This window comes from Leptolyngbya sp. FACHB-8 (assembly GCF_014695575.1).
Lineage (GTDB): Bacteria > Cyanobacteriota > Cyanobacteriia > Elainellales > Elainellaceae > Vacuolonema.
Genome location: NZ_JACJOO010000037.1, coordinates 1 through 57,671 on the forward strand (window position 1 = coordinate 1; position 57,671 = coordinate 57,671).

35 protein-coding genes and 2 pseudogenes (1 of these 37 running past the window's edge) are annotated in these 57,671 nt (G+C 51.0%); 13 read left to right on the forward strand and 24 right to left on the reverse strand.

Annotated elements, in window-relative coordinates:
• Nucleotides 1-122 (reverse strand): annotated as a pseudogene (locus H6F91_RS07415) (photosystem II q(b) protein); the annotation flags it as partial.
• A 553-nt stretch (nucleotides 123-675) separates the two neighbouring features.
• Between H6F91_RS07415 and H6F91_RS07420 the strand changes: the two are divergent.
• Nucleotides 676-1,974: a glutamyl-tRNA reductase gene (locus H6F91_RS07420; RefSeq protein WP_190771049.1), complete on the forward strand. Its 1,299-nt coding sequence runs from the start codon at nucleotides 676-678 to the stop codon at nucleotides 1,972-1,974.
• A 147-nt stretch (nucleotides 1,975-2,121) separates the two neighbouring features.
• The gene (locus tag H6F91_RS07425) at nucleotides 2,122-2,559 is read left to right on the forward strand and encodes a peroxiredoxin (protein WP_190771050.1); all 438 of its coding nucleotides are present in this window, start codon (nucleotides 2,122-2,124) and stop codon (nucleotides 2,557-2,559) included.
• Nucleotides 2,560-2,683: 124 nt separating this feature from the next.
• On the opposite strand, the gene H6F91_RS07430 is transcribed toward H6F91_RS07425, so the two are convergent.
• Complete coding sequence (locus H6F91_RS07430) at nucleotides 2,684-3,538, reverse strand: metallophosphoesterase (RefSeq protein ID WP_190771051.1); 855 nt, start codon at nucleotides 3,536-3,538, stop codon at nucleotides 2,684-2,686.
• 1,341 nt (nucleotides 3,539-4,879) lie between these two features.
• Between H6F91_RS07430 and H6F91_RS07435 the strand changes: the two genes are divergently transcribed.
• A complete protein-coding gene (locus H6F91_RS07435) occupies nucleotides 4,880-7,141 on the forward strand; it encodes a GAF domain-containing sensor histidine kinase (RefSeq protein WP_206754914.1) in 2,262 nt (753 codons plus the stop codon).
• Here the strand turns inward: H6F91_RS07435 and aroB are convergent.
• The 6 genes from aroB to coaD form a co-directional block, all read right to left on the reverse strand.
• Nucleotides 7,080-8,180: a 3-dehydroquinate synthase gene (gene aroB / locus H6F91_RS07440; RefSeq protein WP_190789281.1), complete on the reverse strand. Its 1,101-nt coding sequence runs from the start codon at nucleotides 8,178-8,180 to the stop codon at nucleotides 7,080-7,082. The two genes, H6F91_RS07435 and aroB, sit on opposite strands and share 62 nt — an antisense overlap.
• A gap of 597 nt (nucleotides 8,181-8,777) precedes the next feature.
• Nucleotides 8,778-10,229: a DUF4912 domain-containing protein gene (locus tag H6F91_RS07445; protein ID WP_190771054.1), complete on the reverse strand. Its 1,452-nt coding sequence runs from the start codon at nucleotides 10,227-10,229 to the stop codon at nucleotides 8,778-8,780.
• Nucleotides 10,230-10,773: 544 nt separating this feature from the next.
• Nucleotides 10,774-11,490, reverse strand: coding sequence for a GDYXXLXY domain-containing protein (locus H6F91_RS07450; protein WP_190771055.1), 717 nt, complete (start codon nucleotides 11,488-11,490; stop codon nucleotides 10,774-10,776).
• Complete coding sequence (locus tag H6F91_RS07455) at nucleotides 11,487-12,962, reverse strand: DUF2157 domain-containing protein (protein WP_190771056.1); 1,476 nt, start codon at nucleotides 12,960-12,962, stop codon at nucleotides 11,487-11,489. The genes H6F91_RS07450 and H6F91_RS07455 overlap by 4 nt, the downstream gene beginning before the upstream one ends.
• Before the next feature lie 428 nt (nucleotides 12,963-13,390).
• Nucleotides 13,391-14,107 carry an ATP synthase F0 subunit B gene (locus H6F91_RS07460; RefSeq protein WP_190771057.1) on the reverse strand — a complete coding sequence of 239 codons (717 nt, stop codon included), beginning with the start codon at nucleotides 14,105-14,107 and terminating at the stop codon, nucleotides 13,391-13,393.
• Nucleotides 14,008-14,568, reverse strand: coding sequence for a pantetheine-phosphate adenylyltransferase (coaD, locus tag H6F91_RS07465; RefSeq protein ID WP_190771058.1), 561 nt, complete (start codon nucleotides 14,566-14,568; stop codon nucleotides 14,008-14,010). The genes H6F91_RS07460 and coaD overlap by 100 nt, the downstream gene beginning before the upstream one ends.
• Nucleotides 14,569-14,910: 342 nt before the next feature.
• On the opposite strand from coaD, the gene rdgB reads away from it, so the two are divergent.
• Nucleotides 14,911-15,498 carry an RdgB/HAM1 family non-canonical purine NTP pyrophosphatase gene (gene rdgB / locus H6F91_RS07470; protein WP_190771059.1) on the forward strand — a complete coding sequence of 196 codons (588 nt, stop codon included), beginning with the start codon at nucleotides 14,911-14,913 and terminating at the stop codon, nucleotides 15,496-15,498.
• 180 nt (nucleotides 15,499-15,678) lie between these two features.
• Here the strand turns inward: rdgB and H6F91_RS07475 are convergent, their stop codons facing one another.
• The 6 genes from H6F91_RS07475 to H6F91_RS07500 all read right to left on the reverse strand — a co-directional run bounded on the left by H6F91_RS07475 (nucleotide 15,679) and on the right by H6F91_RS07500 (nucleotide 22,831).
• Nucleotides 15,679-16,017, reverse strand: a complete 339-nt coding sequence (locus H6F91_RS07475) for a P-II family nitrogen regulator (protein ID WP_190771060.1) — start codon at nucleotides 16,015-16,017, stop codon at nucleotides 15,679-15,681.
• A 201-nt stretch (nucleotides 16,018-16,218) separates the two neighbouring features.
• Nucleotides 16,219-16,344: a hypothetical protein gene (locus tag H6F91_RS28245; RefSeq protein ID WP_277874370.1), complete on the reverse strand. Its 126-nt coding sequence runs from the start codon at nucleotides 16,342-16,344 to the stop codon at nucleotides 16,219-16,221.
• 71 nt (nucleotides 16,345-16,415) lie between these two features.
• Nucleotides 16,416-17,465 carry a dipeptide epimerase gene (locus H6F91_RS07485; RefSeq protein ID WP_190771062.1) on the reverse strand — a complete coding sequence of 350 codons (1,050 nt, stop codon included), beginning with the start codon at nucleotides 17,463-17,465 and terminating at the stop codon, nucleotides 16,416-16,418.
• Nucleotides 17,466-17,641: 176 nt separating this feature from the next.
• Nucleotides 17,642-18,394: a hypothetical protein gene (locus tag H6F91_RS07490; protein ID WP_190771063.1), complete on the reverse strand. Its 753-nt coding sequence runs from the start codon at nucleotides 18,392-18,394 to the stop codon at nucleotides 17,642-17,644.
• A gap of 428 nt (nucleotides 18,395-18,822) precedes the next feature.
• A complete protein-coding gene (locus H6F91_RS07495) occupies nucleotides 18,823-20,994 on the reverse strand; it encodes an adenylate/guanylate cyclase domain-containing protein (RefSeq protein ID WP_190771064.1) in 2,172 nt (723 codons plus the stop codon).
• A 667-nt stretch (nucleotides 20,995-21,661) separates the two neighbouring features.
• Nucleotides 21,662-22,831 (reverse strand): leucine-rich repeat domain-containing protein, encoded by a 1,170-nt coding sequence (locus tag H6F91_RS07500; RefSeq protein ID WP_190771065.1) that lies wholly within the window; start codon nucleotides 22,829-22,831, stop codon nucleotides 21,662-21,664.
• Nucleotides 22,832-23,548: 717 nt separating this feature from the next.
• On the opposite strand from H6F91_RS07500, the gene H6F91_RS07505 reads away from it, so the two are divergent.
• The 6 genes from H6F91_RS07505 to H6F91_RS07530 all read left to right on the forward strand — a co-directional run bounded on the left by H6F91_RS07505 (nucleotide 23,549) and on the right by H6F91_RS07530 (nucleotide 40,114).
• On the forward strand, nucleotides 23,549-27,205 hold the full coding sequence (locus H6F91_RS07505; RefSeq protein ID WP_190789282.1) for a putative Ig domain-containing protein: 3,657 nt from the start codon (nucleotides 23,549-23,551) through the stop codon (nucleotides 27,203-27,205).
• A gap of 391 nt (nucleotides 27,206-27,596) precedes the next feature.
• Nucleotides 27,597-34,283, forward strand: a complete 6,687-nt coding sequence (locus H6F91_RS07510; protein WP_190789283.1) for a putative Ig domain-containing protein — start codon at nucleotides 27,597-27,599, stop codon at nucleotides 34,281-34,283.
• 605 nt (nucleotides 34,284-34,888) lie between these two features.
• Entirely contained in the window at nucleotides 34,889-37,246 is a 2,358-nt protein-coding gene (purL, locus tag H6F91_RS07515; protein WP_190771069.1) for a phosphoribosylformylglycinamidine synthase subunit PurL, read from the forward strand.
• 227 nt (nucleotides 37,247-37,473) lie between these two features.
• The gene (purF, locus tag H6F91_RS07520; protein WP_190771070.1) at nucleotides 37,474-39,003 is read left to right on the forward strand and encodes an amidophosphoribosyltransferase; all 1,530 of its coding nucleotides are present in this window, start codon (nucleotides 37,474-37,476) and stop codon (nucleotides 39,001-39,003) included.
• Nucleotides 39,000-39,551 carry a GNAT family protein gene (locus H6F91_RS07525; protein ID WP_190771071.1) on the forward strand — a complete coding sequence of 184 codons (552 nt, stop codon included), beginning with the start codon at nucleotides 39,000-39,002 and terminating at the stop codon, nucleotides 39,549-39,551. The genes purF and H6F91_RS07525 overlap by 4 nt, the downstream gene beginning before the upstream one ends.
• A gap of 209 nt (nucleotides 39,552-39,760) precedes the next feature.
• On the forward strand, nucleotides 39,761-40,114 hold the full coding sequence (locus H6F91_RS07530) for a hypothetical protein (protein ID WP_190771072.1): 354 nt from the start codon (nucleotides 39,761-39,763) through the stop codon (nucleotides 40,112-40,114).
• Nucleotides 40,115-40,377: 263 nt separating this feature from the next.
• Here the strand turns inward: H6F91_RS07530 and dnaA are convergent, their stop codons facing one another.
• From dnaA to H6F91_RS07545, 3 genes and pseudogenes are all read right to left on the reverse strand, one after another.
• On the reverse strand, nucleotides 40,378-41,760 hold the full coding sequence (gene dnaA / locus H6F91_RS07535) for a chromosomal replication initiator protein DnaA (protein WP_190771088.1): 1,383 nt from the start codon (nucleotides 41,758-41,760) through the stop codon (nucleotides 40,378-40,380).
• 448 nt (nucleotides 41,761-42,208) lie between these two features.
• Nucleotides 42,209-42,466 (reverse strand): annotated as a pseudogene (locus tag H6F91_RS07540) (ribonuclease HI); the annotation flags it as partial.
• Between the two features lie 262 nt (nucleotides 42,467-42,728).
• Entirely contained in the window at nucleotides 42,729-43,139 is a 411-nt protein-coding gene (locus tag H6F91_RS07545) for a metalloregulator ArsR/SmtB family transcription factor (RefSeq protein ID WP_242035679.1), read from the reverse strand.
• 99 nt (nucleotides 43,140-43,238) lie between these two features.
• Between H6F91_RS07545 and H6F91_RS07550 the strand changes: the two genes are divergently transcribed.
• Nucleotides 43,239-44,351: an alkene reductase gene (locus H6F91_RS07550; RefSeq protein ID WP_190771074.1), complete on the forward strand. Its 1,113-nt coding sequence runs from the start codon at nucleotides 43,239-43,241 to the stop codon at nucleotides 44,349-44,351.
• 50 nt (nucleotides 44,352-44,401) lie between these two features.
• On the opposite strand, the gene pdeM is transcribed toward H6F91_RS07550, so the two are convergent.
• On the reverse strand, nucleotides 44,402-45,154 hold the full coding sequence (gene pdeM, locus H6F91_RS07555) for a ligase-associated DNA damage response endonuclease PdeM (protein WP_190771075.1): 753 nt from the start codon (nucleotides 45,152-45,154) through the stop codon (nucleotides 44,402-44,404).
• 39 nt (nucleotides 45,155-45,193) lie between these two features.
• Nucleotides 45,194-47,623 (reverse strand): ligase-associated DNA damage response DEXH box helicase, encoded by a 2,430-nt coding sequence (locus H6F91_RS07560; protein WP_190771076.1) that lies wholly within the window; start codon nucleotides 47,621-47,623, stop codon nucleotides 45,194-45,196.
• A gap of 98 nt (nucleotides 47,624-47,721) precedes the next feature.
• On the opposite strand from H6F91_RS07560, the gene H6F91_RS07565 reads away from it, so the two are divergent.
• Nucleotides 47,722-48,288, forward strand: a complete 567-nt coding sequence (locus tag H6F91_RS07565) for a GNAT family N-acetyltransferase (RefSeq protein WP_190771077.1) — start codon at nucleotides 47,722-47,724, stop codon at nucleotides 48,286-48,288.
• A 5-nt stretch (nucleotides 48,289-48,293) separates the two neighbouring features.
• Here H6F91_RS07565 and glgA read toward each other — a convergent pair whose 3' ends face one another.
• Both glgA and hemC read right to left on the reverse strand, forming a co-directional pair.
• Entirely contained in the window at nucleotides 48,294-49,703 is a 1,410-nt protein-coding gene (gene glgA / locus H6F91_RS07570; protein ID WP_190771078.1) for a glycogen synthase GlgA, read from the reverse strand.
• Nucleotides 49,704-50,082: 379 nt separating this feature from the next.
• On the reverse strand, nucleotides 50,083-51,042 hold the full coding sequence (gene hemC / locus H6F91_RS07575) for a hydroxymethylbilane synthase (RefSeq protein ID WP_190771079.1): 960 nt from the start codon (nucleotides 51,040-51,042) through the stop codon (nucleotides 50,083-50,085).
• 318 nt (nucleotides 51,043-51,360) lie between these two features.
• On the opposite strand from hemC, the gene H6F91_RS07580 reads away from it, so the two are divergent.
• Entirely contained in the window at nucleotides 51,361-52,695 is a 1,335-nt protein-coding gene (locus tag H6F91_RS07580) for an OB-fold nucleic acid binding domain-containing protein (protein ID WP_190771080.1), read from the forward strand.
• Nucleotides 52,696-52,758: 63 nt separating this feature from the next.
• On the opposite strand, the gene H6F91_RS07585 is transcribed toward H6F91_RS07580, so the two are convergent.
• From H6F91_RS07585 to H6F91_RS07595, 3 genes are all read right to left on the reverse strand, one after another.
• Complete coding sequence (locus H6F91_RS07585; RefSeq protein WP_190789284.1) at nucleotides 52,759-55,254, reverse strand: HDIG domain-containing metalloprotein; 2,496 nt, start codon at nucleotides 55,252-55,254, stop codon at nucleotides 52,759-52,761.
• Nucleotides 55,255-55,996: 742 nt separating this feature from the next.
• On the reverse strand, nucleotides 55,997-56,800 hold the full coding sequence (locus tag H6F91_RS07590) for a TIGR03943 family protein (RefSeq protein WP_242035680.1): 804 nt from the start codon (nucleotides 56,798-56,800) through the stop codon (nucleotides 55,997-55,999).
• Between the two features lie 21 nt (nucleotides 56,801-56,821).
• Nucleotides 56,822-57,671, reverse strand: the 3' portion of a protein-coding gene (locus H6F91_RS07595) for a permease (protein WP_190771082.1). 170 nt of this gene lie beyond the right edge of the window; the window shows 850 of its 1,020 coding nt (coding positions 171-1,020); its start codon lies off the right edge, out of view; its stop codon occupies nucleotides 56,822-56,824.

Sequence of the window (57,671 nt, forward strand, 5' to 3'; positions counted from 1 at the left end):
AGGGTAGGGATCATCAGAACGCCGAACCAGCCTACATAGAGGCGGTTGTTGGTGCTGGTGACCCAGTTACAGAACTGCTCCCACACATTGGCGCTCTCGCGCCGTTGAAGGGTGGTCGTCATTGTTCTATGAGTGCTTTAACTACAAGTGTTCAGACGAAAACGATTCGCTTGAATCGCCGAAGTGCCGAAGGTCACCTCGTATTACGTATATTAAACAGGTTGTTTACTTTTGTAAAGGATTTTCTCAAGATTATCCTTCGCTCTGGAATCGTTACACTGGAGGAGCTGCTGGCGATCGCCCTGAGTCTACACATTTACAAGATCGCAATATTCCTTAACAAAACTGCAGCTTTTCTCGGGGCAATCTCGTGAAAACTGAGAGAGCCCAATCCCCGCCGGATCCCCCATTTACAAAAATTTATAGCTAAAACCCTTATCCAATGAGCATTTTCAGCGCTTAAGGAACCGTCAGTTGGTAGACTTTTGGGTGAGCGACAATCCGTTACGGAAAAGCTCCAAAATTAAACATGATTTGATAGTCAGGATGGCATCGGGATTGCGACAGTGAGCGATCCCATTAGTTTTTCAGAAGAAATTTCAGATGAAAGATTAATGCGCCGGGCCGTCCACTTTATTGACGCCTGCACTTGATGAGAAACCTTTGGGAGGACGAATGAATATTGCTGTTGTGGGACTGAGCCACAAAACTGCGCCCGTAGAAGTGCGCGAGAAGCTGAGCATCCCGACCCCGCAGATGGAGGGGGCGATCGCCCATCTCTGCAGCTATCCTCATCTGCAAGAAGCCGCCATTCTCAGCACCTGCAATCGATTAGAGATCTACGTGGTGGCAGAGGAAACGGATCACGGTGTACGAGAGGTTATCCAATTCCTGGCCGAACACAGCAAATTGCCGCTGCACCACCTTCGACAGCACCTCTTTGTCTTACTGCACCAGGATGCTGTGATGCACTTAATGCGGGTCTCGGCGGGTCTTGACAGCCTTGTCCTGGGTGAGGGGCAGATTTTGGCTCAGGTTAAGCACACTCACAAAGTGGGCCAGCAGTGCAAAGGGGTTGGGCGGATTCTGAATCAGCTCTTCAAGAGTGCTGTCACAGCGGGTAAGCGCGTTCGTACAGAGACCAACATCGGGACCGGAGCCGTATCCATCAGCTCGGCAGCGGTGGAGTTGGCTTGTATGAAGGCCGGAAACCTGGCTAATCGATCAATTGGCATCCTCGGTGCCGGTAAGATGGCGCGCCTGCTGGTGCAACACCTGCTTTCCAAGGGGGCGAACCAGATTACCATTGTCAATCGCTCCATTGAGGGGGCGCAGGAGTTAGCGAAGCAGTTTCCTGAAATTAATTTGCAACTCCATACGATGGAGGCCATGGGCTCTGTAGTGGCCTCGTCTCAATTGGTGTTTACTAGCACTTCGGCAACGGAACCCCTGCTCAATCGGGCCAAACTGGAAGCCATCCTGGATCCGCAACAGCCCATGATGTTGTTCGATATTTCGGTGCCTCGCAACGTCGATTCTGATGTGAATGAGCTGCCCTATGTCAATGCCTTCAACGTGGATGACCTGAAGGCTGTCGTGGCACAAAACCAGGAGAGCCGCCGTCAGTTGGCCATGGAAGCGGAAGCGTTGCTGGAAGAAGAGGTAGATACCTTTGTGCAGTGGTGGCGATCGCTCGAAACTGTTACCACTATTCGCTGCCTCCTTGACAAAGCCGAAACTATTCGGGCGCAGGAGTTAGAGAAAGCCCTATCACGCCTCGGTTCTGAGTTTGGTGAAAAACACCAGGCCACTATCGAAGCCCTGACTAAGGGAATCGTCAATAAGATTCTGCATGATCCGATGGTGCAACTGCGGGCTCAGCAAGATATTGAGGCTCGCCGTCGGGCTATGGAAACGTTGCGGGTGCTGTTCAATTTGGAAACCGAAACCCAATCCAGTCAGCAGTTCGGCTAATTCTTAAGCTCACACTCTGTTTCTGAATTCGGAAACTTTTTCCCTGCCAGATCCCCGGCTTTTTGAGAAAGCCGGGGATCTATACATTCATAAGGGCAGGGCTTCGCTTACAATCCGTAACGACAGCAAATTGGAGAACTAGCATTTATGGCGCTCTCTGAAGGAACCCCTGCTCCCGCTTTTACCGTGAAAGATACCAATGGCAACACTGTTTCCCTGGCTGACTATGCCGGAAAAACGGTGGTGTTATATTTCTATCCCAAAGATGACACCCCAGGATGCACCAAGCAAGCCTGTAGCTTTCGGGATTCCTATACGGAATACCAAGGCAAAGACATTGTGGTATTTGGGGTGAGTATGGATGACGAAGCCTCTCACCAGGCGTTTACTGAGAAATACAGCCTGCCCTTCCCACTGCTAGCAGATGTGGATGGATCTCTCACCAAAGCTTACGATGTTGACGGAGGCGGCTACTCCAAGCGCGTCACCTATGTAATTGGCAGCGATGGCACGATCCTTAAGGTATTTGACACGGTCAATACCACCAGCCATGCAGCAGACGTAATGGCAGCGATCGGTGCATAAATAGAAAGAAATACGCAGAGGAGAAGGGAAAACTGTTCCTTCCCCTTCGTATTTATGCACGGGTAGTGTTTCAGACCTGTGGATGAGGGCGTCTACACAGCTATCCACAGGTCTAGAACAGCACCTACGCTCCTACCAACTCAATCACCGTTACCTCCGGTGGGCAAAATAACCGTCCTGGCCAGTAGGTTCCGAGTCCTCGGTTCACATATAGCCAGCTGTCATCAACTCGATGCAATCCCTGCGACCAATCCCAATGTTTTAGAGTTGGATGCCTTTTGGGTTTCTTCTTCGTTTTTTTACCTTTTTTCGACGATAGAAACTCGCGAATTGTATCTGGAAAACACCAGTCAATATCAGGAAGCCAGCGTTGGGCAGGACCAAGACCTGGAAGAACAACTTGACCACCATGGGTATGGCCTGAGAGTTGTAGATCGACGCGCCAGGGTTTTAGGACTGTGAGAGAATCCGGGTTGTGGGATAGAACAATGCGAGGTGTTTGGGGATCGATCTGATCGAGCACAGAGGCGGGATCGAATTGCTTAGACCAGAAATCTGCCAGCCCTACAATGGGCAGATTGGGGCCAAGGGGCTCGGCCTGTTGGTTCCATAAGACCTGGATGCCTATTTCTTCAAGGGCATGGGTAACTTGCTTACGGGCTTTGGGATACCGGTGATCATGGTTGCCCAAAACAGCACAGATGCCCCGACGGCTCTGTAGAGTTGTTAGCTTTTGGGCCAGGGTCAGAATAGGGTAGGGCTCGCTGGTGATAAAGTCTCCCGTTAGAACAAGCAGATCGGGTTGGGCGGCGTTGGCCTGAGCGATCGCCTCCTCCAACAGCGAACTTGATAGACGGTAGCCATCATAGTGAAAGTCTGAAAGTTGAACGATACGGGTCTGCTGTAATGCAGGATCCAACCCTGAAATGGAAACAGTCACTCGTTCCACAGTCAAACGGCCAACCCTCAAAGGATTCATACGCTATAGCCACAGAGCTTACTAAAAGGGAAAGTGGGGTGTCTCCCTACTTTCCCTTGTACTAACACAAGTGGGTGAGCATCTGCCTCTAATATCTTTTCAAAAGGAAGCTGTGCTTTATGTTGCGTTGGTATAAACAGGACTTACGCAGATCCGCTATATCTAGAGCATTTATGTTGTAGTTGGGGTGCTTCGCACCCCAACTACAACATAAATGCATAATTTCTGATAAAGTAACGCTCCAGTTTGCCTGAAGGGCTTGCTATCAGGCGTCTTTGCCGTAGTATCCATGAATGAAAGTAGAAGCGAGCCATTGTAATTGAAAAAAGTTTTTACTCTTTCAAGAAACACGTCTGTTTCTTGTAATACAGCACAGAATAAATAGCATAAGTAATCATATTCATTTGGAGGATAAGCCGTTGTGGTGTGTGCGTTTTACCCGCCCATACGTTAGGCAAAAAGCTGTCCATCTCACAAAGCTTAACCTCAGTTCGGGTTAATGGTGTTTTCGAGTGCCGCGCGTTGCGCGGCACTCGAAAACACTCATTTTGGCGTGCGCAAAGCGCACGCCAAAATGAGCACTTCAGCTTATCCCGAACTGAGGTTAGGTTACTGAGTAGGCAAGGAAATGGGCGGGATAAACCTCCAACCCTTTCCTCGTCTACAGCATTTCCGCTCGGATGAAGTACAAGAGGTGGATATGGGGCTTTGTTCCACACTCGTCTCTTGTATTTCGTCAGATTGGAAAGGGCTATAAGTAAATGGTTTTATGTTTAATTAAGTTAAGCTGCTGTCTCATAAAAATGAATGGGACAGTAAGACTTTCAATAGCACTTGAACAGAAACTATTGCGATTGAGATAGCAATCGCTTCAGAAGTTATGAAAATCTGATTTTGGGATAGGAGTGTTTTGACAGTTTCGTATGTTTAGTCATTAAAAACGCTCCCAACTCAAACTAACACTAAGAAACGTTGATTTTCAATCTGCACAATGCTTTGCAATTATCAACAACACTCTGTTTACAAAGAATTGATTTTTTTTTATAACCGTGATTTAGTCAGGAAGTTTGGGAAACCTAGAAGTGCTGTTCTTAGTAAAGCGCTACCAAATCCTTTGGGTATCTTTGAGATTTTATTGGAAACCTCTGAGGAAAAAATCTGTTCCTGCATCCTCACTTCCAGAGTTTCAGTATTGCCGAAATCTAAGTTATGGACGTCTTCCATCAGTCCGTTTGGCCAGTTCCATTTCCCCGTGATTCAGGGGGTTTAAGGCTGCCTCTCATGTCCGTCTTCCAAAAAAATCTGTCCTCTCCCCTCGGCTCGAACTTTCAGCATCGGACTATGACATCGGAGCAAGCGGCCGTGACAGCACCCTTATATATGACGCTGAGTCGAGCGGGGATAGTGCTGGCAGCTACTCCCACAACAGCCGCGCATTTAGGTTTTGCAACATCCCATCTGATTGGGATGTCATTTCTGGATTTACTGTTGCATCGCGATCGCCTATGGCTTGCACGAAGCTTAGAGGCACTGGATCTTGAACCCGTCCAGTCATCGGTCACCCTACAACATAAAGATGGTTTCGGCTTAAGGGTAGAGTTAGCCCTTCAGGCGATGCAGGGCTTGGAAGATGCTGAGACCGTTTTGGTGGCACTCACTCCCGTTCACATACCGCATGATGCTTCTGTCGCCTCAGTAAACAGCTCAGAGCACCATCATCGATTTGTTTCCCAAATCGCTGTTGAATTTTCTCGCCATATTCGTCATAGCTTAGACCTGCATGAAATCTTGACGGCGGCGGTTAATCAAGTACAGGCCATTTTGGGGGCCGATCGCGTTCTTATTTGCCGTATTCATGATGAGAACGCAGGCACCGTTTTGGCAGAAGCTTGCCCCAGTGCAGAATTCAGCATCCTGAATCAGGACTCAGAGTATCAACAGTTTCCTCCAGAATGTCTACAACTCTACAAACAAGGTATTTCCCAGGTTATTGGCTCGATTGATGAAAGTGGTGAGAGCTGTCCAACCTGCTTCCTGAATAATCAGGTACAGGCGAAATTGGTGGTGCCCATTCTTCAACGGGCAGAAGCACAGCGGGGAGAGTTATGGGGATTGCTTGTCGCTCAGCAATGTACGACATCGCGAACTTGGGAAGCATGGGAAATTGATTTGATCAGCCAATTGGGTGGACAGTTAGAGATTGCTGTCTCTCAGTCAGAGTTGTATCAACAGGTGCAGCGGCTTAACACAGAGCTAGAGGATCAAATCCGGTTGCGGATGGCTCAACTGCAACAGGCCTACGATTTCGAAGCGACATTGAAGCGCATCACCGATCGCGTTCGTGACAGCCTTGACGAAGATCAAATTCTCCAGGCTGCGGTACGGGAACTTGCTACCGTTACCCGAGTAGCGGGTTGTAATGCAGCAATTTATGACTTGCAAAAGGGCACCTCAACAGTGCGCTATGAGTACACCACAACCGATTTGCCTTACCATGGCCGAGTGATTCAGCTCGATGCTTTTCCGGAAGCCTACACCACACTACTAGCAGGCCAACCAACCCAATTCTGCTCGCTGATGCCCAATCCTATTCGTGGAACGGTGGCAACACTGGCGGTGCCAATTCTGGATGACAAAGGGGTGCTGGGTGACCTTTGGCTGGTGAATGACAAGGAATATGCCTTTAGCGAACAAGATATTCGCCTGGTGCAACAGGTGGCAAACCAGTGTGCGATCGCCATTCGTCAGGCTCGCCTTTACCAGGCTTCCATGGCTCAAGTACGGGAGTTAGAGCGGCTCAATCAACTCAAGGACGATTTCCTGAGTACGGTGTCCCATGAGCTACGCACGCCCATGTCGAATGTCAAAATGGCCATTCAAATGCTAGAGATTCTGCTTCAGCAGACGGGTATGATGCTGGGCAATGAGGCCCGAATCGATCGCTATTTGAAGATTCTCCATGAGGAATCCCAGCGGGAAATCAACCTGATTACAGACTTACTCGATCTTTCCCGTTTAGATTCTGGAGCCGATACGGTGCAGATTGGCACACTCGATCTGTCTCAGTGGGTACCCCAGCGGATGCGAGTGTTTGAGGAGCAGGCCCGTACCCATCAACAAACGCTGGTCGTGCAGTGTCCGCCTACTCTGCCCGTGGTCACCACCGACAACTCCAAACTGGAGCGCATTTTAACAGAACTGCTCACGAACGCGTTCAAATACACTCCCTCTCAGGAGACGATTACCTTACAAGTGCAAGATGTGCAGGAGGATGGACGGGCGATCGCCCTCCGCCTTAGCGTCACGAACACAGGGGTTGAAATCCCACAGGACGAACAGGAACGGATTTTTGAAAAGTTCTACCGCATTCCCAATAACGACCCCTGGCAGTACGGGGGGACAGGGTTGGGGCTAGCCCTGGTGAAGCAAATGGTGCACCAGTTGGGAGGCCGCCTTACCCTCGAAAGCGGCCAGAACCAAACTTGCTTTGCCTTTGAGCTGCCCCTCTACCTGCGGCTGAATGGGAAGGACGAGAATCGGCCTAATGCGCCTGTATGGCCTGAAGTACCGCCACAATCACCTCTGGCGCTACCTGATCGGTAACTTTGGCCTCTCCAATGCGGGTTGGAAGAACGAAGCGTACTTTTCCGCCTTCCACCTTCTTATCGGATTGCAGAGACTCCAGGATCGCGTCGATGCTAATTCCAGCCGGTACCTGGGTCGGTAAGCCTGTTTTTTGAATTAGGGCCAGTTGGCGCTGGGTTTCTTCTTCTGTCCAGAGGCCACAGGAGACGGCGATCGCTCCTGCTGCCACCATACCGATAGCGACGGCTTCCCCATGATTCACTAAACGATATCCGGTAAGGCTTTCAATAGCGTGACCAATGGTGTGGCCGTAGTTCAAAATGGCCCGCAAGCCGGATTCTTTTTCATCCTGGCTGACCACATCTGCTTTAGCCTGGCACGAGCGAGTCAGGATCGTCTGCAACAGCTCTGCAGTTAGGTAGCGGAATTGATCCAGTCGGGGCTGCCGCTCCAACTGCTCGAACAAATCCGTGTCCCAGATAATGCCGTACTTAATGACTTCGGCCATGCCTGCTCGGAACTCACGGGGGGGAAGAGTTTTGAGTACGTCGGGATCAATCAACACCAGACGGGGTTGATGAAACGCACCAATCAGGTTTTTCCCTTTGGGGTGATTGATCCCCGTTTTGCCGCCAATGGATGCATCGACCATCGCCAGCAGAGAGGTTGGAACCTGTATAAAGCGAATACCCCGTAACCAGGTGGCCGCAGCAAAACCTGCCATGTCCCCAATCACGCCACCTCCCAGCGCGACGATGGTCGACGATCGCTCTAATCGGTGCTCTAGCGCGGCATCGTAAATCTTGTGTAGGGATGTGGGGGTTTTGAATCGCTCACCGGGTGGGATTAGGCATGTGGCGACTTCGAATCCGGCTTGAGTGAGTGAGGCGATCGCCCGCTCTCCGTAATGTTTGAAAATCGGTGGGCTGGATACCAACAACACCTGCTTGCCTAATTTCAGGGGTTGCATCCAATGGCCCAGATGATCCAAGCCACCGGGGGCGATCGCAACCTCGTAGGCGTGACCCGGCACGGGCACTGGAATAACCGATTTCATGCCTCTTCCTCTATGTAAAACGCAAAGATTCTACTTATCGTAGCCTCTTGGGAGGATGCTACGGCATTCGTAGAAGATCCCCTCCGAACTCTTTACGGAGGGATGAACTTTGCTCAAAAGCCATGCTTAAGAGAGGGATGATCGATAACGCTTCAAACATAAACTGCCTAACCAAACTGCGAAGGCCATATATCGCTGTAGCCATGTTTGTCAGGACAGAAAGAGTAAGGCGGCGCAACGCGCCGCCTTACTCTTTCTGTCCTGACAAACATGACTAGGAGGCTGCGGCTTAAGTTCGCGACCTATGTTTTGGTATGGGGTGCTTTGCACCCCATACCAAAACATGATTGATGAATTTCCGCCGCCGCGTACTAGGAGGATGGTTGTCGATCCTTTATAGCGCTGTGCGGGTTGATTAAGTACGGTGGTGTGGAGCACGAAGTGCTCCACACCACCGTTGCTGCACTTAACGCACTTGCACATTGCTATAAGTATGGCTTTTGAGCAGAAAAAAACCTCTGGCGATCGCCAGAGGAGGTCAGGAGAGGGAAACTGAAAGGTGCCTTGGGCGGATTAAACCCCCTCAGGGAAATGGGCTTAGCCCAACCACTCCAGCACCGCTTCGTCTTTGGTGTTGGTACGGCGCTCGGGGGTTTCGCGGTTGAACTTCATATGGATGGCGCGGGTCTGTTCGCCATCGGCGGCCACCGCCATGATGGGGTAGTCGATCAGGCCATCCTGGAAGGACATCTGGAAGCGGAAGGTGCCATCGGGATTGAGCTTGATGGGCTGACCTCCGATGGTAACAGTGGCATCCGGCTCAGTGGCACCGTACACAATCAGTTCGGCATCTGCTACCAACCAGAACTTGCGGGGACGAATGGGGGGAGCCGAGGCGGAGAAGCCCAGACCGTAACCCGACATGCCAATACCCGAGAAGTTGGGTGCGCCCATGGCTCCAGGGATAGCTCCAGGAGCAGCCCCAGCCCACATACCCATACCAGATGCGAAGACGTAGGAACTCATGGTTTCCAGTGCAGCGCCGGAAGTCATCTGGGCTGAACCGTAGAGGGCACCAGGCCCATAGGCAGCAGCTCCAGCTCCGTACTGCATTGAGCCGGCTACATGCTGGACCGACCCGGCTACATGCTGGACTGACCCGGCTACATGTTGAGCTGAGCCCGGAACATGCTGCCCCGAACCCGGTACATGCTGCATGGAACCATAGAGCGAACCTGCAACCCGTTGAGCTTCGGCGTCTTCTGCCATGCCGAAGATGCGGCTGTAGATGGCATCACTAACGGCAGATGCCTTCTGCCCAGGAGGCACCAGCTCCAGGAAAGTCTTACCACGCAGGTCTTCTTCCCAACCCACGTTGATGAACTGCTCATCCATCCAATCAGAGGGATAAACGGGTGGAACGTGCATGGGTTCAGAGCGAGCCAGCATCAGCCAGCGGCCATCAGCGGCGATGTAGCCGATTTCCAGCAGATAGTCGCGATCGCTTACGGGCACTGGCAAATACCATTCCCGTGCTAGCTCATCGCATTCGTACTGCTGAAGGCTATGGGGTCGCTGATAGTTGGGATTGATGTCGGTGACGTCGTAGAAGCGCAGAGCCAGACGAATACCACCCTGACGGCGTAGTGCTTCCCGGTGGCTGTTGGGAACATCCCAGTAGGCATAAGCCCATTGAGGGTCGCGGGGCATCAGCACGATACGGCTGTCACCATAACCATCAGGCAGGTCAGAGAGCGCTTCATCAACGGCAGCCAATTCGCCGCCCGTGAGATCTTGTTGACCAACGTCAAATTTTGCAGCTTCCACAGTTTCTTGAGCGGGTATTGGTTCAGAGGATGGTTCAAGGGATGGTTCAGGGGCAGAGGGAACAGGAGCAGCAGCATCTGCTGGCAGTTGCATAGCCTGAACAATGGCTTCAATCAGCTGCTCTTTCCGCATCCGGCTATACCGAGATACTTCATATTCGCTTGCGACTCGACGCAACTGGCGCAGAGTCATCTCTTCAAGCGGTGGACGTTCTTTTGTCATTAGATTGCATAACCTCTAAATTCACGATGAACCGGGTTCAACCACATCTGACCCTATAGAGGCCCCTGCCAGACGCTTGTCAGTGGGCAGTAGAGTTTTTGGGATCATGGGGATCACTCAGTTAGCTCCATATTGGGCAAAAACCCTCTTTTGGTCAAGAGCACAAATTGTTGTTTTCTGGCCTTTTTACGAGTTTCTGGCCTGATCTGGGATCGAAATATCAAGATTTCATGACATAGCGCTTCAAGGGCATTGCCGTGATCTCATGCAAATATCAAAATTTCCTGACATTTATTGTAACTACGGTGCTTGCGCTTGAATCAGCTACGGTTGTTTTTGTGAAAGCTGTGTGGAGCGCGGCTTTCATAAAAACAACCAGATTTTCAGCGCTTGAAAAGCACTGTAAGGAATGCAGATAGAATAAAACCCGAAATTTTTGTGGAAGGTGTAGCCAAGCTGCGCCTCCCACAAAAATTTCGGGTTTTATTCTGTGCAGGATCCTAAGCGGCAGAAATTAACCCTTCCAATGGCTTTGCGGCACCGTCTAGAACTGGAAGGAGCGATCCTTAAGCCAGAATCGTAAGGGAACCGCCTGACCCTGATTGCCCACCTTGATATCCACCACAAAGGGAGCCGCAGCGATCGCCCCCGCCCCGGGAGGAGCCGTAAGAGGTTGTTGCTGCGCCTCTGAAATATACTGATTAATTTCGTTCCGCTGTTCTTCCGGGATGTAATAGCGTTCCAGGTCGTAGAGAACTTGCCCCATCTGGTACTGGCCATGCAGCGCTACCTGATTATTGGGAAGATGGGTGGGGCGATCGCGGTGAACTGCTACCGGTTGCCAGGGCTGAGGTGGTGTAGTCGTTGTGTCCTTAGGAGCTTCCAGCACGAGGTAAAAATCGGCACCTTTTAAGAACGTGGAACCGTTACGCCATTCTCTATCCTGGGCGGGTATAGCTTCATTCCAACCTGGCAGTTTAGATAGGCGGCTGGGTTCTGATATCTCGTAGCTGAGTGTTACGTAGTAGCCCCGGAACAGATCATAGGGATCGACGGGGGCAGTCTGAAGGGTGACGGTCTGCCCGGTCGTGAGGGTGTGCGTAGCCTGAACCGGAACCCATAAAATCAGCACCGATTGAAACAGCAGAGGAATCCAAAAGGCCCAGCGGGAACGGGCAATACCACGGGGCGATCGCGACGTGAGGGCTGCTTCAGCCTGCTGATTCACGTTGGGTTGCTGAGAGGAATTCAGGTTGCTCATGGGATGCTTTCTTCCGAAGAACTGGGGCCCAAAACCGACGGGCGTTCAAGACTGCGTACATTGCGTTCAAACCAGAGGCCAAATAGAATCACTCCCACACCGCATAGAACGAAGGACAGAGACTTCAGCAGCAGGCCTGTGTCGTACTCCAGCATGCGGCTCAAGATATGCAGAGCTAACAGTACCAGGCCACACCAAAACAGACCTCGATTGGCTTCTGCTAAACCCTCGCGGATGAAGCCGATGGAGAACAGCGCCAAAATAATGTTGATGATAAAGGTGGCGACCGCCCCCAACGGTGACACTCCTACATGCCAAATCACCAGAAACGCCAGAAACCCTAGCAGAAGCAGCATCGTTATATCAGACTGTACCAACCCCCAACGCTGTACCCGGGCTGTCGGGCGGGCCAGGTAAGCCCAGCTAGCCAGGGTGATAAGGATCAAAATCAGGATGGTCGGGTTAAGCCATAACCCATAGCCAGCCCCAAACCAATAGCTAAGTTGCAGACCCAGGGAGGGCCGGTCGATGGTGTTGGCCCATACCCAATTAAATGAGGCCAGATAAGTGAAGGCCACAAGATAAACGATCGCCAACCCCTGTGCCAGCGATCGAAACCAGCGGTGTTGAGGGAGTGGCTGGCGGACGACTGACCACCAAAGATAGTCATCGTAGCTCCAGAGCAACGCGGGCGGCAGGATTAGCACCAGAGTGAGCCAGAGCGCTGGGGCATCGGGAAAGCGCTCGGCCAGATCGGCAGCGGCGGTGAAGAAGGAGGTGATGAGGGCGATCGCTCCCAAAGCGAAGACGACGCGTGATCGGGTTCGATAGGCCAACCAGGTGTACACAAACGCCGCAAATAAAGGCATCCCTTGAAACAACACCGTCAGCCCCAGTGAACCACTCCAGTTACCGGGTTCGATAAACCCTGACCAATAGCCAACTCCCAGCAACAGCATCGCCAACAGACTGAGGGACAGCAGCCGTAGCCCGAAGGCCATGGCTAATACTCCCAAACCCCATACCAGAAATAACTGATAGGCTGCACCGCCGATGTGAAACATCTGGCTACCCAGAGCCAAGTTTGCCCCCATAAGCAGGCCACCCAACAACAAAAAGCCGGTACCGAGGCGTTGCTGCCAACTCTGACGGCCTGGAATGACTCCCGGTCGTGTCCAGAGCCAATAACCCAGAATGTTGGCCCCCAGAAACACAGTCAGCAGCAGGGTCAGCTTGAGGCTGCGAGGGATAGCCTGCCAGTTGGCCGCCACAAAGGTGATGACGCCTAGCCCTAGTAGGATGCTGCCCAGACCAATCAGGGTGACAATGAAGCGATCGCGCGCTGACGTCTCTAACCGCTCAAATTGATACAGGTTCGCTAGCTGCTCATACTGGTCAGGGCTAATCAGCCCGCCCCCCTGCCATTGTTGAGCTTCCTGTCGCAGTTGCCGCCGAAACTTTTCCGATGCCATGTATTACTCCTACGCTACGCACGAGCCGTAGCTTGCTTTTATGGTGAATGGAGTTAGCTCATGTGTCGCACGGTGCTAACAAATTGCAAGGCAGAGACAGGACGGAATCTGAATTGGCTTTAATGCTGTAAAGAAACTTAAAATTTGTGACAGTTGTTTTATTGCTATTGCCTGGATGGTTAGGGCATGCAGAAGCAGTAAGAGCTTTGCCCCTACTGCTTCTGCATGCCCTAACCATCCAGTTCAAGGCTATCAGTCCTGTTTCTGACCTCAGTTCGGGATAAGCTGCAGTGCCCATTTTGGCGTGCGCAAAACGCCCTTAACCCGAACTCAGGTTTTCTACAGCTCTGAACCCTTGTGGTCGAGGCACTACATATAGTGCCTCGACCACAAGGGTTCAGGAGTTTGGTTTGCATTCCTACTGAGGCTTAACGATTGGGTTTGGGCGGCGATTGAGGAGACCTTGTGCCAGCTGATGAATTGGTTGGCTTGGCTGGAGCCGGAGTATCTGGCTGAAGCCGGTGCCGCCCGTTTCGGACCACCCGCAGCATGTCCGTAAACTGCATTTCCAGGTCACCCAGAACGCGATCGGCGTAGAGATCGGCCCCCGATTGGATTTCAGCGCACTCAGCCATAGCTCGCTGGCGCATTTCTTCTAATTCTTGTTGGGCTTGCCGGCGCATACGCTCAATTTCCATGAGGGTTTGCTCCTGGGCCTCTTCGCATTCCTGCTGGACACGTTGGCGAACCTGTTTGATCTCCATCTCGGCCTGACGGATTAAACCCATCTCATCAATGATTTGGGCAGCTCGTCGCTCGGCCATCTCAATAATTTCCTGGGCATACTGTTCAGCCTCTAGCAGGATCTCTTCCTTCTCTTGCAGGATTTTGCGAGCTTCCTCGAAGGCCGTAGGAAGGTTTACCTGCACCACTTCCAACTGCTCTAGCAACTGGTCCTCGTTAACCAGCGTCCGGTTAAATAGACGCGGGCTATCGAGCAGCATTTCCTCAAGCTTTTCCAGCTCCCGTTGGATGTCGACGCGTCCTACCCGTGTGGCATCCTCTCCCCGTGAGGTTCCACTGCTGTTGGGGCTGGCTCCATTGCGGTCTGGGGTAATGCGGTTGGAAGTGTCTTCGCGTAGCATTGGTGGATGTCTCGTGCAACGGGATGAGGGACAAGGTGATCCACTGGACCACCAAATTTGGCAATTTCTTTAACCAGACTGCTGCTCAAGAAGCTGTATTCCGTTGAGGTCGCCAGAAAAAATGTTTCAACTTCATCGGACAAAGTGCGATTCGTATGAGCCATTTGCAGCTCTTTCTCGAAGTCGGAGAGAACACGCAAACCTCTCAACAGCACGTTAGCCTGGCGCTTTCGCGCATAGGTGATGGTCAGCCCATGGAAACTATCAACCTCGACATTCGGAAGATGGTGCGTAGATTGACGAATCTGCTCGATCCGTTGCGGAACGGGAAACAGAGGCGTTTTAGTGGGGTTGGTCATGATGACCACGATCACCTGATCAAAGAGCTTGCACCCCCGCTCAATGATATCCAGGTGCCCGAGGGTAATCGGGTCAAAGCTACCGGGATAGATGGCAATCACGCCTTCAGCTTAGAGGGATATAAAAACGACGAAATGATTATACCGGAACGTTTTTCTTAGACCTTAAACTCTCATGTTAGGAGAAAAAAGCCTGGAACAAAACAGTAAGCCGTTATCTTAACAGGCAAATGAGCCCCTGAGGATTTTCCTTTCTATTTTCGCGTCTTTTGCAAATCCTGGGTGATATTTACTCCTGCGTCGAGTCGTTGCCCACAGGAGTGGGGGGTGGGGGCGGAGCGTCCACAAACCGGACTCAGGTTCGATACTTCCAGTAAAGGATGCGAGAATATCAGACCGTGGGGGCGATCGCCCCAATACTCTCGTGTGTGATGGAAGGAACCGATGCCTAAACTGGTAGTTGCGACCGGAAACCCCGGCAAATTAAAAGAAATGCAGGCCTACCTCACTGATCCCAACTTGCCCTGGGAGTTGGTGTTGAAACCCGCTGAGATAGACGTCGAGGAAACCGGTGAAACCTTTGCTGAAAACGCGGTGTTAAAAGCGTCTCAAGTGGCACAGGCAACGGGGGAATGGGCGATCGCGGATGACTCAGGCCTGATGGTCGATGCTTTAGGAGGCGCACCCGGAGTTTACACCGCCCGTTATGGGAAGACGACGGCTGAGGGAATTCAGCGGGTGCTGACGGAGTTAGGAGATCGCCCGGATCGGGGGGCACAGTTTGTGTGTGCGATCGCGATCGCTCGTCCCAACGGAGAAATTGCACTACAAACCGAAGGCATCTGTCGTGGGGAGATTACTCACACTCTCCAGGGTGAGGGGGGATTTGGTTATGATCCCATTTTCTTTGTGCCTGAACATGGCATGACCTTTGCCGAAATGCCTGCTGAGGTGAAGCACCCCATTAGCCATCGTGGATTAGCTTTCGCCGCCCTGTTGCCCCAATTGGATGCTTTAGCCGCAGAGGTTTAATCTAAGACGCGTTTTAAAGCTCGCTGGAAGCGTTGTTTTTCGTGCGCGAAGCGCATAAAAAAACAACTTCTACAGGTTCACTCTGGTTGTGTGGTGTGCGAAGCACACCACACAACCAGAAAAGGAGAGGGTGGAGGCAACGCCTCCACCCTCTCCTTTTCCTTACATGTTTGTGACGGCCTAAATAGCTTCCATGTTCACTTCGCCAGTGCGGATACGAACAATGCGATCAACAGGCGAAATGAAGATCTTCCCATCGCCAATCTCGCCCGTACGAGCAGCGGAAATAATTTTGTCTACGACCATATCCACTTGATTGTCTTCGACCACAATTTCCAGCTTGAGCTTCTGCAAAAACTCAACGGTGTACTCAGACCCGCGATAGCGCTCCGTTTGGCCCTTCTGACGCCCAAAACCTCGTACCTCTGAAACGGTCATCCCAACGATGCCCGCATTAACCAGAGCAATTTTGACCTCATCCAGCTTAAAGGGACGAATAATAGCTTCAACTTTTTTCATGTAACGGTTCACTCCTAATCGTTTACCAACCCGCACACCAGCATGACTTGTAACATCGTCCAGGTCGGCTAATTGTAACGGGCACTACCATCTGTCCACAGACACCCCCATATTTTGCCACCCCGGCCTGTTCTACCCAACGATTTCAGCATTAAAATTCTCCAAAATCTTAGGGGTTTTTCCCGACTACACGGGTAAGGTTTACAACCCATGGTCTTCTGGTTCTAAACCTTGTGCCATAGCCCAGTCGGAGCAAGGTGGCAAGGCGATCGCTCTCGACGCGATCGCCATTCTCCAGATATTCCCACGAAAAACCCTCTCATCCACAACAAACTCATTCTGGAGCGTCGTCAAAAAACGAGGAGAACTCTCTCTTTTCCACGCTCTTACCCATTGGCTCACCCACCCCCTCTTACAACCCCTAACCCAGGCAAATTGCCCGGGATTAATCGCCCCTCGTGCAAAGTGGCACCTACAAAAGGATCGTCCTTTAGATTCAGGTGGCTATCGAGATCTAAATGGGTGGCGAAGGGGCCAAGGTGGGCGGCGGCTGTGTTGCTGAGGGTGCTGTCGGAGTAGCAGCCAAACATGAGGTGAAGCCCGAAGGTTTGGGCTGTGTGAACCATGCGTAAGGCTTCGCTGAGGCCACCGGATTTCATGAGTTTGATGTTAATGCCATGGACACAATCGGCCAGTTTGGGAATATCTGCGCGATCAAAACAGCTTTCATCGGCAAACAGGGGTAGGGGAGATTCTCGGTAGAGTTGGGGCAGGTTGTCTTCTTGCCCAACCGGGAGAGGCTGTTCGAGATAGGTGACACCGCGATCGCACAACCAGTGGCTCATGGCGATCGCTTCCTCCAAGGTCCACCCTCCATTGGCATCCACACTCACCTTCGCTCCGGGAGGAACTTTTTCGAGCACCGCCGTAAACATGGCCTGATCCGCATTCACTCCCGCAGGACTTCCCAGCTTGATTTTGATGGCACGAGCATCCACGACCGCCAGCCAATCGACGAGGCGTTGCTGAGCGGCAGCCGGCGTGTTGATGCCGATGGTGACGGAGGTGGGGACGATGCGATCGCGATCCAATCCCCACAACTTCCATAGAGGCAATCCGGCTTTTTTGCCTAACCAGTCGTGCAGAGCTAGATCCAGGGCGTTACGGGCAGCAGAGGGCAGTCTGTGTTGTTGCATCAAGGCTTCGAGGGCCTGGCGTTCGTAGGGGCTGTAGCCTGCTAAATGGGGGGTGAAGGTCTGGAAGGACTGGGCGATCGCTTCTGTGGTCTGCGGTTCTCCCCTGACGGAAAAGGGGGAGGCTTCTCCCCATCCCTCAATACCATCGTGCTCCAGAATGAGCCACAGGTTAGTCGTTTCGGACGTAGTACCCCGGCTGATGGTGAGGGGCACGTGCTTGTGTACGGTAAAGGGTTCGACGCGAATATGCATGAAGCAGCATGGGGAAAATCATTGCTTCTATTCTTACGTTCATTGGGCTTGTGGCAAGGGGAGAGCTTCGCCGCACAACAATTTACGCAGAAAGTCTAAAAGAGAGGTGGGGCAAAGCCCTACCTCTCTTTGGTACAAGCTATCTAGTGATAGCTATAGATCACTTTGAAGTGAGATTACTTTGAGGAACCAGACTTTTCTTCAGCTAAAGACTCGCTGGCGCTGCTGAGCTGACGGCCAACCTTTTGCAGAACACCTTTGAAACCGCGAGGGGCTTCAGATGCAATCTGGGCGGTTTGTTCGCCAACATGAGCCAGGGCTTTGGCAATGGTTTCAGGCTTGGAATTGCCACGGCTGAGAGCTTGCTTCAGGCTCTTCAAGCTATTTGCAACTTCCTTGTACTGTTCTCCCTCAGCTTTGTTGAGCATATTGTACCAGAAGTCGATCGCCCCAACAGCCTGCTCGGGATCCAGAGTTGTGAGTTCGTCTCCTTCGCTCTTCTCAACAATGGTGTCGAGTTGCTCGTGCATTTCCCGATCTTCGGCCTTGGCGATAGAGGTGCCAGCGCTGCGAAGCTGCTTGCTCAAGCGTTGAACCGTTTGCTTTGAGCCTTTTTCGGCTTCTCCAGAAAATTCAGCGGTGCGTTCACCGATTTGAATCAACACTTCACTGATTTCATGGCCGGTGGATTTGTCACTCTTCAGCAACTTCTGCAATTCTTTCAATTCAGCAGCTAATTCTTTGCCGCCATTAATTTTTGATTTGCTCAAAAGGGACTGCCATTGATCAATTAATGCCAGGGCATCTTCGATGGCAATACTGTTGAGATCGCTCTGCAAAGATTCAACCAGTTGATCTAGATTTTGATTTACATCAGTGTCAACTTGATTGGTGTCTTTTTGGTTTTCTGCTTCTTTTTTTGCAGCCATGTGAGAACTCCATGAAGAAATGTAAATATAGGCTTAGCCTATAGAATTCATTTGCTTTTGCCCCTCTGTCAAAGGTGACGTTCTCACATTTCTGACATTCTGCTTATAGATTGGTGACTTGACTAGAACAAACATTTTGAAATAGCCAAAAAACGATATCTTGCTATTCCATTCCGATGACGAAATCTCGTTTTTTGGCTGATTTTAAGTGTGGATATAGCAATACGCATTTAGAATCAGGACGATTATTGTTGGAGAGCCGTGCGCTGTACGGCTCTCCAACAATAATGTGTCTTAACTCGATCGCCTAAGTATAAATTTCATCTTCTCTATTTCATTAGTTCGGACAGTTTTTCTGAAACCCTTGATTTTGCGTGCGCGAAGCGCACGCAAAATCAAGGGTTTCAGAAAAACTGTCCAGAGTATTGCTACTTCTGAGTAAAGGCCCAAACCCCATCCCAATTTTTTGGGATGCCGCGTTCCTGTAGCAGGGCAACCCGTTCCAGATAGAGGATGGCGGTGCGATCGTGCGGATTTACAAAGAGCACTTTCTCTAGCCATTCGCGCGCGGCGGTGGGGTGGCCCAGACGGTAGTATTCCAGGGCGTTTTCGAAGTCGGAGAGAGTTTTTTCTTTGAGCTGACGGATGGGCTCGGGTTCAGCGTCGAAGACTTCATAGATGGCGATCGCCTCCGTTCGGCCCATCACAATGGCGCGATCGAGAAAGCGGGTTCGGTAGTTTTCGGGGTGCTTCAATGCCTTCAGCACATTCTCCGAGATGATCAGGGAAACACCATAAAACTTGGTTAACCCCTCCAACCGAGAGGTGAGATTGACAATATCAGAGAGGGTATCGGCCTGCATCCGGTTGTGTTCGCCCACAATGCCCACCATCACGTGGCCCATATGAATGCCCATGCCGATCGCGATGGGTCTGCTCCCATTGGCTTCAAGTTCCTGGTTAAATGCCTCTAAATAGCGGAGTTTGGTAATGCCTGCACTAACCGCATCATCGGCGGCATCGGGAAACACAGCCATCATTCCGTCGCCCAGGAATTTGACGATCACCCCATTGTGATCACGGATCGCAGGCGATACCCGCTGCAGATAAGCGTTGATGAAGTTGAAGGTAGCCTGCGGGCTCATCTTTTCAGAGAAGGTGGTGAATGACCGAATATCCGAAAACATGATGGCCATTTCTTTGCTGACGTGATCGCCTAATTCCACATCCGTCACCGCATCTTTGGCGAGGAATCGGAGGTATTCGGATGGGAAGAAGCGAGAGAAGGAGTTCCGCTGAACTTCGAGCGTGTTGAAAGAGGTTTTGAGTTGCTGGGTCATCAGGTTGATGGACTCAGCCAGTTGGCCCAATTCGTCGGTGCGATCCAGATCTACCTTGCGCTCCCAGTTGCCGGTAGCAATGTCTTTGACGGCAGCATTCAGCCGCAGAATGGGAGAGGTTACCCAACGGGTGAGGGCAACGCCGGTGAGGAGGGCGATCGCCAATGTCACCAGACACAAGGCAAACGTAGTGCGGGTGTTGACATCAATCTCTGCCATAAAATCTGACTCGGGCACCACCACTACGATGAGCCAATCCAACCCAAACCCATCTTTAAAGGGCAGTACTTCTAAATATTGTTTTTTGCCGTTGAGCTTGAATTCGAGTTGTTGAGCCTGACCAATGGAGTCGAACCCATTAAACTGCTCGAGTAGATAGCGGGCCGAATTCTTAACCAGAGGATTGCTACTGTCGACAGCTTTCAAAAACTTGGCGTCTTCTTTTTCCCCAATCATCAGGGGTTCGCTAGTTGAACTGGAGATCAGATGTCCCTGCCGATCCAGCACAAAGGCTTCACCAGATTTGCCAATTTCCAGGTTGCTGAGGAAGAGGCGAAACTCCTCGGGTAGAACCACATCAGTGCCACAGACCCCGAGAAGTTCGCGACCTGTGCGATCGTACACGGGAAGACTGGCGGTGACGTTGGGCAGCCCTGTCGTAAAAGCGATGTAAACATCCGTCCAGATGGCCCGTTCTGTGGAAAGGGCAGCAGTGAACCAGGGGCGCGTGCGAGCATCGTAGGGCTTTTGAGCTTTGTAGAGCCAATGCATTCGACTACCCCGAGCATTCAAGCTGTAATAGTCACGAATGAATTGATTGGAGCGATTGCCATAAGAGAGTTGTAACTCGCCTGTTTTGGGATCGCGGAGTACGCCAAAAAACTCCCCATTTTGGGCGCTGCCACAGTACACAAAGGCGATCGTGGGATATATCTTCATCTGTTGGAACATGGCGTTTTCGCCTTTGGTTGCTCCAACAACATCCAGCTCTCGATAGGTGTAAGCACTGGCATTGAGGCGGTTAATGGCATGGGGGGCACTAAAGTAGCCCTCTAGCTCCCGTTTGATCCGAGCGGATAGCTCACTACGCAATTGAGAGGCGAGATTTTGAACTGCTTTTTGGCCATTGTGGAAGGAAAGATAGCCAACCAACCCTACGGAACCGATGAGCTGTAACAAAACTGGAACCGTGAAGATGATGCGTAGGGGCTGATCTTTGGTGGATTGACGCAACAGTCTCTTAACAGGCGGAGTTGTCATGGGGGGCACTCACGTCCTAAACAAAACGCAATTTATAACAACTTGAGGCTGTGAAATTTGAATGAGAATAAACAGCCTACTAACACAGAGGGCTTAACATTAATTCTTTCTAATGAGAGAAATAAATGCCCGGATATTTATTAAGGACTGTATGCTGAAATCGCCAAATGACATCAAGTATTGAGACTTCAAGGGAGATTGCGAGACACTGTAAGTGGACTCGTTGGTTATTGTAAGGGTTCAGAAGTTGATAGAGAAATTCCCGAGATGTTGTAGATGTAATCCCATTGCTTTTATCTTTATTGTCGAGCCATTTTCCTCAAAAATCATGACGTTAATATAGTCTTCTTGTTAACGCAGGGTTGTTGATAACACTTTTATGATCTGCCGGTATAAAATTATTATAGCGATGTGCAAGTGCGTTAAGTACAACAACGGTGGTGTGGGGCACTTCGTGCCCCACACCACCGTACTTAATCAACGTGCACAGCGCTATATATGGCTATCCTTGTCTGGATAAGATTGGGTCATGTTTCAAACGTGTGGATGGGGTGACTAAGACTTGCACGCCAAAAGGGCGTTTTCAAGTGCCACACAGTGCGCGGCACTTGAAAACGCCCTTAAACTGAACTCCGCTTACCTACGGGGCGGAGTTTGGATGACTTGTTCAAAGTTGAGGAAGAGGATGGGTGAAGCAGGTGATATTGGAAATAGGACAGGTGGGATCGGTCAAAGGATTATAGGAGAGATCAAGCCAGGTAAGGCGAGAGAGCGATCGCAACCGCCGCGCATTCCTAATCTGATTACGGGCCAAATCCAAACGCTGCAATTCGGAGAGTTGAGCCAGAGGGCGAACGCGCACAATTCTGTTAACGGCTAAGTTCAAGTCCATCAGCTGAGGCAATTTAGCTAATGGCTCAATATCAATAATCTGATTATCGTAAAGGTCGAGGTGAGTCAATTGAGTCAAGCCTGACAATGGTTCCAGGTCGATGATTTCGTTGCTTGATAGATTGAGGTGAGTGAGCTGGCTCAGGTTTGCCAGAGGACGAATGTCATCAAGCAGGTTGTTATCAATGGATAACCCTTTTAGATAGGTGAGATTTGCCAGGGGAGACACATCTGTAATCTGGTTGCTGCCAAGGGTGAGAGACTCCAGGTAGGGTAGGGAAGCGAGAGGACTGATATCGTGTAGATCATTGCCGCCAAGCTTGAGCACTTTCAGTTGAGGCAGAGAAGCAATGGGCTTAATGTCTTGAAGTTTGTTTTCGTGGATATAGAGATCGGTCAGATTCTGAAGGGGTTGTAGTGGGGCCAGATTTATGACCTCGTTAAAAGCCACATTCAACGTGGTTAAGTTGACCAGACCCGACAGTGGGGATAGGTCGTCGATTTGATTGCTGAATAGGTGAAGGCTTTCTAATTGGGTCAACGTCGCCAGGGGAGCAATGTCGGTTAGCTGATTTTGCGATAAGTCCAGATGCCGCAGATGGGGGAGCTGGGTCAGGGGAGACAAATCGGTAATCTGGTTGTCGGCCACATTTAGGCTTTCTACCTGGGTGAGTACCGCTAGTGGTTCAATGCTGCGCAGTTGTAGAGAGGGCAGGTTCAGGGTGGTTTCGGTGCCCAAGGTTTCGGCGGCGATCGCACAATCCCCTGACTCAAACCGCCCTAACATTCGCTCGATGGTGTACTGAGCATCGGAAGAGAGGCGATCGCGCCCCTCACACAACTCACGGAATGCTGTAACGGGGTCCTCAGAGGATTCCTGGGCGATCGCCGGGGTAACGGTTAGAAGTGTCAGAGCGATCGTTGACCCGATAAACCATCGATTCATGTCAGGGTATCCTCAAAACGGTTGGGGGTAGGGAGGGTGGGTGGACTAGAACTGGCAGGTTCCATTGGACAAGGGACAGGTGCGATTGCGAATGAGGTTGCCCGTAACCTCCAACGATTGCAGTTGGGTGAGCGATCGCTATTCTTATTTAGGTAAAGAAGGATACTAAAGCCTGCTTTGACTTTCCGGTGAAACCTGTTGAATTGTATTAAGATCTCTAATTTTTACTCTTGCAAAATAATAACCTTGCATAAGGACTCTCTATGAGAAGAGTTACAAAAAATTCTGAATTCAGTGGATCAGTGGCAAGTAAGTGTCATTTACTTAGCAATAAGGTGTCAGCATAATCACGGATAAATCAGCGATGTCCCATCTCAAATCTCTAAAAGTTCGCACACACACCCATCACCATTCTCGTTAAAACGTAGGACTTGAAAAGCCCTTTTGAAAGCCGTGCTACGCAGTTTTGAACGAAAAAGTGGTAGTTGGCGATTCCGAAGGGATCGCTAACTTTCAAGGCTATGAAGACAAAGAGAATGGGGAGCGTAACGCGCAGTAACCCTTTATATGAGGCTGTTAAAGAAGAGATATTAAGTTGGGATGAACTCTTAAAGGTCCTAACTCAGAAAATTCTCAGATGTCGGTATTTTTAAAGTCACCCATCTTGATGCCCACAAGCTTGGTGTCAAAAATTACTGCATTCATTCTCCTACTGCTATGTCAAGCACAACTCATCAAGTGCCCAGTATGACGGTCAATACGGGTGTTCCCGTAGCCCAAAATACATGGGTAACCGTTACCAGCGCGATGCTGCAAATTAGTGACACCGACACGCCTGCGGATCAGCTGATTTATACCATTACCCATTTGCCTGTGAATGGTCTACTGCAACTGAATGGGCAACAGCTTAGCGTTAATAGCAGTTTTACCCAGGATGACATTAATCAAGGTCGGCTGATCTATTTTCGAGGAAGCAGCGCTGAGAGCGATAGCCTTGGTTTTGCCTTTACCGATGGCGCTCAGGAGATGATGTACCTGGGCCAAACATTAGAAGGCTCTAGCACCTCCTTTTCAGCGACTGGACGATACGTAACTTTTGCATCCAGCGATAGTAGTTTGGTGAGTGGCGACACGAACCAGTCTGAAGACATTTTTGTTTATGACCGCTACACGAAAACTTACAGCCGCGTTTCACTGGGCTTAAATGGATCGCAAAGCAATAGTAATTCCGGTAGCCCTTCTATTTCAGCGGATGGACGATATGTAGCTTTCTGGTCGTTATCTAGCAACTTGGTGGAGGGAGATACAAACGGAATCGAGGATGCTTTCCTGTACGATCGCCAAACAGGTGAAACGATCCGTATCTCATTAGATGCCAATGGTAATCAGCTTTCTGACTATACCTTTGGTACCATTATCTCGGCGGATGGGCGCTATATTGCATTCTCTTCTTTTGCGAACAATCTTGCGCCTGGGGAGGATATTAACCGGAATTTCGATGTTTTTGTCTATGATCGTTTGACGCAGCAAAATACCCGTATTTCCGTTCCCTTTAATGGAATTGCTGAACCATCAACCTATTCACGTTGGCCGCGCCTCTCGGATGATGGCCGCTATATTTCATACTTTTCGACAGCGACGAACATCGTTCCAAACGATACCAATAATCAAGGAGACATCTTCGTTCTCGATCGCCAAACTGGAGAAACAACCCGAGTTTCTGTTGCCTCTAATGGCACCCAAAATACGGGCCAAGTGAGCCCAGCAGAAATGTCTGGTGATGGACGTTATGTTGTGTTTAGTTCCTCCGATGGAACATTGGTGAGTGGAGATACCAATGGTGCGATCGATATCTTCCTGCACGACCGGGTTATTGGCGAGACCAGCCGGATTTCAATGGGGACACAAGGAGAACAGGCCAACGGTAACTCTCGCCTGCCTTCCATTTCCAAAGATGGGCGTTATATCACCTTTGTCTCTAATGCAACCAATTTGGTGGCAGGTTCCTCCACCTCCTTGGGCAATGTCTACACCTACGATCGCCAAACCGGAAAAACAACGGTTATTGAAGGCAGTTACATTGCTAATCCTGCCGGTTCTCCACTGAACTGGGCTAATCCGGCTCCCTTTCTACAGCCTGAGTTGTTTGATTCCGAAATCTCTGCTGATGGTCGTGCTGTTGTTTTTTATTCCAGTTATGCCAATGTGCTGGGAGACGGCGCGGACAAACCACCCGGAATTTACCTTTACTCCCCGAGATTCTTCAATGGCAGAACGGTGTTGGGAGGAGACTTTACCAACACCGCACCAATTCTACGGCAGGGAATTGTGGATGCATGGGCTGCGGGAGACAACTTTTTCCAGTACACGATTCCGGTCAATACCTTTACGGATTCGGATGCGGGCGACGCTCTGAGCTATCGTGCCTCTCTTGCAGATGGTAGTACGCTTCCCACGTGGTTGCAATTCAACGCTCAAACCCTGACCTTTAGCGGAACTCCGACGAGTGCCGATGCAGGCTTTCTCAATCTGCAAGTAACGGCAACGGATACAGCGGGTGCTACGGCTACTGACTCCTTTGTATTAGAGATTTTGAGCTCTAATGCACCGCCTATCGTGGTAGCCCCCAACAAACGGCAAACGGTCATTGAAGATGAGTTTTTCTCCATGACCATTGCGGATATTTTTAGAGATGATGATGCCAACGATGTTTTGGTTTACAGAGCAGTTCTAGAGAGAGGTGCTCCACTTCCTCAGTCGCTCACTTTCGACCCCACAACAGGCCAAATCAGCGGTACGTTTTCCAATGCCTATGTCGGTTTTCGAAATGTGTTCGTCTCAGCCACCGATCGCTTCGGCAGAACCACTAGCACCTCGCTCCTATTAACGGTTACTAACAGCAACGACGCTCCAACATTGACCCAGGCGATCGCCGATCAGTCGGCCACCCTAGGGCTGCCATTCTTTTTCGCCCTGTCTAACACTACCTTTCAGGATATAGATGCTGGTGATATTCTCACGTACAGCGCCACCCTGGAAGACGGCAGCCCTCTTCCCTCCTGGTTAACGTTTAACCCAATAACGCGAAGTTTCATCGGTACACCCACCAGCGGCGATACTGGCAATCTTCAACTAAAAGTGACAGTGAGCGATCGCGCAGGAGCCTCAATCAGCGATGTCTTTGGCCTGTCAATAACAAGCAATACGCCTCCAACCCTAGACCTTGCCATCGCGGACCAATCCGCGACTGAAGATGCGCCGTTTTCATTCACGATTCCCATTGGCACATTTCAAGATGTCAATATAAACGATGTTTTGACTTACAGTGCAACCCTGGAAAATGGTCAACCCCTGCCCTTATGGCTGAGCTTTGATGCTTCAACGCTGACTTTTAGTGGTACCCCAACAAATACCGATGTGGGCACCATTAATGTGCAAGTACGAGCCACCGATCGGGCAGGAGCCTTTGTCAGCGATGTGTTTGCCTTGGCGATCGCTAACACGAACGATGCCCCTGTTGCCCATAGAGATCAGATTGTTTTTGCACAGAACCGTAATCTGCTCATCTACAAATCCAGGCTTTTGCAGAATGATTACGATATGGATCCGGGCGATCGTATTACCCTTTCATCTGTGGCAAAGCCTCGCAATGGTGCCTTGATGAAGGGCAGCAACGATGCTCATTACATCTATGTACCCTATAGCTCTGGGGCGGATCAATTTGCTTACACCATTCGGGATCAGTACGGTGCGACGGCAACATCTGTCGTGGATCTGGTTGTCAGGGTTTTACCGGCATCCCTTGCTGGAACAGCCCGAGCCGATCGCCTCGTCGGGAATGGTCAAGAAAATGGAATTCAAGGTCTTGGCGGTGATGATGCGTTGTTGGGTGCGGGTAACCCTGATGCTTTGTATGGTGGGTCAGGGAATGACTCATTGGATGGGGGAAGTGGCAACGATATTCTGGTTGGAGGGCAAGGGCAAGATAACCTTGTAGGCGGCACTGGAGCCGATAATTTGGTGGGGGGTGCAGGTCGCGATCGCCTAACAGGTGGTACTGAGCAAGATCTTTTTCACCTGGCCGCTCCCAACACTGGATCGAGCGATCTGATCACCGACTTCCATACTGGAGAAGACCGATTGCTGGTTTCCCGAACAGATTTCCGCTTCAACCATGCCCTGGGCAGCCTTGCTCGTGGATATTTTGCGGTTGGGACCCGAGCAATGCGGAGTGGCGATCGCTTCATCTACAACCCCGGAAATGGAAGACTGTTCTTTGATGCAGATGGAACGGGTCGCATGGCTCAGATTGAGATTGCACAGTTGCTCAACCGACCAACCCTCACGGCATCCAGCTTAGCTGTCATGGCTTGATAGATTCGCCCTCCGATAGCAAACTTAGGAGGTTTCTGCATAAGAATTTACCCAGAATGTTGGTGCTTTGCCCGCTTCGCGGGCAAAGCACCAACATTCTGGGGGTAATTCCATTACTGGAAATCTCCTTAGAACCCTTATTTTGTTGCGACAAAACAACGACGAAATAAGGGTGCTTGGTTTTACTGTGCCAAGGTGTCGTATAGCCTTACACAATTGAGTTAGGGGCGGGCACCGTGTAATTACGGTTAAACGAGCGGCTTCTTAAGCTGGGATGAATTCTTGAAAACTACGGCTTTAGAAATTTTTAGATCTCGGTAATTTAAAGTTACCTATCTTGGTGCCTACCTGGGTTGGTGTTAGAAACTACCGCATTTATTCTCCTACTGCTATGTCCAGCACAACCAACCAAGCGCCTGAGTTAACCGTAAATACAGGTATTTCAGCAGCTCAAAACGAATGGGTCACTGTTACCAGTGCGATGCTGCAAGTCAGCGATGCAGATACCTCTCCAGAACAACTGGTTTACACGATTACCCATTTACCTACCGGTGGTTTACTACAACTGAATGGGCAGTTGCTGAGTGTTGATAGCAGTTTTACCCAGGATGATATCAATCAAGGTCGGCTGACCTATTTTCGCGGTAACAGTGCTGAGAGTGAAAGCTTAGGTTTTGTTTTCACCGACGGCACTCAAGAGATGCTGTACCTGGGCCATGTATCAAATGGTTCCAGCACTTCCTTTTCTGCGACTGGGCGGTATGTGGCCTTTGAAGCCGATGACAGCAGTTTGGTTCGTGGTGATACGAATCAGTCTCAGGATGTCTTTGTTTATGACCTCTATACAAAAACCTACAGCCGAGTTTCGCTGAGTTCTAGTGGAATTGAAGGCGATCGTATGTCTGGCAGCCCTTCTATTTCAGCGGATGGACGTTACGTAGCCTTCTGGTCGTATGCCAGCAATCTGGTAGAAGGTGATACAAACGGGTTAGAGGATGCGTTTCTACACGATCGCCAAACGGGTGAAACCATCCGCATTTCATTAGATGCCAATGGCAACCAGCTGTCTGATGCGACAATCGGCACTATTATCTCAGCCGACGGGCGTTATGTAGCCGTTTCATCTCGCGCGAGTAACCTTGCACCGGGAGAGGATGTCAATCGACATTTTGATGTTTTTGTTTACGATCGCCTCACTCAGCAAAATACCCGTGTTTCTGTTCCCTTTAATGGAATTGCCGATCCATCATTCTTGCACTTTTCACGCTGGCCGCGTATGTCAAATGATGGCCGTTACATTTCATTCTTTTCCACTGCAACGAACATTGTTTCTAATGACACCAATAATCTGCAAGATATCTTTGTTCGTGATCACCAAACTGGAGAAACAACCCGAGTTTCTGTTGCTTCCGATGGAACCCAAAACACAGGTCAAGTAAGCCCGGCAGAGATATCAGGTGATGGGCGCTATGTCGTGTTTAGCTCATCGGATGGAACATTGGTCAGTGGAGATACCAATGGTGCAATTGATATCTTTCTGCACGACCGAGTTACTGGGGAAACGAGCCGAATTTCTATGGGAGGGCAAGGGGAGCAGGCAAACGGTAACTCTCGCCTCCCTTCTATTTCCAAGGATGGGCGTTATGTAAGCTTTGTCTCCAACGCAACCAATTTGGTAGTAGGCTCCTCTACCTCCCTGGGCAACGTCTATATCTACGATCGCCAAACTGGAGAAACAAGGGTCATTGAGGGAAGCTTCATTGAAAACCCGGCTCGTCCCACTCTGGGTTGGTCTAATCCGGCTCCCTTCTTGGATACAGATTTATTTGATTCTGAAGTCTCGATTGATGGACGTGCAGTTGTTTTTTATTCCAGTTATGCCAATGTGCTGAGGGACGGTACGAACAAGCCTTCAGGAGTTTATCTTTACTCCCCACGATTCTTGAATGGCAGAACGGTATTGGGAGGAGAATTCACCAACACCGCACCAACTCTGAGGCAAGAAATTGCCGATACATGGGCTGTGAGAGGTAGTTTTTTCCAATATACGATTCCTGCCAATGCGTTTACGGATCCCGATGGAGGTGATTTTCTCAGCTATCGAGCGTCTCTTGCCGATGGTAGGGCGCTTCCTACATGGCTTCAATTCAACGCTCAAACCCTCACATTTAGTGGAACTTCAGCGAGTGCCGATGTAGGTTTTATTAATCTTCAAATCACGGCAACAGACACGGCAGGTGCGATCGCAACCGACACCTTTGCATTAGAAATTGCGAGCTCTAATGCCCCGCCTGCCGTGGTGACCCCTTTCAAACAGCAAACGGTCATTGAAGACGAGTTTTTCTCCATGACCATTGCGGATATTTTTAGGGATAACGATGCCAACGACTTTCTGGTTTACGAAGCGCGTCTCCAGCCTACTTTTCCGCTTGCCAACTCACTCACGTTCGACCCCAAAACCGGGCAGATCAGCGGTACGCTTTCCAATACTTATGTGGGTTCTCGATATGTGTCTGTGTCAGCAACGGATCGCTTCGGTAGAAGCGCTAGCACCTGGATTATATTAGCAGTCACCAACGTCAACGATGCCCCAACTTTAGTCAATGCGATCGCCGATCAGTCCACTACAACAGAAATCCCCTTTCTGTTCACCGTACCCAGCACTACGTTCCAGGATATCGATCCGGGTGATGCTCTTGTCTATAACGCAACCCTGGAAGATGGGAGTTCTCTTCCTAGCTGGCTTCTGTTCAATTCCACAACACGGAGTTTTACAGGTACACCCGCCAGTGCGCATGTTGGTGTCTTGCAATTAAAGGTGACAGCGAGCGATCGCTCTGGCATTTCCATCAGCGATGTCTTTAACCTGACCATTACGAGCAATACGGCTCCAACCCTGGATAACGCGATTGCCGATCAATCTGCCGCTGAAGATACTCAATTCTCGTTCACAATTCCCAATGGCACGTTTGGAAATACCGATGTAGGAGATGTGCTTACCTACAGTACAACATTAGAAGATGGCAGTCCCCTTCCAACATGGCTCAATTTCAATGCCACAACCCTGACCTTTAGTGGAACTCCAACAGATGCTCATCTAGGCACGATTAACGTGCGAGTAAGGGCAACTGACCGAACGGGAGCTTCTGTTAGTGATGTGTTTGCGGTGGCGATCGCCAATACGAATGATGCTCCAGCGCTGGCTGCTCCTATTGCGGATCAATCAACCCTGAGCAATACGTCGTTCAACTTTAGAATTGCCAGCAACACATTCCAGGACGTTGACCTGGGAGACACCCTCACCTATAGCGCCACTCAAGAAGACGGAACCTCTCTCCCCGACTGGCTTCGCTTTGATGCTTCAACACAGTCTTTTACGGGTACTCCAACCATTACCGATGTTGGCACTATTAACCTGCGGGTAACCGCAACCGATTTAGCTGGAGCGTCTAGCAGCGATGTATTCACGCTGACCATTCTGCCCCACAACGATGCTCCAACATTAGCCAATCCCCTGCTTGATCAAGTGGCGAGAGAAGATCAAACCTTTGTTTTTGAAATTCCCAGAAACGCATTTCAAGATGCCAATACCAATGACCTTCTGACTTATCGTGCAACTCTAGAAGATGGTCAATCCCTTCCTCCATGGCTTAGCTTTGACGCTTCGACGTTGACCTTTAGCGGCACTCCGACGAATGCTCATGTGGGTACGATCAGTGTCAGAGTGACAGCAACGGATCAGGCTGGTGCCTCGATCAGTGATAGCTTCAATTTAGTAGTTGGAAATACGAATGATGCTCCAGCGCTGGCTGCTCCTATTGCGGATCAATCAACCCTGAGCAATACGTCGTTCAACTTTAGAATTGCTAGCAACACATTCCAGGACGTTGACCTGGGAGACACCCTCACCCATAGCGCCACTCAAGAAGACGGAACCCCTCTTCCTGGCTGGCTTCGCTTTGATTCTTCAACACAGTCTTTTACGGGTATCCCAACCATTACTGATGCTGGCACTATCAACCTGCGGGTAACGGCGACCGATTTAGCCGGAGCGTCGAGCAGTGATGTATTTACGTTGACCATCCTGCCCCACAATGATGCTCCAATATTAGCCTATCTTCTACTTGATCAAGTTGCGGGAGAAGATCAAGCCTTTGTTTTTGAAATGCCCAGAGATATATTTTGGGATGGCAATATAAACGATCTCCTGACTTATCATGCAACTTTAGAAAATGGTCAGCCCCTTCCTTCGTGGCTTAGCTTTGATGCTTCGACATTGATCTTTAGCGGCACTCCGACAAATGATCATGTGGGTACGATTAGCATCCAAGTGACAGCGACGGACCAAGCTGGTGCCTCGATCAGTGATAGCTTCAATTTAGTAGTTGGAAATACCAATGATGCTCCAACACTGGCTGCTCCTATTGCAGATCAATCAACCCTGAGCAATGCGTCGTTCAACTTTAGAATTGCCAGCAACACATTTCGAGACTTTGACCCGGGAGACACCCTCACTTATAGCGCTACTCGAGAAGACAGAACCTCTCTCCCCGGCTGGCTTCGCTTTGATGCTTCAACACAGTCTTTTACGGGTACCCCAACCATTACTGATGCTGGCACCATCAATTTGCGGGTAACTGCAACTGATTTAACTGGAGAGTCTAGCAGTGATGTATTTACGTTGACCATCCTGCCCCACAATGATGCTCCAATATTATCCCATCCCCTGCTTGATCAAGCGGCCCGAGAAGATCAAGCTTTTGTTTTTGAAATGCCCAGAGACGCATTTCGAGATGCCAATACCAACGACCTTCTGACTTATCGTGCAACTCTAGAAGATGGTCAATCCCTTCCTTCATGGCTTAGCTTTGATGCTTCGACATTGACCTTTAGCGGCACTCCGACGAATGCTCATGTGGGTACGATCAGTGTCAGAGTGACAGCAACGGATCAGGCTGGTGCCTCGATCAGTGATAGCTTCAATTTAGTAGTTGGGAGTACAAACGATGCTCCAACGTTGACTGCTCCTATTGCGGATCAATCAACCCTGAGCAATACGTCGTTCAACTTTAGAATTGCCAGCAACACATTCCAGGACGTTGACCTGGGAGACACCCTCACCTATAGCGCTACTCGAGAAGACGGAACCTCTCTCCCCGACTGGCTTCGCTTTGATGCTTCAACACAGTCTTTTACGGGTACTCCAACCATCACCGATGCTGGCACTATTAACCTGCGGGTAACCGCAACCGATTTAGCTGGAGCGTCTAGCAGCGATGTATTTACGTTGACCGTCTTGCCCCACAACGATGCTCCAACATTAGCTAATCTCCTACTTGATCAAGTGGCGAGAGAAGATCAAGCTTTTGTTTTTGAAATGCCCACAGACGCATTTCAAGATGCCAATGATCTTCTGACTTATCGTGCAACTCTAGAAGATGGTCAGCCACTTCCTTCGTGGCTGAGCTTTGATGCTGCGACATTAACCTTTAGCGGCACTCCGACAAATGATCATGTGGGTACGATTAGCATCCAAGTGACAGCGACGGATCGGGCTGGTGCCTCGATCAGTGATAGCTTCAATTTAGTAGTTGGAAATACCAATGATGCTCCAACACTGGCTGCTCCTACTGCGGATCAATCAATCCTGAGCAATGCGTCGTTCAACTTTAGAATTGCCAGCAATACATTTCAAGACTTTGACCCGGGAGACACCCTCACTTATAGCGCTACTCGAGAAGACGGAACCTCTCTCCCCGGCTGGCTTCGCTTTGATCCTTCAACACAGTCTTTTACGGGTACCCCAACCATTACTGATGCTGGCACCATCAATTTGCGGGTAACCGCAACTGATTTAACTGGAGCGTCTAGCAGTGATGTATTTACGTTGACCATCCTGCCCCACAATGATGCTCCAACATTAGCTAATCCCCTACTTGATCAAGTTGCGAGAGAAGATCAAGCTTTTGTTTTTGAAATGCCCAGAGACGCATTTCAAGATGCCAATACCAACGACCTTCTGACTTATCGTGCAACTCTAGAAGATGGTCAATCCCTTCCTTCATGGCTTAGCTTTGATGCTTCGACATTGACCTTTAGCGGCACTCCGACGAATGCCCATGTAAGCACAATTAGAGTTCAAGTAACAGCGACGGATCAGGCTGGTGCTTCGATCAGTGACAGTTTCGATTTAGCGGTTGGGAATACAAACGATGCTCCGATCGCCCACCAGGACAACATTAGATTTGAACAGAACCGGAACTTGCCAATCGAAAAATCTGTATTTCTGAGAAATGATCACGATGTTGATCCTGGCGATCGCTTAACCATTACAGATGTGACGAGACCGAGTAAAGGAGCCTTAATGGTAATGGGTGACAATGCTTATTACGTTTATGTGCCCTATAGCACCGGCCTTGATCAGTTTACCTACACGATTACAGACAGCGATGGAGCAAGAGCAACGGCTACTATGAGGCTCACTGTTGCGGCTTTAGCTTCGTCTATTAGCGGTACGGCCCGAGCTGAGCGGCTCAACGGGGACCACGAGGAAAATGCGATTCAAGGCTTAGGTGATAATGACGCTTTATTTGGTTGGAGTGCCAATGATGCTTTATATGGAGGGGCAGGACATGACTCATTAGATGGGGGGAGTGGCAACGATATTTTGATTGGAGGGCAAGGGCAAGATCGGCTTCGGGGCGGCACTGGAGCCGATAACTTAATGGGGGGTGCCGGTCGCGATCGCCTGGCAGGAGGCAGCGATCAGGACTCTTTCCACATAGACGTTCCCTTAGGAGGAGCCAGCGATTTTATTACTGATTTCCACCCCGGAGAAGATCGTTTGCTCATTTCTCGAACAGATTTCCACCTCAATCACCCTCTTGGCAGTCTTGCCCGTGAATACTTTGCGGTGGGTACTCGAGCGCTGCGGGCTAGCGATCGCTTCATCTACAATCCTGGCAATGGAGGACTGTTTTTTGATGCTGATGGGACAGGTAGCGTTGCTCAGGTGGAGATCGTGCGGTTGCTAAATCGACCAACTCTGAACGCATCAAGCATACTTGTCATGGCCTGATAAATTTATTGTCTGACAGCAAAGCCAAACCCTCTACTGAGCGAAGACTGAGTAGGGGGCTTGGTTTTTACTACAAAGTATTGATGGATCCAGGTTAGGAGCTAGGTATTTCTTGCATTTACCATTCCTCCTGAGTGACCTATGCATCACTTTCGAGATGCCTTTATTTTCTATGGACGAAGAGATAGTAAGGCATTTGCGGACTGGCTGTGCGATCGCTTTTGACAGTTGGATGGAAAAACGTCTGCAAGAATTTGCTGCTCTAGGGTCGCAAGATTTAGAAGAGTTGTTGCAGCCTGCCTGTGAGAGAGCTAGAAATTTTCTGGCAAAAAATCAACGGTGCTGGAGGGCGATCGCACCCTCTGCGATTTCTAAGATCCTCACTCAACCGCATGGAATAACTCCTTTGCGATCGAGTGCATTTTTGTTGGGTATGGCGCGTTTTACACACACGCAATACACGGCCCTGTGTCAGTACAGCAGGTGTGTGGCGCTCAACGTCACACACCTGCTGTACTGAATCGGCTTGAATACCGCTATAGATTTTTGGGAAAGCGTATTTAGACCGATAGAATGAAGCTTGTTCTATTTTCACCGGTCCATCGATGACTGCTACATCTCCTGCACCCTTTTCCCCTGAAGAGATTGCCGATGAAGGGCTGAAGCCCGACGAGTACGAAGAAATTGTGCGCCGTCTGGGTCGTCATCCCAATAAGGCCGAACTGGGAATGTTTGGGGTCATGTGGTCAGAGCACTGCTGCTACAAAAACTCACGGCCGCTACTAAAGCAGTTTCCGACGGAGGGCGATCGCATCCTTGTCGGCCCTGGTGAAAACGCAGGGGTCGTTGACTTGGGAGATGGTTTGCATCTCGCTTTTAAGATTGAATCCCACAACCACCCCTCAGCCGTAGAACCCTTCCAGGGGGCAGCGACCGGAGTGGGTGGTATCCTGCGCGACATTTTTACGATGGGCGCGCGTCCCATCGCAGTGCTCAATTCCCTCCGGTTTGGCAATTTAGAAGACGCGCGAACTCGACGCCTCTTCAGTGGAGTGGTATCGGGAATTTCCCATTACGGTAACTGTGTTGGCGTGCCTACCGTAGGCGGCGAGGTGTACTTCGACCCGGCTTACTCTGGCAATCCCCTGGTAAATGCCATGGCGATGGGGCTGATGGAGACACCAGAAATTGTCAAAGCAGGTGCTTCCGGTATCGGTAATCCAGTGCTGTACGTGGGCTCTACCACCGGACGCGATGGGATGGGAGGAGCCAGCTTTGCCAGTGCGGAATTAAGTGATGCGTCGATGGACGATCGCCCTGCTGTTCAAGTCGGTGATCCATTTTTGGAGAAATCACTGATTGAAGCGTGTCTGGAAGCTTTTAAAACGGGAGCTGTTGTAGCCGCTCAGGATATGGGGGCAGCGGGCATTACCTGCTCTACCTCTGAAATGGCTGCAAAAGGTGGCGTTGGTATTGAGTTTGATTTAGATAAAGTGCCGGTCCGAGAAAGCGGCATGGTGCCCTATGAGTTCCTCTTGTCTGAATCCCAGGAGCGCATGCTGTTTGTAGCTCACAAGGGGCGCGAGCAAGAACTGATTGATATTTTTGAGCGGTGGGGTTTGCATGCGGTGGTGGCGGGAACCGTCATCGAAGAACCTATCGTGCGCATTTTCCATCACGGCAAAGTGGCGGCAGAAGTCCCTGCCACCGCTCTGGCTGACAATACGCCGATCTACCATCGCGAGTTGCTAGCCGAGCCGCCCGAGTACGCCCAAAAGGCCTGGGCCTGGACAGAAGCTCAGTTACCTGAGTGTGATGAGACCGGGATTACCCTTGGTAGTGATCACTTTACCTGGAGTCATATCCTTCTCCGTCTGCTCGACAGTCCCAATATTGCGTCAAAGCGTTGGGTTTATCGGCAGTACGACCATCAAGTGCAAAATAATACCCTGATGCTTCCCGGTGGAGCAGATGCCGCGGTGGTACGTGTGCGTCCGGTGAGCGATCGCGATCCCCAAAATCTCGCAACTGCCACCCGTGGCGTTGCCGCGACGGTGGACTGCAATGCCCGCTACGTCTACCTCAACCCGGTTGAAGGGGCACGCATGGCCGTAGCAGAAGCGGCCCGTAACCTGAGCTGTGTTGGTGCTGAGCCGCTGGCCGTGACTGATAACCTGAACTTCGGTAGCCCTGAGAAGCCCGTTAGCTACTGGCAACTGCACGAGGCCTGTCGCGGTTTAGCCGATGGTTGCCGGGAACTAAGCACCCCGGTAACGGGTGGCAACGTTTCTCTTTACAACGAAACCCTGGATGCTAACGGGGTACCTCAACCTATCTACCCAACGCCTGTGGTTGGTATGGTAGGTCTGGTGTCTGACATCCATCAGGTGCGGGGTCTTGGGTGGCAAGGTGAAGGGGATGGAATTTACCTGCTGGGTGTCCCCGTTGCGTTGGAAGATTCGCCGGTAACCCTGGGAGCCTCTGAATATCTGGCCACGGTTCATCAAACGGTGGCTGGTCAGCCACCCGTAGTGGATTTTGAAGTGGAACGACGGGTGCAGGCCGCTTGTCGTGAAGGCATCCGGCGCGGTTGGGTGAGATCGGCTCACGACTGTGCTGAGGGTGGGCTGGCCGTAGCTTTGGCGGAATGCTGCATTGGGGGCGATCGCGGAGCCACGGTTGAATTGCCTGTGGCACTCTCAGCGGAAGAACGGTACGATCGCCTGCTATTTGGTGAGTCGGGAGGCCGCATTCTGGTGTCGGTTGCGCCCGATCATCAGGAAGCTTGGGAGGCATACCTGACGACACAACTGCATCAATACTGGCAACGCCTGGGAGAAGTTGCATCAACTTCCGCACCATTACGCATATCGACAGGGCACCATCCCACCCTGGTAGACGTTAGCATAGTTGAGTTAAGAAGCTACTGGCAAAATGCCATTGAACGACGCTTGCAGGCATAATTCAAGGTCGTCTAGAAAACGAGGGGGCGATCGCCCCCTACGTTAAAATAGTTAAGCCTTCCTTAACGTGTGATTAGGGAAATTTCTGGCTTCCACAAACATTTATTCCGGCGTTTAGTGTCCGGCTCACCTTCATTTCTTTATCCTCTGGCTTAGTTGCTCCGGCCGTCTGCCGTTTGCCTTCTGCCTTTTTTCAGTTTTTGCCCATATTGGAGCTTGCCGACCCCATGATTCCCTATTCTGATGACGACGCTTTTGTTGCTGCGTTGGACGATACCGCTGTTGAAACGACTCAGGAACGTCCCGACAAGCCCGAAGAAGCCTGCGGGGTATTCGGTGTTTATGCCCCTGGGGAAGACGTTGCCAAGCTGACGTATTTCGGCCTCTACGCCCTGCAACATCGTGGCCAGGAATCGGCTGGGATTGCTACTTTCGAGACTATCAACGGAGAAACTCAGGTACATCTCCATAAAGACATGGGTTTGGTTTCTCAGGTCTTCAGTGAAACTGACCTGAAGAATTTAACTGGACATTTGGCTGTGGGCCACACCCGCTACTCCACCACGGGTAGCAGTCGCCGTTGCAATGCTCAGCCTGCGGTAGTGGATAGCCGACTGGGAAAGCTGGCTCTGGCCCACAACGGCAACCTGGTGAATGTGGACCAGCTGCGGGAGGAACTCCTGGCGGCTAATGTAGAGCTGCAAACAACGACCGACTCGGAGATGATCACTTACGCGATCGCTCAGGAAGTCGATGCCGGCAAGGACTGGATTGAGGGGGCGATCGCTGCTTTCAAACGTTGTAGGGGAGCCTTTAGCCTTGTCATTGGTACACCGGAAGGGCTGATTGCCACCCGTGACCCCAATGGGATTCGGCCTCTGGTCATTGGTTTGCTGGGCGATGAATCATCAAATGGCACCCGGCGCTATGTCATCGCTTCCGAAACCTGCGCTCTGGATATTTTTGGAGCTACCTACCTGCGAGATGTGGAACCGGGCGAGCTGGTATGGATTGACAATAGCGGTTTGAAGTCCATCACCTGGTCAACGGAAACGCGCAAGCTGTGCATCTTTGAGATGATTTACTTTGCGCGGCCCGATAGCGTGATGCATGACGAAAGCCTTTACAGCTATCGCCTCCGCCTGGGTCACCAACTGGCGCTTGAATCTGCCGTTGATGCCGATTTGGTTTTAGGTGTACCTGATTCTGGTATTCCTGCCGCCATTGGATTTTCTGAGAAAACCCACATTCCTTACGGCGAAGGGTTGATTAAAAACCGCTACGTCGGCCGCACATTCATTCAGCCGACCCAGGCCATGCGAGAAGCGGGAATTCGTATGAAGCTGAATCCGCTGCGTGACGTGCTGGAAGGGAAACGGATTGTTATTATTGATGACTCATTGGTACGCGGCACCACTAGTTCTAAGATTGTCAAAGCTCTGCGGGAAGCGGGCGCGAAAGAAGTCCATATGCGGATTTCGTCGCCTCCCGTTACCCATCCTTGCTTCTACGGCATTGATACTGACACGCAGGATCAACTGATTGCTGCGACCAAGAGTGTTGAAGAGATCCGTCAGAAAATTGGGGTTGATACGCTGGCTTATCTCAGTTGGGAAGGGATGATGAAGGCGACTGAGCAGGAGTGGGGCACTTTCTGCTCGGCCTGCTTCACGGGCAGCTATCCTGTTGCGGTTCCTAAGCCTGTTCAGCAAACCAAACTGCGCTTTGAGCACGTTCCTAACGCCACGGCTCCATGAGCCTTCGGTTTGAAACCGAACGACTGATTCTGCGTCCCTTCGAAATGAGGGACGCAGAGCACTTTGCTGCCTATCGATCTGATTTAGCGATCGCCCGCTACCAGTACTGGCACCCGCCCCTCCCCCTGGCAGATGCCATTCGTTTTGTGAAAACCATGCAGGCTCTTCAGCCTGGCACACCGGGGGAGTGGTATCAGATCGCCATTCAACCCCGCCACCTGAATCACCTGGTGGGAGACTGTGCCTTTTGTGTGTTGTCTGAAGATGTTCGGCAGGCTGAGTTTGGTATTACTTTGGCCGGGGAGTACCAGAAACAGGGGTATGCGGGGGAGGCGATCGCCCGGCTTTTTCGCTACCTCTTTTCAGATCTCAATCTGCATCGGGTGCGGGCTATTTGCCATGTCGACAACCACCCTTCAGCGCGCCTTTTGGAGCGGCTTGGGATGCGTCGCGAAGCTCACTTTATTGACTACTACTGGTTTAAGGATCGCTGGGTCAGTGAGTACTGGTACGGGCTGCTACGCTCTGAATGGGAGAGTTCTCTGTAATACCCATTCACATTAGGCGCATCGTCAATAGACCTCTTGCATGAATCGTTGTGTGGCGAAGCTATGCAAACCTCAGTTCGGGATAAGCTGAAGTGCCCATTTTGGCGTGCACATAGTGCACGCCAAAATGGTCTTTTTCGATGGGTACACAAAGCGCAGCACTGGAAAAGCCCTTAGGTTAGTTTGGTCGATTGCCAGATGGCTTTGTCATGGAAGATCCGCATACTGCGGGTGGGCACCTGGGGGCCAAGGTAGAAGAAATGGATGACCAGGAGCACAGCATTGAACAGGTCATCGCGAATTTGGTCGCCTATGGGATGATGAGTTGGGCCCACGTCTGTGAGTTTCGCAATCGCCAGAAAGCCCTCTGCATCGTACAAGCTCCGGATCGTGCCTCCCGAGGAGATGCCGATAACGGCCTGCTCTCTTCGAGATCCAATACTAGCCGTGCCATCGCCTTTACCGCATCGCTGAAGTTATGGATGAACTGGTTGGAACTCCAGTTACTCCGTAATTGCCAATTCACATCAGGCCCTACCATGCTTTCTGATCGGGTGAGATAGGAGAGATGGATGTGGGGCGAAGTCCCACATCCATCTCTCCTATGGGGGTGGCGCTGCCGGGTATGTGGAACACATCGCACTAACAAGAACCCATCGGTCTTGGACATAAAAGATGTGCGCGATGCTATACACACCGCGCACATCTTTTATGTCGATTGATAACTAACTAGTACGCTGAGGCAGAAATCCATCACCTATGTTTTTGTGTAGGGTGCGAAGCACCCTACACAAAAACATAGGTTGTGAACTTAGGCCGCAGCCTACTAGCGGTTGGAAAGGCTGATGCGATCGCTCAACTGCCGCAGCGTCCGAGCCATTTCCATATCAGTCTCCTTGAGCTGCGTGATTTTCTCGCAGCTGTAGAGAACCGTGGTGTGATCCTTACCACCAAACACATCACCAACCTTTGGCAAACTCAGATGTGTATGCTGGCGCATCAAATACATGCCCACCTGACGAGCCACACTAATCTCTCGCCGACGAGAACTACCCTTCATGTCTTCAATGGAAATACCAAAATGCTCAGCAACAACCATCAAGACAGCTTCCGGAGAGGCCTCGGTGCGATCGCTGGGGGTTTCCAGCACCGGCATGATGTTCTCGACGGTCATCGGTAGGCCCGAGATTGACACATAGGCCACCGCCCGGATCAATGCCCCTTCCAACTCTCGAATGTTGGAGGTGTAGCTGGATGCGATGTACTCGATTACCTCACGGGGCAATCGCATGTTTTCGTACTCGGCCTTCTTCTGGAGAATCGCCATCCGGGTCTCCAGGTCGGGGGATTGGATGTCGGCAATCAGCCCCATGGAAAAACGAGAACAGAGGCGTTCTTGAAGGCGGGGAATTTGGTTCGGGGGGCGATCGCTCGCCAGTACCACCTGCTTCCCAGCCTCATGCAGGGTATTGAAGGTATGGAAAAACTCTTCCTGGGTGTATTCCTTCCCTTCAATGAACTGGATATCGTCTACCAACAGCACATCCACAGCCCGGTACAACTCCCGGAAGCTCTGCATGCTGTCCTGGCGAATGGCATTAATTAAGTCGTTCGTGAACTGTTCGCTGGAGACGTAGAACACCCGAGAGTTCTGGTCAATTTCCATGCGGTAGTGGCCGATCGCCTGCATCAAGTGGGTTTTACCCAACCCGACACCGCCACAAAGGAAAAGAGGGTTGAACTCACGACCGGGCGACTCTGCCACCGCAAGAGATGCCGCATGGGCCATGCGGTTGTTGGAGCCGACAACGAAGCGAGAAAAGATATAGCGGGGATTCAACTCAGTAGACTTGCCAGGGCGGGGTGGAGCTGGAGCCGGAGCCGCGGATTCCGCGGGCTGTTCGGAGCCAAGGGGCCAGAGCATTTCGGGGGCGATCGCATCTGCATCCAGAGCTTCCCCCTGACGCACAGTAATCTGAATCTCGACAGTACGACCCAAAATCTTCTGGGTAGCCTCTGCGATTGTTTTCAGATAATACTTCTTCAGCCAATTACAGGCAAAGCTGTTGGGCGTACAGATGACTAGCCGATGATCATCTAGCTGTTCAGCAGTAGCAGACTTAATCCAGGTTTCAAAGGTGGGTCGGCTTAGCTGAAGCTGAAGCTGATCCAAAACTTGATGCCAAACGTTATCCAGCGCTTCATCCACTGTAGCCATCGTCATCCCTTGCCCCACTCCGTTTGACCGAACTGCCAACCCACGCACCCACTGTATTAGGACTTTCTCAGCAAAATCTACCGCTGCTCAAGAGTTTTCCCATGCTTAAGCCTCCTGATAGCTCAGCACTCCTGGAAGGGGAAACCGGTGGAGCAGACACCGTTGGATCCACCAACCTAGGTTCATGGCACTCAGGATAGTTTTCTTAGCTTCACTAGACTACTAGATATATTGTCAGAAGGGGAGATACTCTTATACAAATTCCATATATAGCGTTTTAACCATGGGAGAGCACGACATAATAGCCCCAATCGGAGCTGTCCCTACCCATAGGCGTCCATGATAACCAGGAAACTGCAACCCCGCTGAAGCAGTATCGGCTGATTTGAGGATTCTTTCAAGGCAGTGTAAAAGAAGAATGATTGCAAGGGGCAAATGCTTAATCCACGCGCTCCAATTGCCAGAGGATCTGATTTCCTTCCCGGCGCACCCTGGAAACAACCCAATTTCGCCAAACCCAGTTGTCCCCACGGCTGGTGACCGCACTGGCATTGACATCCATTAAATCGGCCAGCTCGGAACTGGTAATTAGATAGCCGTTATGAGCGACCCTATCGGCTATCTCCAGCGTTTCGATCGTATTGCGTAACCCCGCCACTCGCACTTCACGGGGCACATTATCTGGACTTTCAACCGACAGCGGCAGGTCGGAATTTTCCATGATTCTTACGGTCTACACTCCTCACCAAAACACCTGAATTTTATCCCCATTACAGCGTAAAAGACGGTACACAGGGTGCCATATCAGGCCAAAATTCTTTCCAGGATTACCATAGCAATTTTTATGGCTTAGGAGATTTCTGCATAAGAATTTACCCGTGATGTGGGTGTTTTACCCGCTTGACGGGCAAAGCACCCACATCACGGAGGTAATTTTATTACTGGAAATCTCCTAAGTATTAGGAGGCAGCCGCAGGGTCTTCTGTGAGACTCATAAAGCACGCTTCTAGCAGTAACCGATTCAGAGAATTGTATTTAGTTTGTCCCTCGCGCCGTACCTTTAGGAGGTCGACCTCTGCCAGCGCCCGGGAGTGGTGACAGAAGAGGGCAAGGCTAATCCCCAAAGTAGTGGCTATCTCAGAACCGCTTAGCTCGGCATGGTGAGCCAGCAGCTCTACAATGCGGAGGCGCGTAGGATCCGCCAGGGCCGAAAAGATTTTGGCGCGAGATTCTGTGTTCAGCTTACTGGTCACAGCCAGAATGTTTTCTACCCTGACATCCTCAGGGATTATTTCAGAGGTTTGTGGGTCAGACATAACGTTACCAGACGAGGCCAGGAGCAGGCCGCAGTGATCTGTTCCTTCCATCATAAGAGGAAAGGAAGCTCACTGAAATAGTTAAACAACCACTTGACTAGCCAAATAGGTTTCGCTTAGGCTTTTAGTTAAGCCACTGTTTAACTATTAATTATGACTACGGAACAACCGTTGCTGACACCCGTTAGTTTGGGTCGCTACACTCTGCCCAACCGCCTTGTTATGGCTCCGCTGACCCGTAATCGTGCTGGGGAGGGCAATGTTCCCCAGGCCATCCACGCCACCTATTATGCTCAACGAGCTGGAGCTGGCCTGATCGTGTCTGAAGCCACTCAAGTCTCGCCTCAAGGCGTTGGTTACCCCGCAACTCCTGGCATTCATTCTGAAGCCCAGGTTGAAGGTTGGAAGCCTGTTACTGAAGCTGTTCATGCTAAAGGTGGGCGAATCTTTTTACAACTGTGGCATGTGGGCCGCATTTCTCATCCTTCCCTGCAACCAGATGGAGCCCTTCCCGTTGCCCCCAGCGCCATTCAACCGAAAGGCGAGGCAGCCACCTACACTGGATCACAACCCTTTGTAACCCCTCGGGCACTGGAACTGAGCGAGATTCCGGGCATTGTCGCAAGTTATCGTAAAGCGGCAGAGAATGCGCTAGCAGCAGGTTTTGACGGTGTTGAAGTCCACAGTGCCAATGGCTATCTGTTGGATCAGTTTCTGCAGGATGGGACGAACCATCGCACCGATGAGTATGGTGGCTCTATCGAAAACCGGGCACGTCTCGTGTTTGAGGTACTGGATGCGGTGGTGGATGTGTGGGGTAGCGATCGCGTCGGTATTCGCCTCTCCCCCAGCGGCACCTTCAACGATATGTATGATTCCAATCCTAAAGCGTTGTTCACCTATGTGATCGAGCGACTGAACAACTACAATCTGGCATACCTACATTTAATTGAGCCACGGGTAGGAGAAGACGCTGGAAATCCGGCTCACCAGGAAGCGCTAGGCCTCACCACAGCTTACTTCCGGACGATTTATAACGGCACCATCGTTGCCGCTAGCGGGTATACTCAGGAATCTGGTAATGAGGCGATCGCCCAAGGCCACGCCGATCTGGTTGCCTATGGCCGCCTCTATATTTCTAACCCCGACTTGGCCGAGCGGTTCCGTCTAAACGCGCCGCTCAATCCGTACGATCGCTCCACCTTCTACGGCGGCGACGAGCGCGGTTACACGGACTATCCAATTCTGGAAACGCAGGCCGCCTGATCCGAAACAAAGACACCGGGTGTTTCTAAAAACATCCGGTGTCTGACATTCTATCTACGCCCATAACGGCCCGTTTTTTGCTGCCATTCGGGAATGCCTTCGAAAGGGATGATGGATTGATCGGCGATCGCATAAATCACAGTATCTTTAGTCGGCGTTACCTCATAGCCACCTGTGAATTCCCCAAAAGACGGCAGGATTAATTGATTTTGAGCGCGATCCAAAAAGAAGCAGGGTAGCCGCAAGCTATCCAAACGGCTACGCAATTTCAGGCAGGGGTGGATGTGGCCGCAGAGATTGAGGCGATCGCCATCCTCAGTATCACCTGCCAAGTGCGGCTCGTGGCTTAAGATCAGCGAACCAATTTCGATGGGATGCGTTTGGCACTGAATATTGAAGGGCTCTAGAAGCGGGATGAGGGGACGATCATGATTGCCCAGAATGAGATGAATGGTTGCATCAACGCTGTCGGCAAAATTTTGCCAGGTATGAAGCAGCTCATCCCCAATGCCTCGTCTTGCGTGAAAAAGATCGCCTAAAATCCAGATCTGCTTTGGCTGCAATTGTTTCCACAACTGCTGAAGACGTTCTAAATTACTTTGATTGACGTCACTGGGAATGGGAATCCCTGCCTGTTGGAATGTCTCTGATTTACCCAAATGAACGTCTGAAAGTAACAATAAATCAAATTTTTGAATGTAAATTGCTCGTTCTGGCAACAAGCATAATTCTGTTTCAAAAAGACTAATTTTGTGCATTCCTAGGAGCGATCGCCACGCAAGAAGTTTAACACAGCTATACATACTTCATTTTGCATTTACCCCACGTATCAAATTAATCGTTTATTTATTGACCCATTGTTCTTTCATGCGGGCAATACGTTCGATCAGAGTTTCGTTCGACATACGTGAGTTGAGGCGTTCGATCAGAAGCGGGAAGGCAAGCGGGGAAGGGCGTCGGGTTTCCTTCCAAACCAGAGAGAGCTGGCTCATGCGCTGAAGCGTTTTTGATAGGCGATGAGCTTCTAACTGTTCGTCTAACACTTCGCGTTCAGCCTGCTTTAGCAGCAAATTATCTGGCTCATATTTTGAGAATACATCGTAAATCAGAGACGAACTAATTTGTAGTTGGCTGGATGTCTTTTTCGAGGAGGGATAGCCTTTAAAAATTAATCCGGCAACCTGAGAGACTTCGCGAAATTTGCGACTGGTCAGTTCTGAGATATTGAGACTGGCTTTCAGGTCTTCATAGAGACTATCCAGGCTCAAGAACTCTTCGGAAAAGAGCGATTTGAAAGGGTAGTCTTTTGGAGCCAGAATCTCAAAGCCGTAATCGTTGACCGAAATGGTAAAGGTGGCACGTTGCTGGTTTGCGAAGCGATAGCCCCACAGAAAACCTAGACCTTCATGGACAAACCGGCCTTCAAAGGGAAAGACGTATAGGTGTTGACCTTCACGGGTTTTACAGGTTTCGATCAGAAGTTCGTTGACTGTTGGTAGCAGCGATACTCGATCTTGCGTTTGCAGGATGGGTTCGATACAGTCAATCTCTGCATTATGCCGATGCTCTGTGCGTATCGCCTCCAATTCCTTTCGAATTCGTGTACTCAAAGTATCCGAAATCGTGAGGTTTCCACCGTACCAAATAGGCGTAATCGTAGATTTTTTGGTGGTCTTTTTAACATATACCACCATATCCTTAATCATGAAAAATTCAAGCTGTTTGCCGCCAAAAAAGAAGACGTCACCGGGTTTCAGACGTGAGATAAATCCTTCTTCAATGGAGCCAATTTGGCTTCCCTTCAGAAATGCAATTCGCATCGTCTGGTTGGATGTAATCGTACCAATTCCCATTCGATGCATGCGTAGAATTTGTGCATCTTTCACCTGAAAGCGTTCATCTTCGTAGACGACTTTCTGGTAACGGGGATAGGCGCTCAGGCATTTACCACCCGTTGTGATAAATTCTAAAATCCAAAAAAATTCTTCATCCGTTAAATGTTCATAGGCAACGGTTTGACGGACTTCTTTGAGCGTTTCTTCGGCCTTAAAACCATCGCCACACGCCAGGGTTACCAAGTGTTGAGTCAGCACATCATAGGGCTTGTGCCGGGGCGATCGCGACTCCAACTCCCCCGCTTCCAGTCCGTTGCGAAACGCCGAAATCTCCAACAACTCCAGCGCATTGGTCGGCAAAAAGAACACCTCAGAAGTACCCTGGGGCACGTGAGCCGATCGCCCCGCTCGCTGCAACAATCGCGCTAAATTCTTAGCACTGCCAATCTGCACAACCCGCTCCACAGGCTGAAAATCCACCCCCAAATCTAAAGAAGAGGTACAGACAACCCACTTAATCGCTCCCGTTTTGACAGCCGCCTCGATCGCCTCCCGCTCCTTGGCATCAATAGAGCCGTGGTGCAGGGCAATGCGATCGCTATACTCTGGCAAGGCAAAGCTGAGAGCTTGAAACCAACGTTCAGATTGCGATCGCGTATTGGTAAAAATCAGCGTGGACTTGTTGATATCCAGCGCATCCACTAACTCCTGAAACATATGCAGTCCCAGGTGTCCCGCCCAGGGAAAGGAATCTACCGACTCGGGCAAAATACTTTTGATGACGGTCTTTCGTTGCAAATCAGCAGAAATAATGACGGGCTCGACACCCACGCCCACAGCGGTTTGAGCGGCTTGCTCCACATTGCCGAGAGTAGCGGAGACCGCCCAGGTTTGCAGCGTTGGCTGAAGGCTCCGCAGGTGAGCAAGACACAATTCTGTCTGGGTGCCCCGCTTGGAACTCAGTAGTTCATGCCACTCATCCATCACTACCAGACGGAGTGATTGAAATCGCTCCGCTGCCCCTGGATAGGACAACATTACCGCCAGCGACTCTGGTGTGGTGATCAGCACAGCGGGCATGTTCTTCATCTGACTGGTTTTACGCGAGGAACTGGTGTCCCCCGTACGCGACTCCACCTTCAGCGACCAGCCCATTTCCTCAATCGGGCGACGAATGGCCTGCTCAATATCCCGTGCCAAGGCCCGGAGAGGAGTGAGATAGAGAATTTGTAAGCCTTTTCGAGGCGCATGGAGCATGTCGGCGATCGCCCCCATCACCACCCCGTAGGTTTTTCCCGATCCGGTAGGCACCTGAATCAACCCACTTCGTCCCGCCAGATACGCCTGCCAGGTTTCCATCTGGAATGGTAGAGGTTGCCAGTCCTGCTTGGCAAACCATTCCAAAATAGGATTGAGACGTGGATCATTGGAAGACACCCGGTTCCCTCACTTCAGGATGCTTGGAGTTGCCGCACCGCTCGATTCTTAGGATAGTCTGGTTGAGGGCGTTTCTGAAGGCTAGAACGATGCATGACGTGAGTAGTCCGTATGTGATGGGAAGCGATCGCCTTCTCTTTCGTCCTTTCACTCAATCCGACGCGTCCCTGATTTACGAACTGGATAGCGACCCCGATACCATGCAATTTATCTCTAAGGGGAAAGCAACACCCTTAGAGCGCATTGAGCAAGAGATTCTTCCTAGATGGCTGACCCACTACGATCAACCCCTTCCCATCGGGATGTGGGCCACTTACGAAAGCAAGTCTGAAGCTTTTATCGGGTGGATGTGCATCAAACCCGATCGCTTTATCCCTGAAATGGAGCTAGGGTACCGTTTCAAGCGACCATTCTGGGGCAAAGGCTATGCCACAGAAGGTTCAAAGCTTCTGATTAATCAAGCTTTCACGGTAGGAGGACTCGATCGCCTGACGGCCCACACCCTGGAATACAATCACCGCTCTCGACGGGTCATGGAAAAGTGCGGCTTCCGATTTCAATATTCCTTCGTCTACGACGAAGAGGTGCTACCCGGTTGGACAGAGCAAGAACGGCAGGCCGTGCGGTATGGCCTCAGCCGCAAGGAGTGGAAGGCACGGGCCTGAGCCATCTAAACTTCCACTTTTTGGCTAGACATATCCGGAACTGGAGTACCCGTAATCTCGTGATAAATCCTAATGTACTCGCGGGCCGACAATTCCCAGCTGAAATTCTGCTTCATGGCACGGGTTTGCAAGTCTGACCAGTACTCCTTATAGCGGAATCCTTCCCAGGCTCGCACCATACAGGTAAAGAAATCCAGGGGTTCGTAGCGGTCGAACGAGTACCCCGTTCCCGTATGTAGAGCCGGTTCATGGTGCTTCACTGTATCGACCAGGCCTCCCGTGCGCCGCACGATAGGGATGGAACCATAGCGCATAGCGATCATTTGGCTAATGCCGCAAGGTTCAAACCGTGAGGGCATGAGAAATGCATCAGTACCGGCATAAACGCGGCGAGAGAGGGTTTCGCTGTAGAGTAGTTGCACCGCAACACGGCCCCGGTTACGGGAAGCAATTTGCCAGAGTTCGGTTTCGTAGTAGCGATCGCCCGTCCCCAACACTAATAACTGCGAATCGGTATAGGCCAGAAACCGATCCATCGCCTGAACGATTAGATCCAACCCCTTCTGCTCTACCAGTCGAGAAACAATCCCCATCAGAAAGCGGTTTGGATTGACCTCTAACCCTACCTCCTCCTGTAGCGCTGCCTTATTAGGCACACGGTCCTCTAAAGTTGAAACCTCATAATTCTTGAACAAATACGGATCCGTTTCAGGATTGTAGGTATCGGTATCAATCCCATTCAAGATGCCCACCAACTTACCGCTAATGAAGGAAAGCAAACCCTCAAGGTTTTCTCCATAGTCCGGCGTCTGAATCTGACGAGCATAGGTAGGCGACACCGTCGTTACCTTATCGGCAAATTGCACCGCCGCCGCCATGGTGTTGTGCCCCTGCATGTAGGGAGGGCACCAAGTCATCTGCTCCAGTTGAGGACGTGACGGCCCCTGATAGGCCAAATTGTGGATGGTAAAGACCGTGCGGATATCGGGCGACTGATACATCCATACCGGAATCATGCCCGTGTGCCAGTCATGGCAGTGAATCACATCCGGCTTCCAGTAGTTCCAGGCAAACTCTGCAGCTCCATTCGCAAACAAGGTAAACCGCCAGCCCTCATCCTCCCCGGCATAAATGCGTCGGCTGTCAAACGCCCCATGCTTCATCAAATAAAGAGGAACATCGGTTTCCGGCAAAACAGTTTCAAAGATCTGAAAGTCTTGAAACATCGCATTACCTGACCAAACCGGTGTCTGCGGCACCTTCACCCGCCCCACGAGCGAACTGTAGAAGGGCAGGATGATACGGACATCGTAGCCATGCTTCCGCAAGACTTTGGGTAAAGCTCCGATGACATCGCCCATTCCGCCAACTTTGGCAATGGGAGCAGCTTCTGCACCAACAAACAAAATTCGCATGGGATAAGCTTCCGGAGAAATGGAAGAGCCGGGAAGCCTCGAGCAAGGGCTCCGAAACACACCCGATCGTTGCAGGTTGAAGAACAACCTAATCAACCCTACCAAGTTTCGGCTCGATTAGAGGGAAAGCCCAGAAAAAACCTCTGCGATGCCTAGATATTTTGTGGTGGATGCTGGGTAAAACCCAGCATCCACCACAAAATATCTAGTAGGCTGAGGCGTAAGTTCGCCACCCATTTTTTGTGTAGGGTGCTTCGCACCCTACACAAAAAATGGGTAATAGATTTCGCTCTAGCGTACTAGACCCAATAAGCCAGAAGCGGATAGGCACTTAGCACCCATCCGCTTCTGGTTTTATGTCCCCCGGTGCGAGATTAGATTACCCGCGCTGAATCGTCGCCAGAATTTCATTCAGGATGTCCTGAGCACCCTGCTCTCGGAGTTGCAGAGCCAGGTCAATTCCTAGCTGATCCGCCTGTTCTGCGGGGCCAGAAACACTACCCTTGACCACTTTCTTACCATCCAGAGCGGCCACTAATCCCGATAGGGTGAGGGTATCCCCTTCCAGCACCGTGTTCACCCCAATGGGCACCTGACAGCCCCCTTCCAGTTCCCGCAGGAATGCGCGCTCAGCATAACAACGCAAAGCGGTAGGACGGTGCTCCAGAGCCTTGAGCAGGTTTAGGATTTCGGTATCGTTGGTGCGGCACTCGATGCCTAGAGCACCCTGGCCCACAGCGTGAAGGGAGATTTCAGCCGGGATGACTTGGTGGATGCGATCGCTCATACCCAAACGATGCAACCCAGCCACCGCCAAGATCAGTGCATCATACTCACCCGCATCCAGCTTGGCCAGACGGGTGTTCAAGTTACCCCGCACATCCTTGAAGGTGAGGTGGGGATAGTGGTGGCGTAGTTGGGCCAAACGGCGCAGGGAGGAGGTCCCAATGACCGCTCCTTCCGGCAGTGTATCCAGTTGCTTGTCGAGATGAGAAGCGTGAAGCACTAAAGCATCAGCAGGGTTTTCTCGCTCGGTGACACAGCCCAGCATCAGACCCTCAGGCAGACGAGTCGGCAGGTCTTTGAGAGAGTGCACAGCAAAATCGATGTCGCCATTTAACATGCCGACTTCTAATTCTTTGGTGAATAGGCCTTTGTCACCAATTTTTGCCAAGGCTACATCCAGGATTTTGTCACCCTGGGTGCTCATCGTTTGGATTTCAAAGGTGCGATCAGGATAGGCTTTTTGTAATTCTCCGTGAACCCAATGGGTCTGGACCAGAGCCAGTTGGCTTTTACGGGAACCAATGCGGATTGTCCGGGGGAAGCTTGCAACCATCGGTTAAGAAGTGTTTAGAAAATCAGCGGAATATTAAGCAACATCGCGCTTTTGACCATATATCAGCTTACCGCAGTGGGGCACGCAAGCATCGAGTTGATTTTGTTTTGTGACAGGTTTTACTTCATCAAATCAAGGTAATGTGTAGAGTACAAAGCATCCTACAAATCCCGCATGGTAAGGATGTTGCGTATTTTAACGCTGGGGATTTTCCACAACCTCGACTAGAATGGATGTACTACACTACATTTAGTGATAGCTACTTGAATCCCACTGCGGTTCACCCTACATTTTAAGAAATACTGGACGAGGGTTGTCGTGGCCAAAATTGTCAGTCGGAAGCTTCGGGGCGTTCAGCCGGTCTACGACATTGGGCTGGCGAACGATCACAATTTTTTACTTGAAAACGGCTTTGTCGCGTCCAATTGTTTTAATAAATCGCACTCTACGGCCTACGGGTACGTCACGTTTCAGACGGCTTACCTGAAGGCCAATTATCCTGTGGAGTACATGGCGGCTCTGCTGACCGCCAACAGTGACGATCAGGAAAAGGTGCAGAAATACATCAGCACCTGCCTGAGCATGGGGATTGAGGTTGAACCTCCTGACATTAATCGCTCTGGAGTGGATTTCACACCGACGGGTAAAAGTATTTTGTTTGGGTTGTCGGCGGTACGAAATGTCGGAAGTGGAGCGATCGACAACGTTCTGCAAGCACGGGAGCAAGATGGGGCGTTTTCCTCCCTGGCAGATTTGTGTAGTCGGGTCGATCCACGTACCGTGAACCGCCGCGCCATGGAAGCATTAATCCAATGTGGTGCCCTAGACTGCATGGAGAAGAACCGCAACCAGCTGTTGCACGATTTGGAGCTGGTGCTGGATTGGGCACAATCACGGGCACGCGATCGGGCGATCGGTCAGGGCAATTTGTTCGATATGCTGGGCGACAGCGGAGCGACTAGCAACGGCTTTGAAATGGCTCCCAAGGCTCCCCCTGTTGAGGACTTGCCCCAGCAAGAAAAGCTGAAGATGGAGAAGGAACTGCTGGGATTCTATGTATCTGACCATCCGTTGAAGTCAGTTCACCAGGCTGCACGGTTACTGGCCCCGATTAACCTGTCTGACCTGGATGACCAGCACGAGAACACAACGGTGAGTGCCGTGGTGATGCTGACGAGTGTCAAGCTGGTCACGACGAAGAAGGGCGATCGCATGGCCATTGTTCAAATCGAAGACCTGAGTGGCCAGGCGGAAGCGGTGGTGTTCCCCAAATCCTATGCTCGTATCGGCAACTTGCTGACCGAGGATGCCCGGCTAATGGTGTGGGGCAAAGTCGACAAACGGGACGATCGCAGTCAGCTTTTGCTGGATGATGCAGAACCCATCGAAGCCGTGCAACTGGTGATGGTCGAATTGGAACCCCAAATTGCCGAAGATTTTGCCTATCTGCACGAGTTCCGCAATGTGCTGATGAATAACCGGGGCGATGAGAGCAGTTGCAAAACCCCCGTCATCGCGATCATTACCAACGAAAACCGTCGAGAACTGGTGCGACTTGGCCCCCAATTCCGGGTGCAGGACCATGACTCGGTGGTGACAGCCTTAAATAAGGCTGGATTCCGGGCGCGACTTTCCGCTTTGACTAGCGCATAGTTAACCTGTAAAACCATCCAGCTTTTCGTCATGGCAACACATCGACAAAAAGCTGGATGATTTTTATCGGGCTACTGACGGGGCCTGTATCGGAAGTGGAGCCTTTGGATAAGCAATGCGCTGGTGGTTATACTCCTGCCAAACCTTCACGAATACATCAGCGATCATCGGCATCTCTTCACGCAGCAATCCAGAATTCGCAAGCTGTTTATCTTGCCAGCGCGCTTTGAGAATGCGATTGACCATAGCGAGAGCTTCCGTAGGGGTAGCGTCTTTGAGCGATCGCAACGCAGCCTCACAGGAATCGGCCAGCATGACAATTCCCGTCTCCCGCGATTGTGGACTGGGGCCGTCATATTTGAAGTCGGACTCCTTCACCACTAGCTTTGGATTAGCCTTTGCTCGTTCCTGGGCTTGATGGTAGAAATACGCAATCACCATTGACCCCTGGTGTTCTGGGATGAAGGTTCGAACAGCCTTGGGCAAGCGGTATTTCTTTGCCATAGCCATCCCCAAAGTGACGTGCTTTTTGATGATGTCAGCACTCTTCCAGGGATCGTTGATCAGGTCATGCTTGTTAGGGCCACCCATCTGGTTCTCAATGAAGCCCAGCGGATCGTGCATCTTCCCAATGTCGTGATACAACGTCCCAGCTCGCACCAGTTCGACGTTGCAGCCCAATTTGCGAGCTGCTGCTTCGGCCAGGGTAGCGACAAATAGGGTGTGCTGGAAAGTACCGGGTGCTTCTGAGGCCAGCCGCTTCAGCAAAGGGCGATTGGGGTTGGAGAGTTCTGCCAGCCGAATTGGTGTGACTAAGTCAAATAATTGTTCCAGATAAGGGCTGAGGCCAAGAGCAGCAATGCTCCAGGCTACCCCCATGAGTGCCTGGGTCGCGGAAACCGCCAGCACGCTATAAAAGATAGGCGCCGACCATGGGCTTACAATCAAGCTCATGATCAGATAGGTAACGCCCTGAGTTAGGCCTACTGCGCCTCCCAGAAGGGCCAGTTCTTCGCGCGATCGCAACCGCCCCGCCATCATCGCTCCCAACAGTGAGGCAATAACACTGGCGGCTAAGTGTCGCCCTCCCAGATCCATCCCGATCGCTAAGCCTGTCCCCAGTAACGCCACCACCGTCGCCCCCAAAGCAGAGCCATAGAAGCTTCCGACCAGCAGCCCAACCAGAGGCAAGCTCGTCGCGGCAATACCAGCGGTAGCGACCAGAGGTGTCGTTAGAGTCAACAGCGTCACCAGCCCATAATCTCGCCGCCGCAGGCCTGGGTGAAAGCGTCGTTCGACTAATAGAAAAACCCCAATTCCCCCGGCTACCAGGGAACCAAAACCAATCACCCCAACCCAATCAATCACCCGCTCACTCATACCAAAATGATCGAGCAGCACAAATTCCCGCTGAGTAATGGGTTGCCCGGCTTCTACGATAATTTCTCCCCGCCGCACACTGACCATAACGGGTTCTACCTCCCGGGCTGCCTTCTCAGCCAACTGGCGGGTTTGCTCGGGATCTTGGATCAGATTTGCCTCCAGGGTTGTGAGCAGCATTTGTTTGACAATGGGTGCCGCCTCAGGGGGAAGTACCTCTTGAACCTGGAAGGTCACGGCCTGTTCCAACAAATTGGAAGGCAGTCCGGGAGGAATGCCCTGGGTCAGCATCCGCTCTACAATCTGTCGGGCCGTGGATTTTGCCCCTAGCCAGGTAATATCAGGCAAATCGAGGAGTTGTGGAGACAGAAAGGCATCCTGAGCCGGGGGCTCGCTCACAAAGGTTGCACTCGCACTGGCATAAGCTTCGCGCGATCGCTGAATGGTCTGCTTCAGGGCTGAGTAGTCATCCGCTGAGGTGTAGCGGCGATAACTTTGCAGTTCCACAACAGCCAGAGCCTGAGGGGTAGAAGAGTCTTCAATGACTACCGCATTGGAGTTCCCCTCGACCTGCGTCAGAATCGCCTTCCACTCGGGCTCATGGGTCTGCCGCAGATATTGCTGAGTCGACGTTGACAAAATGGTGGGCGACACAAAAGGAAAAGCCCCTGCCTTTAAGCGCAGGGCATCACCTTCATCCATGAGCTGCTGAATTCGCTGATAGATGCGTTGATTGACATCTGTATCAATCCGCAGCACTGGAACTGCACCGATCTTGGCAGATTGACGTTTTTCTTCAGTGGTTTCGCTATCAAAGACGGTCGCAAAATCGGGAGCCCGCAAGGTACGGGGGGAGGTTGTACCGACCGCCAGTTGAGGCTCATTGTAGAGTCGATACCCAATCGTGCTGGATAGAGACACGACTGCCAGAGTGAACAGGGCCACCGAGCTTGCCGAACGCGGACAGGGAGCTTTACGCCCCTTGGGCGTAGAGCAAACAAACTGACTCAAGGAATTTTGTAGCTGCTTAAACCGTGGGAACCACTCTGTGGCTGACTCCGAAGTGGTCTTGCCTGGTCCTGGAGTTGTGGGGTCCCAAAGGGAAGATAGAGCCCGTTTCTGACGATCGCTCGCCAGCAGGCTCACCCAATCTTGAACTCGTCGTTGAAACGATTTCATCAATGCACAAATTCCTTAAGTGCGCAGGAATTACAACCGGCCTGACATGAAAATGCGTTACGACTCGCAACCAACCTTAACGAGTATTAGTATAAGTTGCTCAATCTCAGCGTGCGGGAAAATTTTCTTGATGCTATCCCTGATTACGGCTTAACCATACTTTGGCCTGTCTTAGAAAAGATTTATTCTGGCCTCTAAAGCCAGAAAATAGACTGGGCATCAATTCTCCCCCATGGTAACCAGGTGAGAGCCCAAAGGATAAATTTCTTTAAGAATATCCCAGAAATTTTGACTTCAAAGAACTATTCATAAATCCCGACTGATTCCAATTCGCTTGTCATATTAGGTGAGATATCTATTATGTGAACATCTCATCTCAAAATACCGCTACTTACACACAGCATTTTGCGATCGGGCAAGGCGTATGAGACAGGGTTCCATGCCTCCCACTCTTACCTCGCTCGCTCGGAAATGCTGGACCCCAGTTCTGGATCGACCTGAGTTTGGGTTAGGGATTTTCAGGTGCGCTTTGCCCACTCAAAACGGACACTTCAACTGCTCGAAACTGAGGGTGTATAAGGGTGTACCTTAAAGCTCGCTTAGAAGATTGTTTTTACGTGCGAAGCGCATAGAAAACAACCTTCTAAAACAGCCCCTATTAAACCTCAATTCGGGATAAGCCAATTGCCCTTTTTGGCGTACGCTTGGCGTGCCCATGAAAGGCCCTTAACTCAAACTCAGGTTAGTAAGCATAGGGAACTTCGGGTTCAGGAATCGAGGCTAATTGGCGAGCTTGAATGACCAACTGGCGCTTTCCATTCAGCGTTTCGGTTATCATCTCCCCTTCTACCCGAAACCATTGGTCAGGGGTATAGGCTGTGCGATCGCCCTCCAGCTTCACAGGCATTGCCACCGGATACACATCAGCAGCACAGCATGTAATGACAAACCGTGCCACCATCAAATAGTTCTTCGGCAAGTCAGATGGGTGAATGACAAAGCCTTCTACCTTAGCTGGCAACCCCTGGTAGGCATCGGGTTCGGGATACACACTCAGCGTTCGCACCCAATCAATCAGAGTGCGATCCTCAGGGCGGGTACCGCTGCGAAAGGACTGGGGTTGCGATCGCGTCATCGCCAGCGTATCGGTCACACCCCGGTCTAAAGCTACCTGGCTGGCAAATGCTTGGGGTGCAAACTGCAAACCAAATACGGCCACCGCCACGAGCAACGCACTACTCCACCCAGGGGGAAACAAATTAAAGTGCTGGGTTTGTGGGGTATCGGCGGTTAGGCGAACGTGGCGACTTGTCCCAAAGGCTTGAATTAGGCGAAATACTCCCAGAGCTGAGAGAAACACTCCAGCGACTACCGTCAGCCACACATAGCTGGGGTGCAATAAAACATTAATTCGGCCTGTAACCCAAAACCGCAGTAATAAAACCCCCCATAACAGAATGGCCAGGGTATCCAAAATAAAGCGCCAGGGTAGGCGACTCATAGGATTTTGGGGAGCCAGGGAGGGATAGGTGCGACGACGTGGCATAGGGGAATATCAGGCAGACCTTTAGTAAATGTAGAGATTCACAATCAACGTCAGCAAGAACGTCAATTGCCCTGCCAGGATGAACAGATAGGCGATCGCCCGCCCTCGAAACACCGACAGCATCAAAGCGGTGTTCTTAATATCCACCATAGGACCAAACACCAGGAAGGCCAGCAGGGAACCTGTGGTGAAGGTGGAGGCAAACGATAGGGCAAAGAAGGAATCAACGGTAGAGCAGATGGACACCAACCAGGCCAATACCATCATGGCCACAATTGAGGTAATTTGTCCCTGACCCAGGCTTAACACCACCTCTCGGGGAATCATCACCTGAATAATGGAAGCGATCGCCGTTCCCAATATTAAGACACCGCCCAGTTCGCGCATCTCTTGCACCACGTTGTCGAGCATCATCTGGAACCGCTCGGCTAGGGGCTTGGAAAGGACAGGATTGGGCATGAGGGCAAGCGCGGCTGTAGGGTCGTCCAGCTGAATCGGTCTACCAGGGCCCCCCAGCAGAAACGTACCCGATTGCAGCAAAGGCGAATTGCTCGCCCCTTTCGCCTTACGAGGGCGGGGGGCAGGAGCAGCTCGCGCGACGTCAGATTGAAGTAATGGCCGTAAATCTGCCTGAGCACTGAATACCCAGCCAATAATGGTAGCAATGAGCAGGGTAAAGCCAACCCGCAAGAACACGACTTCAGGTTGACTCCGAAAGGCCGTCCAGGTAGCCCAAAAGACGATGGGGTTGACAGTGGGAGCCGCCAGCAAAAAACCGATCGCCATAGAAGCAGGAGCCCCCTGCGTAATCAGGCGCCGTGCTACGGGCACGTTGCCACACTCGCACACTGGGAACAGAAATCCAATCAAG

What these genes read in the sequence shown, in the direction of transcription:
- H6F91_RS07420 (WP_190771049.1), top strand. Translation starts at nt 676, where the DNA reads ATGAATATTGCTGTTGTGGGACTGAGCCACAAAACTGCGCCCGTAGAA.
- H6F91_RS07425 (WP_190771050.1), top strand. Translation starts at nt 2,122, where the DNA reads ATGGCGCTCTCTGAAGGAACCCCTGCTCCCGCTTTTACCGTGAAAGAT.
- H6F91_RS07430 (WP_190771051.1), bottom strand. Translation starts at nt 3,538, where the DNA reads ATGAATCCTTTGAGGGTTGGCCGTTTGACTGTGGAACGAGTGACTGTT.
- H6F91_RS07435 (WP_206754914.1), top strand. Translation starts at nt 4,880, where the DNA reads ATGACATCGGAGCAAGCGGCCGTGACAGCACCCTTATATATGACGCTG.
- aroB (WP_190789281.1), bottom strand. Translation starts at nt 8,180, where the DNA reads ATGAAATCGGTTATTCCAGTGCCCGTGCCGGGTCACGCCTACGAGGTT.
- H6F91_RS07445 (WP_190771054.1), bottom strand. Translation starts at nt 10,229, where the DNA reads ATGACAAAAGAACGTCCACCGCTTGAAGAGATGACTCTGCGCCAGTTG.
- H6F91_RS07450 (WP_190771055.1), bottom strand. Translation starts at nt 11,490, where the DNA reads ATGAGCAACCTGAATTCCTCTCAGCAACCCAACGTGAATCAGCAGGCT.
- H6F91_RS07455 (WP_190771056.1), bottom strand. Translation starts at nt 12,962, where the DNA reads ATGGCATCGGAAAAGTTTCGGCGGCAACTGCGACAGGAAGCTCAACAA.
- H6F91_RS07460 (WP_190771057.1), bottom strand. Translation starts at nt 14,107, where the DNA reads ATGCTACGCGAAGACACTTCCAACCGCATTACCCCAGACCGCAATGGA.
- rdgB (WP_190771059.1), top strand. Translation starts at nt 14,911, where the DNA reads ATGCCTAAACTGGTAGTTGCGACCGGAAACCCCGGCAAATTAAAAGAA.
- H6F91_RS07475 (WP_190771060.1), bottom strand. Translation starts at nt 16,017, where the DNA reads ATGAAAAAAGTTGAAGCTATTATTCGTCCCTTTAAGCTGGATGAGGTC.
- H6F91_RS07485 (WP_190771062.1), bottom strand. Translation starts at nt 17,465, where the DNA reads ATGCATATTCGCGTCGAACCCTTTACCGTACACAAGCACGTGCCCCTC.
- H6F91_RS07490 (WP_190771063.1), bottom strand. Translation starts at nt 18,394, where the DNA reads ATGGCTGCAAAAAAAGAAGCAGAAAACCAAAAAGACACCAATCAAGTT.
- H6F91_RS07495 (WP_190771064.1), bottom strand. Translation starts at nt 20,994, where the DNA reads ATGACAACTCCGCCTGTTAAGAGACTGTTGCGTCAATCCACCAAAGAT.
- H6F91_RS07500 (WP_190771065.1), bottom strand. Translation starts at nt 22,831, where the DNA reads ATGAATCGATGGTTTATCGGGTCAACGATCGCTCTGACACTTCTAACC.
- H6F91_RS07505 (WP_190789282.1), top strand. Translation starts at nt 23,549, where the DNA reads ATGTCAAGCACAACTCATCAAGTGCCCAGTATGACGGTCAATACGGGT.
- H6F91_RS07510 (WP_190789283.1), top strand. Translation starts at nt 27,597, where the DNA reads ATGTCCAGCACAACCAACCAAGCGCCTGAGTTAACCGTAAATACAGGT.
- purL (WP_190771069.1), top strand. Translation starts at nt 34,889, where the DNA reads ATGACTGCTACATCTCCTGCACCCTTTTCCCCTGAAGAGATTGCCGAT.
- purF (WP_190771070.1), top strand. Translation starts at nt 37,474, where the DNA reads ATGATTCCCTATTCTGATGACGACGCTTTTGTTGCTGCGTTGGACGAT.
- H6F91_RS07525 (WP_190771071.1), top strand. Translation starts at nt 39,000, where the DNA reads ATGAGCCTTCGGTTTGAAACCGAACGACTGATTCTGCGTCCCTTCGAA.
- H6F91_RS07530 (WP_190771072.1), top strand. Translation starts at nt 39,761, where the DNA reads ATGGAAGATCCGCATACTGCGGGTGGGCACCTGGGGGCCAAGGTAGAA.
- H6F91_RS07545 (WP_242035679.1), bottom strand. Translation starts at nt 43,139, where the DNA reads ATGATGGAAGGAACAGATCACTGCGGCCTGCTCCTGGCCTCGTCTGGT.
- H6F91_RS07550 (WP_190771074.1), top strand. Translation starts at nt 43,239, where the DNA reads ATGACTACGGAACAACCGTTGCTGACACCCGTTAGTTTGGGTCGCTAC.
- pdeM (WP_190771075.1), bottom strand. Translation starts at nt 45,154, where the DNA reads ATGTATAGCTGTGTTAAACTTCTTGCGTGGCGATCGCTCCTAGGAATG.
- glgA (WP_190771078.1), bottom strand. Translation starts at nt 49,703, where the DNA reads ATGCGAATTTTGTTTGTTGGTGCAGAAGCTGCTCCCATTGCCAAAGTT.
- hemC (WP_190771079.1), bottom strand. Translation starts at nt 51,042, where the DNA reads ATGGTTGCAAGCTTCCCCCGGACAATCCGCATTGGTTCCCGTAAAAGC.
- H6F91_RS07585 (WP_190789284.1), bottom strand. Translation starts at nt 55,254, where the DNA reads ATGAAATCGTTTCAACGACGAGTTCAAGATTGGGTGAGCCTGCTGGCG.
- H6F91_RS07590 (WP_242035680.1), bottom strand. Translation starts at nt 56,800, where the DNA reads ATGCCACGTCGTCGCACCTATCCCTCCCTGGCTCCCCAAAATCCTATG.